Annotated in this window: 39 protein-coding genes (1 of these 39 running past the window's edge); 18 read left to right on the top strand and 21 right to left on the bottom strand. The window is 47.4% G+C overall.

All coding sequences use genetic code 11. The features are described from left to right. On the top strand, positions 1-105 hold the end of the coding sequence (locus tag BMZ72_RS25095; protein WP_089812451.1) for an aldehyde dehydrogenase (NADP(+)). Its footprint begins 1344 nt before the window's first position; the window shows 105 of its 1449 coding nt (coding positions 1345-1449); its start codon lies off the left edge, out of view; it ends in the stop codon at positions 103-105. A gap of 12 nt (positions 106-117) precedes the next feature. Beyond that, positions 118-1536 (top strand): APC family permease, encoded by a 1419-nt coding sequence (locus tag BMZ72_RS25090; RefSeq protein WP_089812450.1) that lies wholly within the window; start codon positions 118-120, stop codon positions 1534-1536. Here the strand turns inward: BMZ72_RS25090 and BMZ72_RS25085 are convergent, their stop codons facing one another. From BMZ72_RS25085 to BMZ72_RS25070, 4 genes are all read right to left on the bottom strand, one after another. Further along, entirely contained in the window at positions 1537-2463 is a 927-nt protein-coding gene (locus BMZ72_RS25085; RefSeq protein WP_089812449.1) for a transglutaminase family protein, read from the bottom strand. A gap of 8 nt (positions 2464-2471) precedes the next feature. Beyond that, on the bottom strand, positions 2472-3413 hold the full coding sequence (locus BMZ72_RS25080; protein WP_089812448.1) for an alpha-E domain-containing protein: 942 nt from the start codon (positions 3411-3413) through the stop codon (positions 2472-2474). 22 nt (positions 3414-3435) lie between these two features. Then, positions 3436-4881, bottom strand: a complete 1446-nt coding sequence (locus BMZ72_RS25075) for a circularly permuted type 2 ATP-grasp protein (protein ID WP_089812447.1) — start codon at positions 4879-4881, stop codon at positions 3436-3438. 170 nt (positions 4882-5051) lie between these two features. Continuing rightward, complete coding sequence (locus BMZ72_RS25070) at positions 5052-5738, bottom strand: response regulator transcription factor (RefSeq protein WP_089812446.1); 687 nt, start codon at positions 5736-5738, stop codon at positions 5052-5054. Between the two features lie 271 nt (positions 5739-6009). On the opposite strand from BMZ72_RS25070, the gene BMZ72_RS25065 reads away from it, so the two are divergent. Then, complete coding sequence (locus tag BMZ72_RS25065; RefSeq protein ID WP_255373289.1) at positions 6010-8391, top strand: TonB-dependent receptor; 2382 nt, start codon at positions 6010-6012, stop codon at positions 8389-8391. A 214-nt stretch (positions 8392-8605) separates the two neighbouring features. Further along, on the top strand, positions 8606-10765 hold the full coding sequence (locus tag BMZ72_RS25060; protein WP_089812444.1) for a DUF6055 domain-containing protein: 2160 nt from the start codon (positions 8606-8608) through the stop codon (positions 10763-10765). A gap of 60 nt (positions 10766-10825) precedes the next feature. On the opposite strand, the gene BMZ72_RS25055 is transcribed toward BMZ72_RS25060, so the two are convergent. From BMZ72_RS25055 to BMZ72_RS25040, 4 genes are all read right to left on the bottom strand, one after another. Next, positions 10826-12181: a TolC family protein gene (locus BMZ72_RS25055; protein ID WP_089812443.1), complete on the bottom strand. Its 1356-nt coding sequence runs from the start codon at positions 12179-12181 to the stop codon at positions 10826-10828. A gap of 20 nt (positions 12182-12201) precedes the next feature. Next, positions 12202-15315, bottom strand: a complete 3114-nt coding sequence (locus tag BMZ72_RS25050; RefSeq protein WP_089812442.1) for an efflux RND transporter permease subunit — start codon at positions 15313-15315, stop codon at positions 12202-12204. An 8-nt stretch (positions 15316-15323) separates the two neighbouring features. After that, positions 15324-16385: an efflux RND transporter periplasmic adaptor subunit gene (locus BMZ72_RS25045; RefSeq protein WP_089812441.1), complete on the bottom strand. Its 1062-nt coding sequence runs from the start codon at positions 16383-16385 to the stop codon at positions 15324-15326. 101 nt (positions 16386-16486) lie between these two features. Further along, on the bottom strand, positions 16487-17386 hold the full coding sequence (locus BMZ72_RS25040; protein WP_177222929.1) for a helix-turn-helix domain-containing protein: 900 nt from the start codon (positions 17384-17386) through the stop codon (positions 16487-16489). A 251-nt stretch (positions 17387-17637) separates the two neighbouring features. Between BMZ72_RS25040 and BMZ72_RS25035 the strand changes: the two genes are divergently transcribed. Next, entirely contained in the window at positions 17638-18093 is a 456-nt protein-coding gene (locus BMZ72_RS25035; protein ID WP_089812439.1) for a hypothetical protein, read from the top strand. A gap of 181 nt (positions 18094-18274) precedes the next feature. Here the strand turns inward: BMZ72_RS25035 and BMZ72_RS25030 are convergent, their stop codons facing one another. Continuing rightward, complete coding sequence (locus BMZ72_RS25030) at positions 18275-21886, bottom strand: PAS domain S-box protein (protein ID WP_089812438.1); 3612 nt, start codon at positions 21884-21886, stop codon at positions 18275-18277. A gap of 226 nt (positions 21887-22112) precedes the next feature. Here BMZ72_RS25030 and BMZ72_RS25025 point away from each other — a divergent pair, with 226 nt between their 5' ends. Genes BMZ72_RS25025 through BMZ72_RS25015 form a run of 3 tightly spaced genes read left to right on the top strand, consistent with a single transcriptional unit; the run spans position 22113 to position 26076 of the window. Next, on the top strand, positions 22113-23114 hold the full coding sequence (locus BMZ72_RS25025; protein ID WP_089812437.1) for a 4-hydroxyproline epimerase: 1002 nt from the start codon (positions 22113-22115) through the stop codon (positions 23112-23114). 8 nt (positions 23115-23122) lie between these two features. Beyond that, positions 23123-24370: an NAD(P)/FAD-dependent oxidoreductase gene (locus tag BMZ72_RS25020; protein ID WP_089812436.1), complete on the top strand. Its 1248-nt coding sequence runs from the start codon at positions 23123-23125 to the stop codon at positions 24368-24370. Positions 24371-24378: 8 nt separating this feature from the next. Beyond that, positions 24379-26076, top strand: a complete 1698-nt coding sequence (locus BMZ72_RS25015; protein ID WP_255373288.1) for a DUF885 family protein — start codon at positions 24379-24381, stop codon at positions 26074-26076. A gap of 82 nt (positions 26077-26158) precedes the next feature. On the opposite strand, the gene BMZ72_RS25010 is transcribed toward BMZ72_RS25015, so the two are convergent. Next, complete coding sequence (locus tag BMZ72_RS25010; RefSeq protein WP_089812434.1) at positions 26159-26764, bottom strand: porin family protein; 606 nt, start codon at positions 26762-26764, stop codon at positions 26159-26161. Positions 26765-27061: 297 nt separating this feature from the next. Here BMZ72_RS25010 and rmuC point away from each other — a divergent pair, with 297 nt between their 5' ends. The 8 genes from rmuC (at position 27062) to BMZ72_RS24970 (ending at position 39948) form a co-directional block, all read left to right on the top strand. After that, a complete protein-coding gene (gene rmuC / locus BMZ72_RS25005; RefSeq protein WP_089812433.1) occupies positions 27062-28483 on the top strand; it encodes a DNA recombination protein RmuC in 1422 nt (473 codons plus the stop codon). A 61-nt stretch (positions 28484-28544) separates the two neighbouring features. Then, positions 28545-29237 carry a basic secretory protein-like protein gene (locus tag BMZ72_RS25000; RefSeq protein ID WP_089812432.1) on the top strand — a complete coding sequence of 231 codons (693 nt, stop codon included), beginning with the start codon at positions 28545-28547 and terminating at the stop codon, positions 29235-29237. 84 nt (positions 29238-29321) lie between these two features. Then, positions 29322-32933, top strand: a complete 3612-nt coding sequence (locus BMZ72_RS24995) for a response regulator (RefSeq protein WP_089812431.1) — start codon at positions 29322-29324, stop codon at positions 32931-32933. A gap of 28 nt (positions 32934-32961) precedes the next feature. After that, on the top strand, positions 32962-33342 hold the full coding sequence (locus tag BMZ72_RS24990; RefSeq protein WP_089812430.1) for a response regulator: 381 nt from the start codon (positions 32962-32964) through the stop codon (positions 33340-33342). Between the two features lie 139 nt (positions 33343-33481). Further along, on the top strand, positions 33482-33994 hold the full coding sequence (locus tag BMZ72_RS24985; RefSeq protein ID WP_089812429.1) for a sigma-70 family RNA polymerase sigma factor: 513 nt from the start codon (positions 33482-33484) through the stop codon (positions 33992-33994). Between the two features lie 53 nt (positions 33995-34047). Next, on the top strand, positions 34048-35283 hold the full coding sequence (locus BMZ72_RS24980; protein WP_089812428.1) for a FecR family protein: 1236 nt from the start codon (positions 34048-34050) through the stop codon (positions 35281-35283). 52 nt (positions 35284-35335) lie between these two features. Further along, entirely contained in the window at positions 35336-38578 is a 3243-nt protein-coding gene (locus BMZ72_RS24975; protein ID WP_089812427.1) for a SusC/RagA family TonB-linked outer membrane protein, read from the top strand. Between the two features lie 11 nt (positions 38579-38589). Next, on the top strand, positions 38590-39948 hold the full coding sequence (locus BMZ72_RS24970) for a RagB/SusD family nutrient uptake outer membrane protein (protein ID WP_089812426.1): 1359 nt from the start codon (positions 38590-38592) through the stop codon (positions 39946-39948). Here BMZ72_RS24970 and BMZ72_RS24965 read toward each other — a convergent pair. The 7 genes from BMZ72_RS24965 to BMZ72_RS24935 all read right to left on the bottom strand — a co-directional run bounded on the left by BMZ72_RS24965 (position 39939) and on the right by BMZ72_RS24935 (position 45675). After that, positions 39939-41003, bottom strand: a complete 1065-nt coding sequence (locus BMZ72_RS24965; RefSeq protein ID WP_089812425.1) for a hypothetical protein — start codon at positions 41001-41003, stop codon at positions 39939-39941. The two genes, BMZ72_RS24970 and BMZ72_RS24965, sit on opposite strands and share 10 nt — an antisense overlap. Positions 41004-41061: 58 nt before the next feature. Then, a complete protein-coding gene (locus BMZ72_RS24960; protein WP_089812424.1) occupies positions 41062-41280 on the bottom strand; it encodes a hypothetical protein in 219 nt (72 codons plus the stop codon). Positions 41281-41373: 93 nt separating this feature from the next. Next, entirely contained in the window at positions 41374-41802 is a 429-nt protein-coding gene (locus BMZ72_RS37215) for a MauE/DoxX family redox-associated membrane protein (protein WP_089812423.1), read from the bottom strand. Positions 41803-41898: 96 nt separating this feature from the next. After that, positions 41899-42282 (bottom strand): hypothetical protein, encoded by a 384-nt coding sequence (locus BMZ72_RS24950; RefSeq protein WP_089812422.1) that lies wholly within the window; start codon positions 42280-42282, stop codon positions 41899-41901. A gap of 88 nt (positions 42283-42370) precedes the next feature. Beyond that, positions 42371-43429, bottom strand: coding sequence for a response regulator (locus BMZ72_RS24945; protein ID WP_012793150.1), 1059 nt, complete (start codon positions 43427-43429; stop codon positions 42371-42373). A 21-nt stretch (positions 43430-43450) separates the two neighbouring features. After that, entirely contained in the window at positions 43451-44701 is a 1251-nt protein-coding gene (locus tag BMZ72_RS24940) for a PAS domain-containing sensor histidine kinase (RefSeq protein ID WP_089812421.1), read from the bottom strand. 113 nt (positions 44702-44814) lie between these two features. Then, positions 44815-45675: an alpha/beta hydrolase gene (locus tag BMZ72_RS24935; protein ID WP_089812420.1), complete on the bottom strand. Its 861-nt coding sequence runs from the start codon at positions 45673-45675 to the stop codon at positions 44815-44817. Positions 45676-46029: 354 nt separating this feature from the next. On the opposite strand from BMZ72_RS24935, the gene BMZ72_RS24930 reads away from it, so the two are divergent. Both BMZ72_RS24930 and BMZ72_RS24925 read left to right on the top strand, forming a co-directional pair. Continuing rightward, entirely contained in the window at positions 46030-48033 is a 2004-nt protein-coding gene (locus BMZ72_RS24930; RefSeq protein WP_143087784.1) for a glycoside hydrolase family 19 protein, read from the top strand. Positions 48034-48133: 100 nt separating this feature from the next. Continuing rightward, positions 48134-48526 carry a hypothetical protein gene (locus tag BMZ72_RS24925; RefSeq protein WP_089812418.1) on the top strand — a complete coding sequence of 131 codons (393 nt, stop codon included), beginning with the start codon at positions 48134-48136 and terminating at the stop codon, positions 48524-48526. A gap of 94 nt (positions 48527-48620) precedes the next feature. Here BMZ72_RS24925 and BMZ72_RS24920 read toward each other — a convergent pair whose 3' ends face one another. The 4 genes from BMZ72_RS24920 to BMZ72_RS24905 form a co-directional block, all read right to left on the bottom strand. Beyond that, on the bottom strand, positions 48621-49385 hold the full coding sequence (locus tag BMZ72_RS24920; protein WP_143087783.1) for a hypothetical protein: 765 nt from the start codon (positions 49383-49385) through the stop codon (positions 48621-48623). A gap of 29 nt (positions 49386-49414) precedes the next feature. Then, positions 49415-50977 (bottom strand): RagB/SusD family nutrient uptake outer membrane protein, encoded by a 1563-nt coding sequence (locus tag BMZ72_RS24915; RefSeq protein ID WP_089812416.1) that lies wholly within the window; start codon positions 50975-50977, stop codon positions 49415-49417. An 18-nt stretch (positions 50978-50995) separates the two neighbouring features. After that, the gene (locus BMZ72_RS24910; protein WP_089812415.1) at positions 50996-54106 is read right to left on the bottom strand and encodes a SusC/RagA family TonB-linked outer membrane protein; all 3111 of its coding nucleotides are present in this window, start codon (positions 54104-54106) and stop codon (positions 50996-50998) included. 110 nt (positions 54107-54216) lie between these two features. Continuing rightward, on the bottom strand, positions 54217-57072 hold the full coding sequence (locus tag BMZ72_RS24905) for a TIM-barrel domain-containing protein (protein WP_089812414.1): 2856 nt from the start codon (positions 57070-57072) through the stop codon (positions 54217-54219). Between the last annotated feature and the right edge of the window lie 599 nt (positions 57073-57671).

Below are 57671 nucleotides of genomic sequence, written 5' to 3'. Positions count from 1 at the left end.
CCTGTATGTTTTCAGAACTTCACAGATGATATGCTGCCGGATGCATTGAAGGCAGCCAATCCCCTGGGCATATGGCGCCAGGTGGACAATCAGTTTGTGCGATAAACCCAGTACCCTATGTCAGATCAACCAACATCTTTCCGGCGGTCCTTCGGACTGCTGGACGCTACGATGATTGTAGCCGGCTCCATGATCGGTTCAGGTATTTTCCTGGTAAGCGCCGATATTACCCGCAATGTAGGCTCCGCCGGCTGGCTGGTGCTGATATGGATCATTACCGGTCTGCTGACGCTGACAGCCGCGCTGAGTTACGGCGAGTTAAGCGCTATGTTCCCACATGCAGGCGGACAGTATGTATACCTGAAAGAGGCGTTTAACCGGTTGACGGGTTTCCTGTTTGGCTGGAGTTTCTTTACGGTGATACAGGCTGGTTCTATTGCAGCGGTAGGCGTGGCCTTTGCAAAGTTTTCGGCTTATATCTTTCCTGTATTGAGTGAGAAGCATATTGTGGCAGATCTGGGCTTTATTACCATCTCTGCCGCACAACTCACTTCTATTCTGCTGATCGTACTGCTGACCTTCATCAATACCCTCGGGGTCAAAGAAGGGAAGCTGATACAGACCGGTTTTACACTGGCGAAGATCGCCGCGCTGCTGGCCCTGATCTTATTCGGTTGTTTTGCAGCCAACAAGACGATCTGGGATGCTAACTGGGAGACGGGCTTTGTATTACAGCAGATGACCACACAGGATGGAGCGGTTCAGCTGAGTGCATATGCCGGCGCCGGATTTGCTGCTTTGGGCGCCATTGCCGGTAGTATGGTCGGCAGTCTGTTCAGCAGTGATTCCTGGAATAACGTCACCTTTATCGCGGGGGAGATCAAACGGCCGGAGCGTAACATCGGCAGAAGTCTTTTCCTGGGTACATTGATCGTCACGGTTATTTACGTAGCGACCAATCTGGTTTACCTGGGTGTGTTATCCCTGCGGGAGATCGCATTCGCAGAAAATGAAAGAGTCGGCGTAGCCGCTGCTGTGAAGATCTTTGGCGCCAGGGGAACTTATATCATTGCGGCACTGCTGATGGTATCCACTTTTGGGTGTAACAACGGACTGATACTATCCGGCGCAAGGGTATGTTATACAATGGCAAAGGATGGCGTTTTCTTTAAACAGCTGGCTACGCTGAATAAGAACGCGGTGCCGGGCAAGGCCCTGTGGATACAGTGTATCTGGGCTTCCCTGTTATGCCTCAGCGGCAAATACGGGCAGTTGCTGGATTATGTCATTTTCGTTGTGCTGATCTTCTATATCCTCACTATTGCCGGTATCTTCCGGCTGCGCCGTACCAGACCTGATCTTCCAAGGCCATATAAAGCCTTTGGTTACCCTGTACTGCCATTGCTGTACATAGTGTCAGCCAGCATCATTTGCGTGGCGCTATTGGTCTATAAACCGCTTTATACATGGCCCGGGCTATGTATAGTGTTGCTGGGTATACCGGTATATTATGCGGTATGGAAAAAGAAGGAGTAGTTACTGTTGACCGGAAAACGGCTCTATCGACATTTCCGTTGCGCCGTGCAGGTGTACGTCATTGGTTTCTTCGAATACTTTTCCGTCTTCATAGGCGACCGCTACAAATACGGAGAGTTTTTGTCTGGCGGGACCTTTGAAGGTGCCTTTCACCGGACTGCAGTCATTGAAATGCCTTCCGACAGATAATTTCACATGTTTATTGGTTACCCAGATATTGTTGGTCGGGTCGATACCTGCCCAGCCGTATCCGGGTATCCATGCTTCCACCCATGCGTGTGTAGCGCCTTCTCCGCGCATACCATCCTTATTAGGACAGATATACCCGCTGATATAACGGCAGGGGATGCCGCAGGAGCGGAGTATGTGCAGCATGAGGTGCGCAAAGTCCTGGCATACGCCTGCCCGGTGTTCCAGGATCTCGTCGACAGTTGTTTCGATATTGGTGATACCCTTCAGGTATTTGAAGTTTTTAAAGATGTATTCGCTGCAATGTTCGGTAACAGCGGCCACGCTTTTCTCCGGCTGACGGATCACGGTGATGATATTGTCAATAGCGGACTGATTACTGATCATATCAGGCCGGGCCAGTTCCAGCAACAGGAGGCTGTCGGCCGTTTCCTGCTGTAACTGTGCGAAGCCTGAGTGGAAATTGATCTGTAACTGGGAAGAAGCGGTCGTGCGTACCAGCAGTTTACTTTCGATACTCAGCACTTTATGTGGCGGCAGCAGGTTGAAGTTGCCCACCTTATTACCAAAATAATCTGTGAAACTATGGATTTCCGGCTGACCGGTAATCAGCAGTTCATGCTGCAATATTTCCTGCTCCGGACACTGATAGGGGAAGATCCTGATCTCATTGACGCTTTCTTTGACCGGTCTGTCGTACTCGTATCTGGTAATATGATGTATTCTGAAAATGGCCATATGCTGGTTTATGCGTAGGAGAAAAATTTTTGCGTCAGAAGGTGGGCGAAATGCAGGAGATCGCCCCGTAAGGTCTCCAGGAATGGCTGGAGACTTTTATTCGTCAGATCATCGATTTCCATGTGTTTCACTTTGCTGTGCAGGCGTCCGAAATTACGGATCAGGGCTGCATTCTCTTCAGAGATATGACCTTTGGTCACATCCTGTAAATGACGGTCAATTCTGCCCAGCGAATATATAACGGAATGCGCAAAATCTTCATTAAATAATACCTGGTGTAATACATCATGAGTATACTGATAGGAGCGGTAGGTCTTTAGGTGCAGTTCGTACCCGGATAGCGACATCAGGAGGTGCCGCCACTGCATGATATCTTTTGTATCATCTACCCGATAGTGGTTCAGGGCGTACTGTTTGTCGGTCAGCACGATCGTCTCCGTACAGCGTTCTATATATTTACCCAGGTTCATATAGCCCCAGCCCGTTCCCCTGGCCATGGTTATATCCGTGATTCCGGTATAGAGCACAGAATGACGTGTGAAGAGGTCGAGTACATCGGCCGCTTCGTAATTGGAGAGACGGCTGTCCAGTGATGGCTGATTGATCAGGTGGTAAAATGAATTGACTTCCTCCCATACTTCCTTGGTGATATAATCCTGGATACCACGTGCATTTTCCCTGGCTTTGCCGATAAGGGCTTTCAGGGAATTACTGTTGGCCGGGTCGGTCAGGAGTTTCTTCAGGGCAGCGCCGCTATTGTGAGAGATCTGGTTGATCTCTTCCGCATTGGTGCTGGTAAATGTCTCTAATACAGGCCTCCAGGTGAGAGGGCCATTGACATCTTTATCCAGCGAAAGAAGGTTATGAGTAGCTGTAACGCGTAGTAAGCTTTCGGCCCGCTCCATATAACGGGCGAGCCAGAACAATGAATCAGCGATCCTGCTTAGCATGTATATGAGTTCGTTTTAAAGGTCAATCTATAATCCAGGTATCCTTACTGCCTCCACCCTGGGAGGAGTTGACAATGAGGGAGTCTTTCCGCAGGGCGACACGTGTGAGTCCGCCGGGAACGATCTGTACCCCCTGCGGACCGCAAAGCGCATAAGGACGCAGGTCCACATGCCGGGCCTGGAAGGTGCCATCTATAAAACAGGGTACGGTAGAGAGCCGGATGATGGGCTGCGCGATAAAGCTACGCGGATCTGCTTCGATAGCCGCTTTGGCTTTCAGCCATTCCTCCGGGGATACTTTATTTCCCATGACCATGCCATATCCACCGGATTGATTCGTGCGTTTGATCACCATGTTGGTATAGTTTTCAAATACGTAGTGTCTGGCGTCCGGGCTACTCATTTCGTAGGTAGGTACATTGGGCAGGATAGGTTCCTCATTGAGGTAGTACCGGATCATGGCGGGTACGTAGGCATATACCGCCTTATCATCAGCGACCCCGTTACCGATGGCATTGACAATAGCGACGTTCCCCATCCGGTAGGCGCTCATTAAACCTGGGATGCCCAGGGCACTATCCGGCCGGAACATAAGCGGGTCCAGAAATTCATCGTCTATTCTGCGGTAGATGACGTGGACTTGTTCCAGACCATCGGTGGTCTTCATATACACTTTATGATTGTTGACCAGCAGGTCCCGGCCTTCTACCAGGGTAATACCCATTTGTCTGGCCAGAAAGGTATGCTCGTAATAGGCGGAGTTATAAATACCCGGTGTCAGCAGGACGACCCGCGGATTGGATAATTGTCCGGGGCCCATTTGCTGCAGTATTTCATGCAGCATAAGCGGGTAATTACTCACCCTTCTGACATGGCTGGCGGCCAGGAGTGCGGGAAAGATCCTTTTGGTGACTTCCCGGTTCTCCAGCATATAACTGACCCCGGAAGGCGTCCGCAGGTTATCTTCCAGTACGTAAAAATGGCCATCCTCGCCCCGTATCAGGTCAATACCGGAGATATGGACATAAATATCATGTGGCACCCTGATGCCGAATACTTCCCGGGTATAATGAGGGCAGGAGGCGATCAGGGAAGCAGGTACGATCTTGTCTTTCAGGATCTGCTGTTCATTGTAGATATCCTTGAGGAAGAGATTAAGGGCTTTGAGCCGTTGTTTGATACCGGCTTCGATGTGTTCCCATTCTTTGCCGGTGATGATGCGGGGAATGATGTCAAAAGGGAAAATACGCTCGATACCGGCGTCTTCGCTGTACACGGTAAAGGTGATCCCCTGATTCATGAAAAGCTCGCCGGCCAGTCTGTCTTTCCGTTGCAGATCGCTGATGCTGAACTGCCGGAGGGTGGCAATGACCTTGTTGTATTGCTCCCGTATCTGCTGGCGGTCGCACATTTCATCCCAGGTGCCGGTGCCCTGGTCATAGTGTTCTAACAAAGTTGGCAGACTCATTCCAGTGGATTTAATGGGTTAGAAAGTATAAGGGTGACAGCTACAATTTAATATTTTAGGAGGATAAATGCCAGGGTTTGCTACAAAAAAGTGCAGAAATAGAGAGTCTGATTCCATAAAATGTCTATTTTATGGGTGATAATATTCGTATTAATTTTATTGTAATATATCTACTCTGGTGTACAGAAATCCCATTTGTACCCGGTAGCGTAGATCGTTTTCAGGTAGTTTCCAGCTCCACCTTCCTGTAGTTTTTTCTTTAGGTTTTTGATATGGGCATAGATGACATTATGGTCATCCCGCAAACCGGCAATATCGCCGGATAGTTGTTCTGCCAGTTCCTGTTTGGAGAGGACCTTGTTTTTATTGCCGATAAAATAGATCAGGAGGTCAAATTCCTTGCGCGTAAGCAGCACAGGCATGTCATTGATATAAACGGTTTTTGCCAGCAGATCGACCGTTAAAGCCCCCTGTCTGATAATATTGGAGTTATTGTATTTTCTTCTTCTGATCACTGAGAATATCCTGGCGCCGAGTTCCGGTAAATAAAACGGTTTAGTAAGGTAATCGTCAGCTCCGTTCTGTAAGGCGTGGATCTTATCTTCATACGATTGTCTCGCGGAGATAATAATAACACCTTCCTGTTTGTCTCTCTTCTTGATTTCCTCCAGCAGCTTGCTTCCATCACCATCGGGCAGGTCCAGGTCCAGTAAAATGCAATCATAGTCATATACCGCGATCTTCGACTGTGCTCTCTTGTAAGTATTGGCATACTCACATATATAGTTTTCGGCTGATAAATAGGAGATCATCACCTGCGATAAAGACAACTCGCCATCAATGATCAGTATTTTCATACCACAATATTATTTCTGAAATCTAAATCAATTTTGAATTTGGAGGCCCTTTATGGACAAATAATGCGTGTATTACGCTTGTATAGCTTTAAGATAAAATTCTATGTGATGGTGTATCGCTTTGTGATAAAGGGTTTGGTGGATTCTGTTTTAATTCTGAATGCGTTTTTCTTTATACCGGACTATTCAAAATTATAGTGCTGTTTTTTTCCGGATGCGTCTCGGTGGGGCGGTGTATACATTTTTTCTTTGCAGAAAATTCTACAACCTGGTGAAACATATATACCTGATTCTGATCTTAGCTTTATGTAATCTCGCCGCGTTTGCACAAAACGGCAACATTAAAGGAAAAATCACCTCCGCTGATGGCCATCCGGCCGCATTCGTTACCGTCGGACTGAAAGACACCAAAAAAGGTGCTGTTACCAGTGAAGAAGGAGAGTTTGCGCTGAAGAACATCCGACAGGGTCAACATGTACTGGTCATCTCCTGCACAGGGATGAAAACGGTACATAAACCCATCAGTGTTACCGCTGACCAGACCACCGATATTACCCTGACACTGGAAGCAACTGCTGCACAGCTGAATGAAATTGTAGTGGAAGGCAGCAGAACACGTACAATCAACAAACGTCCTGTAAGTGTAAGCAAGTTACCCGTAGCTGCAATTGACCTGCCACAGGGTGTGGCTGTTATCGGTCATGAGGTACTAGAAGATCAGCAGGTACAGCGTATGAGTGATGTGGTGAAGAGTGTGAACGGTGTTTATATGGCTTCCAGCAGGGCAGGTACCCAGGAGTCTTTCAATGCAAGAGGTTATGGCTTCTCCAGCACCAATATGTTTAAGAATGGCGCCCGTGTGAATTCCGGTGTAATGCCTGAAATGAGCTCCCTGGAAAGAGTAGAGATCCTGAAAGGCAGTGCCGCTATCCTCTATGGTAACGTTGCACCAGGTGCTGTGATGAACATGGTGACCAAACAGCCTAAGTTTAACTTTGGCGGTGAACTGAACGTGCGTGCCGGTAGCTATGGCCTGTTCAAACCTGCTTTTGATGTATACGGTCCGCTGTCTTCCAGAATAGCTTACCGTGTCGATGGTACTTTTGAAACGACTGACAGCTATCGCGATAAAGTACATTCAAAACGTTACTATGTGAATCCGTCTTTACTCTTCAAATTAAGCGACCGTACAGAACTGGTCGTACAGGGTGATTACCTGAAACATGATTTCACACCTGATTTCGGTATCGGTTCCCTGGATAATACAAAGATCGCAGATGTACCACGCAATAGCTTCTATGGTACGCCATGGCAATATGCGCATACACAGCAATCTTCTGCAGGCGCTTCCATCAAACATCAGCTGAATGACAACTGGACCCTGAATGGTATGTTCACTTACCAGCGTTATAGCAGGGACTATTATGCCATTGAAAGAATCCAGGCTGATGCAAATGGTAAATGGGGCCGTCCGCTGAACAGAGCCTATAACTCCGAAGATTATTATATCGCACAGGTAGACCTGACCGGTAAGTTCAAAACCGGTAGTCTGCAGCATAATGTACTCGCAGGTATCGATGGCGACCGCTATTATACAAAAGCATTTTCTTATAATCAGCCTACCACTTACGATACGATCAATATCCTGAATCCTGATCTGTACACACCACGTACAGATATCCCGGATGCTTCCAGGATTAAAAGCGTAACGACCCCGATCAATCGTCTGGGTGTGTATGTACAGGACCTGATCAGGATCAGCAGTAAACTGAACTTCCTGGCTGGCGTACGTTTCTCTTATCTGCAGAATGAGGCGCCTACCACACTTGATCTCAAAAACAATGTATCTACACAGACCAAAGCAAAATATGACCATGCTTTCTCACCTCGTTTCGGACTGGTCTACAAACCGATCGAAAGTACAGCGGTGTTTGTCAGCTACTCCAACTCCTTTACGCCTAACAGCGGTTTGGATGTAGACAGCAATGCGCTGAAGCCATCTGTGATCGATCAGTATGAGGTAGGTATCAAAAACGACTTCCTGAAAGGTAAACTGTCCGTAAACGTGACTGCCTACCAGATCAGAAATAATAACTATGCGCAAACATCTCCTTTCCAGAAAGATGGTGTGACCCCAAACAATAACGCGAATCTGAAAGCGCTGATCGGTGAAACCCTCAGCCGTGGCGTAGAAGTGGATATCGCAGGTCATCCTATGGCTGGTCTGGATGTGATCGCAGGTTATAGCTACAACAACATCACTATTGAAAGCACCAGTGGCGTAGTCGGTGGTGCGGTAGAAGGAGAGCGCCTGGTAGGTAATCCGAATCATACTGCGAATGCCAGTGTGTTCTATACCTTGCAGCAGTCAGCACTGAAAGGCGTTAAATTTGGTGTAGGTTACTACTATATCGGACAACGTTTCGCGGGTTGGAACAATACGATCAATCAGTCACAGAAATACAACCGTCTGATCTCTGTACCAGGATTCTCTACACTGGATCTGAGTGCCGGTTATTCTTTCAAACGTTTCGGTGTAATGGCGAAAGTATCCAACATCACAAATACTTATAACTATTACGTACACGAGAATTACAGCATTAATCCGATACCTCCGACCCAGTTTGTCGGTACCGTATCTTATAAGTTCTAATTGTTGCTCTTCCCATAGCATAGATGACAGCCGGTGCTACCATGCGCCGGCTGTTTCTGTTAAAATCCTGTCCATATACGTTAATATCTGTCATGACCCCGGCAGCCTTTTCCGTTAATTTTATTCCCGTCATAATCACCTGTAGAAAAGCCCTAAGTCGTCTGTAGCCCGATCCCACTTTAATCGTTAACCACTGTTACTAAAAACACAATTCATGAAAACACATGTACTGTTATTGCTATGCCTGTTATTGACAGGCCGTATTGCTGCACAGAAAACTGTCTTTATTCCGTCTGAATTTTCCTCAGCCCCACTCAACACCTGGTCTTATAGTAAGTCTTATCAGTCGGCCAATTTTGTGGTGTTCTGGGGGAATGTAGTGGGTACCAGTCCTGCGACCTATTCAGACCCTAATCTGCGTTTTAATCCGCAGTCTGTTTGCGATACCCTGGAAAAGATCTATACAAAGTTTGTCACAGAACTGGCCTTCTGTTCTGATGTGGCGACAAAGAACCTGGGTAAATACAAGATCATCATTGTGATGAATGATACCTGGGGTTCCGGTGGTCCATCCGGCTGGGCCTTTGGCGGTACTTATGGTAACACGATCGGCGCCATGTGGGTACATCCCAATGCCACCCGTGATGGTGCTGTGATCAGTCATGAACTGACGCATGCCCTGCAGGGAATGATCTCTATACAGGAAAATACCGTAGGTGGTGGTTATGTTGGCTGGGAACCGGCGGGTTTCTTCTGGGAAGCTCACGCTAACTACATGCGTACGCAGATGTATCCCCGTTTTGCAGGAGATGACCTGCCCCGCTGGATGGGGACCCAGAGCTTTCACCTGAGTTCTACCCGTCACCATTATGGTACCTTCAAATGGCTGTACACGATACAGGATGCAGAAGGAATCAATATGGTCAACAGACTATGGAAAGAGTCGCTTGCCAATGAGCATCCCCTGATCACCTACCGCCGCCTGAAAGGCTGGAATCAATCCCAGCTGAATGACTTTCTGTACAACTATGCAAAGAAAGAAGTGACCTATGACTATACCAGCAATAACTTCGGCAGTATTATGCGTGCTGCCAGGGAAGCGCTGAAAACGTCTGAACCGCACTACGTATGGCGGCTGTATACGCTATTGACGCAGATCAGTGCATCAACAGGCCGTTATGTAGTACCTGATGCATTTGCGCCGCAGGACTATGGCTATAATATCATTCCGTTGTATCCTACCTGTAGCTCCCGAACCGTAACGGTGAAATTCAAAGGACACACAGAGGTTAACAGTACAGCCGGATGGCGCTATGGTTTTGTGGCGACAAATGCCAACGGTACCGTTTCCCGCTATGGAGCCCTGAGCAGTGCCAATGAAAGCCAGATCAGTTTTCAGATGAACAGTAATGAAACCGGCCTGTATCTCGTAGTAATGGGTGCGCCAACTACGCATACTTCCTATGTATGGGAGCCTGGATGGCCGAAGATCAAAAGATATCCTTACGAATTGCGTATTGCGAATGCGCTTCCTGAAGGTTATCAGCCTGATTATCGTGCTGCTTACAAAACCAATGGACATACACACAGCAACGGCGGTGGCTGGGTATCCAATACTGCTACTGTAGCTGCAACTGCCTATGTAGGTCCGAAGGCGATTGTAAGGGGTTCTTCGAATGTATCCGGCAATGCACGGATAGAAGGGACTGCCTGGGTGGAAAATGCAACTGTACAGAATAATGTAGTGATCACCGGTAATGCCAATGTATGGGGCGGCACTTATTCCGGTTCCGCGAATATCAGTGAGAACGCGATCCTGAATAATTGTACCGTATCCGGTACTGCTATCATAAAAGGGAATGCCATGGAATGGGGTGTCAGCTTTGGTGCCGGTGTTACGGTAGGAGGGGATGCTGAAATTGGTAGTTGCAGTACGGCAGGTGTGTATTTACAGGTGCCACATACCAATAATGGCCGCACAGAATGTGACGGACAATCTGCCACACATACTTCCAATGCAGATGTGAATGCTGGCTATACACAGTTTACGGATACACAGATGGCTTTCTCCGGCAGTGTTGCCTGTACGGCTTTAGCTGCTGCACACGCGTCTGTTACAGCATTGAAAGATGTGGTAGTATATCCCAACCCTGTCCGCGGACAACTCAACATCAGCATGCGCAATTTTAGTCCTGATGAAGATGTATTGATATCACTATACAATAGCGCAGGTATTATAGTACTGAACAGAAAAATAAAAGCCACCCCTAATTTAACGCTGGACGCAGTGGCAGAGAAACTGCAACCGGGTGTGTATATATTAAAGGTGAGTGGGAGGAAAGAGTTTGTGAAGAAGATTGTTGTCAGTAAATAGCAGACAATCAGGAATCAGGAATTGAGCCGTTGATACAGCACAATTCCTGGTTCCTGATTCCTAGTTGACATTCCCCAGTAGTCTTTCCATCTCTATCTTCGCTGCTTCAAAATCATATACCGCTTCCAGGTACGCGGATCTCGCGGTTGTCAGTGATAACTCTGCGTCTACCAGTTCAAGCCTTGTAGCCGCTCCTCTTTCATAACGGTATTTTGTCAGGCGATAACTGCTTTCAGCGGTATTGGTCACTGTTGTCTGTGTTTGTATACGTTGATAAGTTTCATGCAGATTGGCAACGATCTGTTTTACCTGACCATGTAGTTTATCTGTGGCATCCGTATATTGAATACCTGCCTGTTGTTGTTCTATCTGTGCTTTTCTGACACGTTCATTATGTCTGCCACCTGCATAGATCGGCAGCGTGATTTTCGCGCCTACAAAAGAGGTAGAAGGGTAGTAGGCGTCATAGTATTTGAAACTGCTGGCCTGTGTTTGCAACAGATATTGCCCCACACCAGTTATAACAGGTAGTTTGGCATTCTTTGCGGTGGTGACCTCCTTTTGACGGATATCCCGTTGCAAAGACAATAACTGCAGTTCAGGCCTTTCCTGTAAGGAGCGGGCAAACAGAGAAGCCTCATCCGGCAAGATATCATTTTCAGGTGCCTGTAAGGTGTCTGCAACACGGATGTGTGCGGCGGGATCATCTCCCATCAGGATATTCAGTTGTTCTTTACTCACATCGATGGCATAACTGATCCGCAGCAGATCAGGCTCCAGATTCTTCCAGGAGGTATAGGCCCTGAGTGTGTCTACCAGTAAAGCTTTTCCCTGTATAAAGAGTGATCGGGCGTCTGCCAGTGCCCGTTTGTTTCGTTCGATACTTTCCTGTTGTAATTGTTTCCTTCTTTCCAGTACAAGGATGCGCAGATAGACCTGCCTGACTGCAGCGGTGATATCCGCTTCTTTCATGCGGTATTGCAGACGGCTCTGTGTTTCTTCCAGTTTGTTCTTTTCGATGGTGGATCTGTTCACCGGACTATAAATAGGTACGCTGATATCCACTGAGGCATTTGCCTGGTCTTTACCGCCAAAGCGGCCATAACCGATCTTGTCGGAAGGTATTGTACCTGCGTCTCCGAAGCCAAAGAAGAGCGGTTCCTGGAAATAGTGATTGACTGCGGAAGAGAAACTTACTTCCGGTCTGAGATAACTTCTGGAAATATTTGTCTGTGATTGTGCGCGGTCAATATTGAGCGCATCGGCTTTCAGGCTGTTATTGTTCCTGCGTGCTCTACTGATGACGCTATCCAGAGAGATATCCTGCGCCATCAGTTGGCCGGCGCCTGCATTCAGCAGCGCGAGTACAAGCGTGGCGGTGAATATATACCCTTTAAAATAATGATACTGTTTCATGATCTGTTTGTTTTAAATCCTCAAACCGCTGCGATGCTTTCATTCTTTTTCGTTGTATGTGCAGCTGGTTTTTTATGGGCGGAGAAGTAGGAATAGACAGCAGGGATGACATAGAGCGTCAATATACCTGCGAATACCAATCCGCCTACAACTACGATACCCAGTGACTTACGGCTGCCGGAAGAAGCGCCCAGCGAAAGCGCAATTGGCAGTGTACCTAATATCATAGCGAGGGTGGTCATGAGGATAGGTCTGAATCGTGATACTGCACTGGCCCTGGCGGCCTCCAGTGGCGAAGCACCTTCCTGTTTGGCATGGTTGGCAAACTCTACGATCAGGATACCATTTTTGGTGATCAGACCAATCAGCATAATGATACCGATCTGACTGAAGATATTGACCGTCTGTGCGGTGAACCAGAGACTCATTAATGCACCTGCGAGTGCCATAGGGACCGTCAGCAGGATGATAAAAGGATCACGCAGACTCTCAAACTGTGCAGCCAGTACGAGATAGATGAGCACAATGGCAAAGAGGAATGCGTACATCAGACTGGAACTACCTTCTGCATAGTCGCGGCTTTGTCCGGCGAGACTGGTGCGGAAATCTTTGGGTAATACCTTTTTCGTGATCTCATTCATTTCTTTGATCGCTTCCGCCAGACTGACACCCGGTGCCGGTGTTGCAGAGATGGTAGCACTGTATGCCTGATCATAGCGATAGATAGCAGATGGACTGATCGCGTCTTTCAGTTGTACGAGATTGTCCAGTGATACCATTTCACCTGTCGGTGTTTTGATATTCAGGGAACGCAGATCAGTAGGTGCGGAGCGATCCTTGCGGTCCAGTTGCCCGATCACTTCATACTGTCTGTCGTTGTAAATGAAATACCCGTATCTTCTTCCGCTTAGTGCCAGTTGCAGCGTACGCCCTATTTCTTCTGTAGAGATACCTAATTGCGCTGCTCTGTCACGGTCGATGCTGATACCTACTTCCGGGCGGTTGATCTTAAAGTCGGGGTCTGAGAAGACGAGTTTTTTATTTTTGTAGACTTCCTCCATGAGCTTCGGCATGAGGGCGGTCAGTTCTTTCAGTCCGGGCGCCTGTACGACGTACTGTACGGGTTGTGTATTATCGCCTGTACTGATGGTTGGAAACTGAATAGGGATGAACAACACATTACGGAACCTGCCGGATGCTGCTACCAGTTTATCATAGATCTGTGCCTGTGTCAGTTTACTTTTCCGGTGTTCCGGTTTCTCCAGGAAGATCCAGTGAAAGCCGCTGTTAACCGGTTGTTCCAGGTCGCCAACTGCACCTGCGGTGACTGCATAGGTGATATCATCCTTATGGTCGGGAATAGAGTCTTTGATATACTGACCTATTTCTTTCATGGTCGCTTCCATACTTTCAAAAGACGTTCCTTCCGGTGCGATCACCGCGATGCCGATACTGGAACGGTCTTCCAGTGGCGCCAGTTCAGAAGGCAGTTTGGGTAGCAGCCAGCAAGTTATTCCGAAGGAAGCAGCTAATAGTATAAACGCTACCCAGCGTACCCGCAGGAAGGCTTTTAATGACCTTTCATAGGCATTATTGAAGGCGATGAAGTAAGGTTCTGTCTTACGGTATAACCAGTTATGGCCGGTATGTGCTTTCAGCAGATAGGCGCTCATCATCGGAGATAATGTCAATGCGACGAATGCAGAGACCATCACTGATCCGGATACGACTACTGCGAATTCACGGAATAGTTGTCCGGTTACACCACCGAGGAAAAGAATGGGCAGGAATACAGTCGCCAGTGTGATAGTAGTAGATATCACGGCAAAAAAGATCTCATCAGATCCTTTGATCGCTGCTTCTTTTGGCGTCATGCCTTCTTCTACTTTACTATAGATGTTTTCCAGTACTACGATCGCATCATCCACTACCAGACCGATCGCCAGCACGAGACCCAGTAAGGTGAGTACGTTGATGGAGTAGTTAGCTACATACATGATGAAGAATGCGGAGATAATAGACACCGGGATAGCCACTAAAGGGATGATGGTACTACGCCAGTCACGCAGGAATATGAAGATGATCAGCGATACGAGCATAAAGGCCAGGAAAAGCGATTCTTCTACTTCTTCCAGTGAATTACGTACAGGTTCGGTAAAGTCCTTACCCAATGTGATCTCGTAGTCTTTGGGAGCTGTCTTTTTGATCTCTTCGAAACGTTTGTTAAACTCATCCACGATAGCGAGTGAGTTAGCGCCACGCTGCGGACTCACATTCGTACCCACGCTGAAATTAGCCGTAGGTCCTCTGAAGGTGATCATGGAGGTACGCTCGTTCTTAGACGACATGACGGCTATACCGATATCTTTGAAACGGATCATGGCGCCGTTTTTCTGGCTGATGATCATGTTGTTGAAATCATCTTCTGTGACCAGTCTTCCTTTTGTGCGGAGAGAGACTTCTGCATTTTGTCCTTCGATCCTGCCACTGGGCAGTTCTACGTTTTCACGCTGTAAGGCCTGTTGTATATCAGCTGGTGTCAGTCCGTAAGCACTCATCTTAACAGGGTCCATGCGCAGGCGCATAGATCTTTTACGACCTACATACACATTGACAAGACGTACACCAGGAATAGACTGCAGTCTTTCTTTGATATTGGTATTGACGAAGTCGGTGATATCTTCCAGACTTTTTGTTTTACTCTGTACGATCAGGAATACCAGTGCTTCTGAAGGACCTGACTTTTCTACCACAGGCGGTTCAATGTCTGTCGGTAGCTGCATCCTTGATTTGGATACCTTGTCGCGTACATCACTGGCCGCGGCTTCCAGGTCGGTATTCAGGTTGAATTCGACAGAAATAACACTGACCTGTTCACGGGAAACGGATTTGATGGTACGGATACCATTAGCTTCTGCAATCGCTTCTTCCAGTGGTTTGGTAACCTGTGATGCGATCACATCGGCGCTTGCGCCGGGATATACTGTTGTGATCGTGACTACCGGAGAATCGACTACCGGATATTCCCTGGTACCCAGGAAGAAATATCCGACGATACCCAGCAGCAGGATCAGTACTGACATGACAGCCGCCAGTACGGGGCGGGTGATACTTATTTTAGATAAAGATGCCATGATGGATGTTATTTGATGGAAGTAAATTGTACAGCTGCACCAGGTGAGAGGCGAAGCATGTTACTGGTGACTACTGTATCGCCGGTTGTCAGTCCTTCGGTGATGTGGATGGTATTGGCATTACGCTCGCCGGTCTTTACTGTTTTGATATCGGCCTTACCATTTTTTATCACAAATACGCTGTAGCCAGCTGCGGAGGGCATCAATGCCTGATTAGGCACCATCACAGCGTCCTTTACATTGTGTAAACTGACAGATACCCTGGCGCTCTGACCAGGCAGCAGTTCGCCGTCTGTATTGCCGGTAATGGCCCTTAGCAGCAGTGTACGGGTGTCATTGTTCAGCTTTGCTTCCTGCGCGATGATGGTACCATCGTAATCTTTATTGTTGGATTCCACTTTGAAGTGAATAGGATCGCCGGTTTTGAAATTGGCGGCATATTTTTCAGGAATGTAGAAGTCTACTTTTATCCTGCTTTTGTCTTCCAGGGTGGTGAGCGTTTGTCCGGGCGTAACCAGGGCGCCGGGATGTATATTCACCAGGCCTATTTTACCCGCAAAAGGAGCGGTTATACGCGTCTTTTCGATATTCACCCTGATCTGTCTGATCTGTGCCTGTAATACGCGTAAACTGGTTAATGCCTGGTCATAGTCCTGTTGTATGGCAGCCTGATTGGCGATCAGATCAGCCAGGCGGCGTTCATTGATGACAGCGAGTTTTTCCTGTTGCAGATATTGGTCGAGTTGCGCCTGTAGATCCGCATCATCTAATTTAAACAACAGGGTACCAGCGCCCACCTGTTTACCTTCTGCCGCATATACGCTGCTTACCTTTCTGCTTAATTCACTCATGATATTCACTTCCTGTACCGCGGCGAGTGTACCGGAGATCTCCATGTTTTCGGAAAGGTTTTCCGGTTTGAGTATCATCGCATCCACGGGAATACCGGGAGTCGCTACCTTTGTATGATCCTGTTTTTTGTCGGATGCGGATGTTGCGCAGGCGGATAGCGTTATCACAATACCTGCGAATAATAGTAGTGTTTGTTGTTTGATAAGATCGTTACTCATCGTATTGTATTTTATGTTTTATGGTGATGTACGGGCATGGCAATGTCATGCCGGCATATGGATGCCGGTTATTCTCCTGGTTGCGCATTTATGATGTATGCTTAGCTACGGTAAGACTTAGGTGTTACCTGTACATTCTTTTTAAAGAAGTTGATAAAGTGTGGTAGTTCTTCGAAACCCAGACACCAGGAGATCTCAGAGATGTTCCAGTCTGTATATTTCAGTAAGGAACGGGCTTCCTGTAATATACGCTGTGAGATCAGTTGTGAAGTGGTTTTACCAGTAGTCTCCTTCAGTGCCCTGTTCAGTGAATTGACATGCACGGATAGTTGTCCGGCGAAATCAGTTGGTGAACGGAATTTCACCCGTTGCATGGGAGAGGAGATAGGGAACTGTCTTTCGAGTAGTTCCAGAAAGAGAGATGCGATACGAGCGAAGGCATTACTATTGGTAAATAATGTGGTGGCCGGTTCCATTTTCATGGCTTCGTGTACGAGTTCGAATACAAGGTTTCTGATCACATCGTATTTGTAGGTATACTCCGAACTGATCTCATCAAACATACGGTTGAAGACGTTGGAGATACGTTGTTTTTGTGTGTCAGAAAGAAAATAGATCGGATGCCCACCAGGTTTGAATACCGGGTATTCGTTGAGTTTTGCAGCGCCAAACTGATGAAAGAATGACTCTGTGAATATGCAGACATATCCGGAAAGTGTGTCTCCCATTGGTTCCCAGTGATAGGGGACATTGGGATTGCCAAAGATCAGTGCATTGTCTTCTATCTGAATGGTTTTATCTGCATATTCATATTTATGGCGACCATTGATCAGGCTTACTTTAAAGTATTCCTTACGTACATACGACTCACATTTAGTACTGTTATGTACAAAATCACTCAGTCTGAATACATTGAAATGACCCAGTTCGTTCTTCAGATTCTCTGGCATCCAATTGAGCTTGGCGCGGTAGAAATCCTCAACAGTATATATTTGGTCCATGGTGTATAGATTAAATAACGATGCAAAATTATATCCTTTCACAGGGGGGACTGCTACCATATTCAATCTATTTGCTGCAAAAATCAAACATAGGGGAAGCTGGCTTAATATGAAGGAAATGGGGAGTAGTTACAATACTAAAAGAGTAATATGTGAAAAATTGCAATATTATCATTAGTACATAACTTTGCTCACTGGAAAGTTAGCGCTGAGTTTACCTGAAATATCTCCTATACTAAATTATATCTCTAATGAATAGATGTTGGTTTTTACTTTTTTGTATTGTTATCTGGGCGTGTAATGAAACGTCCAAAGCGGTTGTCGTAAATGACAGCACAATCGTGGCTTCTCAAAAAGATACTGCTGTAGGAAGCCGTGCTATTGAAGAGGAGCAATCAGGAAATAGGAGTGGTATAGATTGTGATGAAGCACTTAATCGGATGTTTCAGACAAGCAATTATACGCCACTTGAAAATTTGCAACTATCGGGTTATCGCATCCACATCAGCGATGAGCCAGGTGATGATGGCTCATTGGGGATAAATGTTTATCATATAAGTAACGGGGATAGTGCATTATTGGGAATATTAAATCTTGATCTGGAAACCGGGACGCTAATTGATCTGTCTCCCAGCAGGGATAGTGTGTTAACACTTACATACGATTCAAGCTGGCTTAAAATTATACGAAAACAATGTGGTCAATAGTAAAGGAGTTATAACGTATTTCTTGCTGTATTTTCCGCATTACACCGCTATTACACCGGTATTATGCCGCTATCTCTTCGCTCATGAGCGGACAAATAGCGGCATAATACCGGCGTAGTAAGGGTTTAATCGAAGGAATAGGGCGAAAAAGCGGCGCAGACAAGTATTTCCGCCGAAAAGATCACCTCCCCACAGAACGCCGGGTCAACCATTTCTCAAACACTGCTACCAGGTTGCTCTCGACAAAAGGTTTAGTGACAAAATCATCCATACCTGCGGCCAGACACTTATCACGTTCTCCTTTTACATTACCGGCTGTCAGTGCGATAATAGGGATGTGTACATGCGGACTCAATTCTCTGATCCTGCCGGTGGCTTCATAGCCATTCACAATAGGCATCTGGATATCCATGAAGATCATATCGGGCAGGTGTTGTTCACAACTCTCCACGGCTTCCCGGCCGTTTTTCACTTCTACGATCTGGGAGGCCGGTGCGATCTTCCGGATAATCGTGCTGGCCAGCAGCATATTGATAGGGTTATCTTCAGCAATGAGTATTCTGATATTACCTTTTATTTTTCGGGATTCTTTATTGACCTGTAGTGTATTCTCCATATCTTCTTTCGTGTACAGATGAGACAGGGCATGAAACATCTCCTGTATCTTGATAGGTTTAAGCAGCCGCTGACTGACATGCAGTTCTTCGCAGGCCCTGATCAGCTTTTCATCGTCGGCTGAACTATGTAACAGGATGATGGCGGGATGTTTATCCAGTTCGCTGAAATTCTCCCTGATCTTACGGATAGTTTCGATACCATCCATGACCGGCATATGGTAATCCATCAGGATGACGTCATAGTGCTGTTTGGTCATCAGGAATTGTAAAGCCTCAATACCATTGGCAGCTTCGTCAAAACGGATGTTTTTCAGCTGCAGCATGGTTTTAAGGATCGTCCGGTTGTTGATATTATCATCCACGATGAGTACATCCCTGACGAGGTCCATGTTACCCCATTCTATTGGTTCGCCGTCTTCAGTTCTGACGGTCAGATCAAAGAAGAAGGTACTGCCTTTGCCGGTTGCACTTTCCAGTTGCAGTCTGCTACCCATCAGGGCCAGGAGTTTATTGGAAATGCTTAATCCGAGTCCGGTACCGCCATATCTTTTAGTCGTGGAAATATCCTCCTGGAGGAAGGCTTCGAATATCTTCTCCTGTTTGTTTTTACGGATGCCGATACCGGTATCCCGCACTTCAAAACGGATGGTTGTCATACCCAGGGAAGGGTAGGCGATCGGTTTTATCTCCAGTTCAATTTCTCCTTTTTCGGTGAATTTAACTGCGTTGCTTAACAGGTTGAGTAAGATCTGTTTGAGTCTGACGATATCCGCCCACATAAAACGGGGGAGTTCAGGAGATACGTTCAGCAACATTTCCAGGCCTTTCTGCTGTGCCTGAAAACTTAATATATCACTCGCCTGACTACTAAATTCATAGATATCACATTTACTGATATCCAGTTCTATTTTACCAGCTTCTATCTTGGAGAAATCAAGAATATCATTAATGATGCTCAGCAGGGAATTAGCGGATTGATTGACAATCGACACGTATTGCTGCTGTGTTTCGGTTAAGGCTGTTTTGAGTACGAGGTCAGTGAAGCCGATCACGCCATTGAGCGGTGTACGGATTTCATGGCTCATATTGGCCAGGAATTCCGACTTGGCTTTACTGGCATATTCCGCCTGGATCTTGGCCTCTTTTAAGTCGCGTTCTGCCTTTTTTCTTTCGGTGATATCTACCGCAATGCCGAGATAACCGGTAATAACCGCATTGTCCTTTATCGGGGTTACCACCATTGATATGATGATCTGTGAGCCGTCTTTACGGATATAGGTCCATTCCCGGCGCTCAGAGCCTTCCAGTTCGGGTACATAGGTGAATACCCCGAAACCTTCGATATGCTGTCCGGATAAGGCAGATAATTCGATTCCACGGTTAATGATCTCTTCTTCCGCATGCAGGATGGTCCAGGATGCCTTTCCGGTGACCTCTCTGGCTTCATATCCCAGCAGTCTTTCTGCACCTGTGTTAAAGAGGGTGATGATGCCTTCGTGGTCAGTTGCGATGATGCTGACCTCAGAAGCAGATTCCAGTACATCTTCCAGTAGTTGCCTGGACTGCTGAATGGCGAGGTCCGCCTTTTTCTTTTCGTCAATATCCTGGAAGGTGCCGTATAATCTTTTACACACGCCGTCTTCAAACTCGGCATGCCCTATTGATCTGATCCATAGTTTTCTGCCGCGCCAGGTGGTGATCTGTAATTCTATCTGCCAGGGAGAACCGTCGAGGACAGCCTGTTGTACAACGGCGTCCAGTTGTGCGCGGTTCCCATTGGTATAAAATGACCAGGCATTTTCGGGTGTGAGCCTGAAGTCTTCGGGAACTTCATGTATTTCACAGGTAACGGTCGACCAGTATAATTTCTGATTGCTGAGATCAAACTCCCATCCACCGATACGGGCGACCTGGTTGGTACGCTCCAGGAGCTCCTTGGTGCGTTTGAGGTCTGTTTCCAGTTCATGGCGCTCGGTGATATCGGCGGCATTGCCAATGACATAGGCGCCGCCTTTCCCGTCGTTGACCAGCACATTGTTAAACAGCCAGATACGGATATGCCCTTTCTTATGCTGTGTATGCATCAGGCCCGTCAATTTACCTTTAGTTCTGACATTGATGAGATATTGGTCAAGGTCAGCATGGTATTGTTGCGGGATCAGCTGGTAGAGATTCATCTGTAAGAGTTCCTCTATACTGTATCCGACGCTGTCAGCACTTGCTTTATTGACGTAGGTAATATTACCGGCGAGGTCATGCCGGCACATCATTCCCAGCGAGTTTTCAAAGAAAGTACGGGCATTGGTCTCACTTTCGATCAGGGCCTGCTCTTTGAGTGTTTCACTGGTAATATCCCGGCCCATGGCAAAGATGTTTCCGGTGTGCGGTTCGGGCGTGGCCACCCATTGTATCAGGCGGTAATCGCCGTCGGCAGTCCTTACGCGGTGAGCAAAAGAAATGGTGGATTCACCTTTCCCTATTTTCGCGAGTTCCTTTCCGGTGCTGGCCGTATCATCAGGATGCACCAGGTCGAGCGCGGACATCGTCTGCAGGTCCGCTTCCGGCCAGCCAAGCACTGTGGTGAATGCTTTATTAAATTGCCACAATCTGCCGGAGAAATCAGTGATACATACCAGTCCTTCGGAAAGGTCAAACAGCCTGGTGAAATAATGCATTTCTTCCCTCCGCCGGTTCATTTGTATGGTACTGGAGATCTTTTCTGCAATGATGGACAAGGCCGTCTGCTCGTTGCTGGTCAGACTGGCCGGTTCGGTATGCATGACAATGAACGCACCCAGCATAAAGCCCTGCTTATCGCGCAACGGGAAACCCGCAAATGCACGTATATGAGGCGCTGCCACAACCGCTTTGTTATCGCGGGTGAGGGGATCATTGAGGGTGTCTGTTACTTCTGTGAAGAGGCCTTTGCGCACGATCTGCTGCATAAAGCCCCATTCAGGCGATGTTTCCTGTACACCAGGTACAGCGGTAGCAGAAATGATCAGTTGTTGGTCATTTCCGGCAATACAGATTGCGGAAAAGGGAAAATGACAGATAAGGGGCGCCAGTATGCTAAACTGATCGAGGGACGGCTGGGGTATGAGTTGCAACAACCCGTACTCCTGGAGCGCTCTTAACCTTTCCATCTCACTTTTGGGGGCAGCATTCTCATTCATATGGACATGGAACTATAGCTGCAATATAGTCAGATAATCAATACATACTGAGTTTCAATAAAAAAGGGGGAAACAGGCCCTGAAACTTATCAGGTGAGATGTCACTTATTTATGTTAATTTCTGCACACCATTGGTGAAAACCTGCAATATCCTATTCAACCTCAACTGGTATTTTTGAAAAAAGGGTGATCAACCAAATCTTGTCAAACAGAACCAAAAGGACTCGTGAAGAAAACATTTTTTTGCATCGATGCGCATACCTGCGGGAATCCCGTCAGGTTAGTAGCCGGGGGAGGACCTGCACTCCACGGAAATAATATGAGTGAAAAGCGGAATCATTTTCTGAAAGAATATGACTGGATCAGAACAGGACTGATGTTCGAACCCCGTGGTCATGACATGATGAGCGGCAGTATCCTGTATGCGCCGCATGATCCGGCCAATGACGTGGGGGTACTGTTTATCGAAACCAGTGGTTGTCTGCCGATGTGCGGACATGGTACCATCGGTACGATCACGATTGCGATAGAGGAAGGACTTATTCAGCCAAAGACGCCCGGACTGGTACGTATGGAGGCGCCGGCAGGACTGGTACTCATCGAATACAAACAGGAGGGAAAAAAGGTGAAAAGCGTCAAACTGACCAATGTGGCTTCCTATCTGGCGGCGACAGACCTGGAGGTAGAATGCCCGGATCTGGGACTGCTGAAAGTGGACGTGTCCTACGGCGGCAACTATTACGCGATCGTGGATGTACAGGAGAACTTTCCCGGACTGGAACACTATACGGCTTCTCAGCTGATCGGCTGGGCCAGGGAATTGCGGAAGCGCATCAATGAAAAATACACCTTCGTACACCCGGACAATCCTCATATAAACGGCTGTTCACACGTATTATGGACCGGCGCGGTCATGGACCCTGCATCTACTGCCCGCAATGCAGTTTTTTACGGTGATAAGGCTATTGACCGTTCTCCCTGCGGTACCGGTACTTCGGCCCGTATGGCGCAATGGTATGCCAAAGGCAAACTGAAAAAAGGCGACAACTTCATTCACGAGAGTATCATCGGTTCCCGTTTTATCGGGACGATAGAAGAAGAGACCACGGTAGCCGGCGTACCGGCCATCAGACCAGGTATCGAAGGCTGGGCCAGAATTTACGGATATAATACCATTACAATAGACCCGGAAGATGATCCGTATGCATACGGATTACAGGTGATTTAAACTACAATATGGAAGTACTCATTATCGGTGGAGGAATTATAGGTCTGAGCAGCGCTTTTTATCTGCAACAGGCAGGATATGCAGTTACTGTGATCGACAGAACGGATATGCAGCAGGGTTGTTCCTATGGCAACGCAGGATACATTTGTCCCAGTCATTTTGTGCCACTGGCAACGCCAGGTATTGTCAGACAGGGACTAAAATGGATGCTGAACGCTAAAAGTCCCTTTTATATCAGGCCCAGTCTGAGTCCGGATATGATCAGCTGGGGATGGCAGTTTATGAAAAGCGCCACCCGGGAACACGTGGAGCGCTCTGCAGTCCCCCTGAGGGATATTGCCCTGTTGAGCAAACGCCTGTATGAGGAATGGACACAGGTACCCGGACTGGACTTTTCCTATGATCCGCAGGGGATGCTGGAGTTATTCAATACGGAAGAGAACCTGCATCATGCGGAAGAGACTATAAAAGAGGCTAAATCGCTGGGCTTGGATGCCCGGCTGATAGATAAGGCCACCCTACAGCAAATGGAGCCGGATACGGCTATAAATGCGTTAGGAGCGGTTTATTTTCCGGGGGATGCGCAGCTGTATCCCAATCAGCTGATGCAAAATCTGAAAGACTGGCTGCGCACACACGCTGTACAGTTCAGGGGCAATGAGGAAGTGACGGGATTTATTACGGAGGGCAATAGGGTAAAAGGCGTCAAAACTACATCCGCCGTATACGCAGCAGATCATGTGGTAGTTGCGGCAGGTGTATGGAGCCGGGAGTTGGCCAGGGAACTGCAACTGAAGATCCCGATGGTTGGTGGCCGTGGTTACTCCGTTACCTTTGAAAATGCGCCCTATAAAGTAAGACATTCGGTTATTCTCAGCGAAGCGAGGGTCGCTATTTCTCCTATGAATGGCAATAAGATCCGCTTTGGCGGTACAATGGAAATTACCGGACTCAATGCACCTCCGCGTATGCAGCGGGTACAGGGCATCCTGGAGTCTGTAAAAAGATATTTTCCGGCTTATGATATCCCTTTACCGGCACCGGAGGATGTATGGTACGGGTACCGTCCATGTAGTGCCGACGGATTACCGCATATCGGAACGCTGGAACGTTATCCGAATGTGACAGTGGCCACCGGGCATTCCATGCTGGGGATCAGTCTGGGAGCGGGTACTGGTAAACTGGTCGGCGAACTGGTAACCAAAGCGCCATTATCCATGGATATCTCGCCTTTTAAAGTGGAAAGATTCAGTTAAACCAACTTATGATGAAATTTATTTACTGCTTGTTAACAGCTGGCTGTCTGATAGCCGGCCGGGGCTTTGCGCAGGAAAAAGACATGCCGTCTCTTCAGCAGCATTATAACGCTGACAGGGGAAGCCTGCTGCGTTTCTACCGGATAGAAAATGCGCCGGAAAGAAGGGACCGGTTTAAGGTCTTTTATAACGATTATCTGCAACAGCTCAACGGATTGGATTTTGAGAAACTGTCCGTTGGAGAACGGGTGGATTATGTGCTCTTCAAACTGAAATTACAGGACGAAATACGGCAGCTGGAGATAGAAGAAACGGAGTATAAACAGGTGGCGGACTGGTTTCCGCAGGCAGATAAGATCTATGCATCAGAGAAGCTGAGAAGGAGAGGCACGAAACAGGATGCAGCTGCACTGGCGCTGACACTACGGGAAATGTCCATCGGATTGCAGGAAAAAGCGAAACAACTGGGTGCTGCAAAGGGATTGAATATCGTTTTGCTTCGCAGAGGGGCGGCTGTTACCAGAGGATTACAGACGGCGCTGCATAGTATTCATGATTTTTATGATGGTTACGATCCGCAGTTCACGTGGTGGATACCGGCGCCCTATAAACAACTGGATAGCGTGTTAAAAGCTTATGGAGAGCTCTGGCAGCAACAGATCAAAACCATGCCGGGAGGTAAGGACGACGGCAGTGGCATTGCCGGTTATCCGATCGGGAGAGATGAACTGGTACGGCAGCTGCAAAATGAGCTGATCCCATATTCCCCGGAAGAATTAATTGAAATTGCCAATAAGGAATTTGCTTTCTGTGATGCAGAAATGCTGAAGGCCAGCGAGGAAATGGGATTCGGAAAGGACTGGCATAAGGCGATGGAGAAGGTGAAGAATACGTATGTGCCTGCCGGAGAACAGCCGGATGCGATCATGAAAATATATGATGAGTCGATGGCTTTTCTGAAAGAGAAAAACCTGATCACGATTCCGCCATTAGCGGCCGAGACCTGGCGGATGATCATGATGACGCCGGACAGGCAACTGGTGAATCCCTTCTTTACAGGAGGAGAGGTGCTGAGTATTTCCTATCCCACCAATGATATGGAAGAGGCGGATAAGCTGATGAGTATGAGGGGGAATAACCCGCATTTCTCCCGTGCTACCGTGCACCACGAACTGTTTGCCGGTCATGCACTGGAAGAATTCATGAACAACCGTTATAAGACCTACCGCAATTTCGATACGCCTTTCTGGATCGAGGGTTGGTCATTGTACTGGGAGATGTTGCTGTGGGATATGAAATTCCCCCGTTCACCAGAAGACCGTATCGGGATGTTGTTCTGGCGGATGCACCGTTGTGCACGTATCCTTTTTTCGCTGAATTATCACCTGGGCAAATGGACGCCACAGCAATGTATCGACTTCCTGGTGGACAGGGTAGGCCATGAAAGAGCAAATGCAGCAGGAGAAGTACGCCGTTCATTTAAAGGCGATTACAGTCCCTTGTACCAGGTGGCATATATGATTGGTGGATTACAGTTTATGGCGCTGAAGAAAGAGCTGGTAGACAGTGGTAAGATGACGTATCAGCAGTACCACGATGCGGTGATGAAGGAGAATTCGCTGCCGGTGGAAATGTTGCGTGTGATACTGACGAATCAGCGGATAGGAAAGGATTTCAAAACAAACTGGCGTTTTTATAAGCTCTAAGTTACGTTCCTGCGATAAAAAAAAGGCCTGACACATCGTGCAGGCCTTTTTTTTATCGCAGAATATGATGGTGGAGAAGCGCTTATTTGAAAGCAACTCCTATACCCAGTGTAATCTGATGTGTTTTCCAGTCGTACTGAGGCGCCGGAATATTGTTGACATTGGTCAGGCCCAGTACGTAGCGGCCGATGAAACGAACGTTACCAACATTGATCTGCGCACCGGCAACAGCGCCGATATCGCTTTTCTTGAAGGCGTCTCTGTTAGCTTTCAGCAGGTTTTCATCGATGAAGTACATGTAAGTGTACTGCGCACCGAGGTTAAAGGTCAGCGCCTGGATCGGTGAGTAGCGTACCAGTAATGGAATGCTCGCTGCACTTACCTTGATCTTGTCTCTGCCTTCCGTATTGTGATAGGTCACATATTTCTGGGCAAAGTCATTTCCTTTTTTAGCTGAAGTCTGTGTAAAAAGCAATTCCGGCTGGATACCCCATTTTTTGTCCTTTGACAGGTCGAATTCGAAGAAAGCTCCTCCCTGAAATCCTGGTTTATAGCTTGGGTTAATGCCCTCTCCTTTAAAATTAGAGAACATTAACGTGGCCTTCAACCCGTAATTTACACGTTGTGCAGTAGCTGCCGTTCCTGTAATTACTGCAAGGATCCCTGCCAGTAATAATCCTTTTTTCATAGATACTAATTGACGATTACAGATGATCAAAAATGAATTACGTCGCTTGTCCGCAATTCAGGCTAAAAAATTCGCGGGCAAACATACGTAATTCATGCTAGATCATAATTATTATGTCCTAAAAGTTTTGTCAGATGTTAGATATCCTTTAGGGCCAGGGGTTTAAAATGACCTTGCACTACAGGACAGAATCCCTGTAATTATCGACGAACTGCAAAAAAGTATCTTTTATTGCCTGGCGAACGCTTCTCTTCTTTTTTTATTTATTATTGTTTTCCAGTAACATTGTGGTCGAATATGGACCATCTTATCGTAATAATTTTCGCTTTGATCTCCTGTGCCGCACTGGGAGCGGTTATAAAGGTTGTCATCAGGAGTAATCAGTTAAAAACCAGCATTGCCGTTCTGGAAACTCAATTGTCAGCCCTCAATGAGACAGCAGGGGGCCTGCGTACCCAGGTGCAGGATAAACAATCTGAAATAGAGCAGTTGCATACCCGTCTGCAGATCATGCAGGAGGAGACGATCCGCATTGAAAGTAACGGGGAAGCCCGTTATCGCGAAGCGGAGAACCGTCTGCGTGAACAGCAGGAGTTTATCGATCATTCCAATGAGAAGCTGAAAGAAGCTTTTAATTCCATTTCTGCGGAAGCGCTGAAGCACAACAATGCCTCTTTTGTGGCGCTGGCGAAGTCGGTGCTGGAAACGCAGGTAACGGATGCAAAAGGTGATCTGGAGAAGAGACAGCAGGCAATTGATGCGCTGGTAAAACCATTGAACGAGACCCTGCACCGCTTTGACGAAAATATGCGTCAGCTGGAGAGTAACCGTCAGCAGCAGTACGGACAGATCAACCAGTTCATACTGGGGATCCAGCAAAGCACGGAAAAACTGCAGAAGGAAACCCATAACCTGGTGAGCGCGCTGAAGACCTCGCATATCAGGGGCCGTTACGGAGAGATCGCGCTGCGCAGGGTCGTGGAGTTTGCCGGTATGACGGAACACTGTGATTTCAATGAGCAGGTATCTGTGCAATCCGAGGACGGCGTATTACGTCCGGATATGATCATCAAGCTGCCGGAAGGAAAGACGATCATTGTTGACTCTAAAGTGCCGCTGAACGCTTATATGCGTGCTTTTGAAACAGAAGATGAAGAAGAACGCAAAGTATTCCTGAACCAGCATGCTGCAGCCGTACGCGATCACCTGAAGAAACTGAGTGCCAAAGCTTACTGGAGTCAGTGGCAGCATTCGCCAGACTACGTGATCCTGTATATGCAGATCGAGTCTTCCTTTGGCGCTGCCCTGCAGGCTGATCCGACCCTGATAGAGGACGGTATCCGTAATAAGGTGGTATTTGCGACCCCGACCACCCTGATCACCTTGCTGCGCACGGTAGGATTTGTATGGCAGCAGCTGCATGTGGCGGCCAATATCGAGGATATACGCATGGCAGGAATAGAGCTGTACAACCGTACAAACGTATTATTAAGACACTTCACTAACATAGGCGGCAGTCTGAAAACGGTACTCAACCACTACAACGATGCCGTCGCCTCCCTTGAAAGCCGGTTTGTGCCACAGGCACGGAAATTGTACAGTCTGGGACCAGCGCTGAAGCATCCGTTGCCTGACGTAAAGCCAATAGAAGCGGGTGTGAGATACAGTGCACTGCAACAGGAAGAATCCATGCCGGAAGAAGGAGAGGATACCAGGTGAAACAATATTGATTATTTTGTGGCTGATTTTTAATTTGTATTAAACAACAACCACGTAATTAATGGTTCACTCTACTCAAGGTCTGAAAAGAACTGTGGGCTTGCTATGCCTGTCCCTTTGCACACTGCCTACGCTGACACATGCGCAGCAGACAGAAACGATCACCCGTAAAGGCTATACGCTCGAATACACGAACAAGGCGCCTGATTTCGACACCGCTGTCGGAAAACGGCTGATCGAGGCATTCTTTGTGGTTTATCCGAAAGAAGCTGCGCGCTACAACAAGAAAACAGCAAAAAAGGTAACTTTTGTAATCGATCCTGCCTATGACGGCGTTGCTGCTACCAGCGGAGATGTAGTTACTTTCAATCCTGCCTGGTTCCGTAGTCATCCGGGTGATATCGATGTCGTAACGCATGAAGCCATGCACATCGTACAGGCTTATCCTCACCGTGCTGGTCCTGGCTGGATCACAGAAGGAATCGCTGATTATGTCAGGAATGAGATGGGGGTAGACAATGCCGGCGCTAAATGGGCTTTGCCTGAATTTAACGAAAAGCAGCACTACACACAGAGCTACAGAATTACAGCCCGTTTCCTCTTATGGATCGAAAAACATAAGAATAAGAACATAGTGAGGAAACTGGATTCCTCAATGCGTGAAAAAAAATACACAGCTGAGATCTGGAAAGAGCTTACAGGAAGCACACTGGATGAACTGTGGAAAGAATATGCCGCCAACCCGGCCATTTAATTCCAAAAGGTCCTGTCCCGCAAGGGGCGGGGCCCTTTTGATGATATACACTGCTTAAGTATTTACAGGTTTTAACTATAATGGATGAAAGTGAAAGCTACTTTTAAAAGGAATCTGCTGATTGGATTTGGGGTATCACTGCTACTGCTGGTGGTGAGCTCCGTTGCCTCTTTTTTTAGTATTCGCAATCTCCTGGCCAGTGCCTACTGGGTGGATCATACTAATACGGTGATCCTCAAACTGGAAAGTACATTGTCTTTTATGAAGGATGCGGAAACCGGTCAGCGCGGTTTTCTGTTAACAGGAGACGACCGTTTCCTGGACCCCTATAAAGGCGCCTATGACAGCGTACAGGCCACGCTTAATAATCTGAAAGATCTTACACAGGATAATAACGAGCAGCAGGTGGCTGTGGAGCAGTTACGCCTGTTGGTGGTACGCCGCCAGTCATTACTGCGTGAATCGATTCAGGCGCGTAAGAACGGTCAGACGATCAGTTTTGATACCTTACAGAACGGGCGTATTATCATGGATGATGCCCGCCGGTTGGTAAGTTATATGGAAGACCGGGAAAAGAAATTACTGGCTGTCCGTACGGCAAGCCTTAACCGCATTTCCGGTTATACACCTATTCTTATCGTGATAGCCGCATTATTAGCCCTGCTGATCACTTCTGTCTTTTATATACGCGTCAAACGTGATTTTGAAGAACGTTCCCGTTTGCAGGAAGCACTGGAAGAGAAAGATCGTGAGATCACCCGCCGTATTGATATTATACGAAGTATTGCAGAAAAGATCTCTGCGGGCGATTACACCATCCGGGTGAACGATGAAGAAAAAGATGGTTTGGGTAGCCTGTCCATCTCCCTGAATAAAATGGCACTCTCCCTGGAAACTTCCTTCAACGAACTGGCAGACAAGGAATGGCATCAGACGGGTGTTGCTGGACTGAATAACAGGATGGTGGGTGAGAAAGGAGTGGAGATGTTAACCGCACATATTATTGAATTTCTGGCAGAATATACACATAGCCAGGTAGCAGCATTATACCTTACAGGCCCTGCTGATAAATTATACCTGACCGGTAGTTTCGCACTCGCGAATACTGCCAACCGCCGGGAAATACCTGTCGGACAGGGAATGGTCGGACAATGTGCCGCCAGTGGCAAAACATTGTTGTTACAGGATATCACCCCTGAAAATATTACGATCAGTTATGCCAGCGGAGAGATCCGTCCAAGGAATATCGTGGCAGTGCCGATTCACTATGAGGGATATGTCAGAGGTGTGATCGAACTGGCTTCACTGACCGCTTACACACCCAATGACCTGGCTTTCCTGGAATCAGTGACGCATAATATCGGAGTGGCGATCAATACCTCCGAAAACCGCCGCCGTGTGCAGGAACTCCTGGAGGAGACACAGGCACAGTCAGAAGAATTGCAGGTACAACACGGAGAACTGGAAAACATCAATACCGAACTGGAAGCACAGGCGCAAAAGCTGCAGGCTTCCGAAGAGGAATTGCGTGTACAGCAGGAAGAACTGCAACAGGCCAACCAGGAACTGGAGGAACGTTCCCGTTTGCTGGAAGACCGCAACCAGGTGATCGTAGAGCGTAACCTGGAAATACAGAAGAAAGCAGAAGAGCTGGAAATCAGTACGAAATATAAATCGGAGTTCCTGGCGAATATGTCCCATGAACTGCGTACGCCATTAAACTCTATCCTGTTGCTGAGCAGACTGATGGCGGAGAACAATGAAAAGAACCTTTCAGATGACCAGATAGAATCCGCACAGGTGATCCAGAGTTCCGGTAAGGGGCTGTTGAACCTGATCGATGAGATCCTGGATCTGTCCAAGATCGAAGCCGGTAAGATGGACCTGGAGTTTGCAGCAGTACCGGTACATGAGATCTGTAACGATATGGAGGCGCTGTTCGGACCTATTGCCCGCGAAAAGAACCTGGCCCTGAATGTTCAGGTAATGGCAGATGCGCCGGCATTGATAGAAACCGACAAGATGCGTTTAGAGCAGATCCTGAAAAACCTGCTGTCCAATGCGCTGAAGTTTACTGCAAAAGGTGCTGTTACCCTCCAGGTGACGGCAGTTGCGCAGGACCCTTCCGTTGTAAGATTCGCCGTGAGAGATACTGGTATCGGTATACCGGTTGAAAAACAGCAGGTGATATTCGAAGCCTTCAAACAGGCAGATGGTTCTACCCGTCGTAAATATGGTGGTACAGGATTAGGCCTGTCTATCAGCCGTGAACTGGCAAAACTGCTGGGTGGCGAGATCAGGCTGGATAGTGAGCCGGGACATGGCAGTGAGTTTGTTGTTACGATCCCGCTTCATCCGCAGGAGGGCAAAGAACAATCCATACAGGAAGCTACACAGCAACAGGCGGAGGAAGTGTACCATGCAGCAGTAAAGGCGAGGGAAAAGAAAGACGATTATATCGCGACGGAAATACCACAGGAAATACCTGATGACAGGGATAACCTGAAGGCTGAAGACAAGACCATTCTGATTGTGGAGGATGATACAAAATACGCAGGCATCCTGCTGGATTTCACCCGTAAACGTGGTTATAAAGGCATTGTAGCGGTACGCGGGGATCATGGTATTGAGATGGCGCAACGTTACAGACCGGCAGCTATCCTGCTGGATATCGTATTACCGGTACAGAGTGGCTGGCAGGTAATGGAAGCACTGAAATCCAATCCGGTGACCCGTCCGATTCCGGTGCATATTATTTCTTCACTGGAAGCGAAGAAGGAGAGTCTGCAGAAAGGAGCGGTAGATTTCATCAACAAGCCAATGGCGCTGGACAGAATGCCACAGATCTTCCAGCAACTGGAAAATGCATTGATGCAGAATCCGAAGAAAGTGCTGATCGTGGAGGAGAATCCGAAACACGCAGAGGCGCTGGCATACTTCCTGGAAAACTTTAATGTCAGTACGGAGATCACAGGCAATATCACCAGCAGCGTAGCAGCTTTACAGAAAAAGGACGTCAATTGCGTGATCCTGGATATGGGTGTACCTGACCAGCATGCATATGAGACGCTGGAAACAGTGAAGAGCAACCCGGGACTGGAGAATCTGCCGATCATTATCTTCACCGGTAAGAATCTGTCCCGTGCAGAGGAAAACCGCATTCGTCAGTATGCAGATTCTATCGTGATCAAAACGGCTCATTCCTATCAGCGTATGCTGGATGAGGTAGCGCTGTTCCTGCACCTGGTAGAAGAAAAGGCTGGTCATAATAAGCCGGCCCGGAAACAACAGGGGCCACTGAAAGAAGTGTTACAGGGTAAGACAGTGCTGATCGCAGATGATGATGTACGTAATATCTTCTCTCTCACAAAAGCGCTGGAACAGCATAAGATGACGATCATTTCTGCGCTGGATGGAAAAGAGGCGATGCAGCAGCTGGAGAATAATCCTAAGATAGATATTGTACTGATGGATATGATGATGCCGGAAATGGATGGTTATGAGACGATCCGGACCATCAGGGATATCCCTAAATACAGACATCTGCCGATACTGGCGGTGACAGCCAAAACGATGCTGGGCGACCGTGAGAAATGTATCAGGGCGGGCGCCTCTGACTATATCTCCAAACCGGTGGATATAGACCAGCTGGTGTCACTGTTACGGGTGTGGTTGTATGATAATGCAAGAGGTTGATCATTAAAAGACTAAGAATACAAACAGCATGGGATCCTCTTCAAAGAAAGTGCTGATCATCGATGATGATACCAGGAATATCTACGCACTGCGGATGGTATTGAAAGCCAAAGGATATGACTGTATCACAGCGATGGATGCACAGGCAGGGTTACAATTACTGGCAGATCAGCAGGACATTGGTATTGTACTGATGGACATGATGATGCCTGAAATGGATGGTTATGAAGCACTTGGCAGAATAAGGGGAGATGCCCGTACGGCCGCTATACCTGTAATAGCCGTTACTGCACAGGCGATGGTGGGGGACCGTGAAAAATGCCTGGCAGCAGGGGCCTCCGAATATGTTTCCAAACCTATCGACCAGGATATACTACTCGACATCCTGAAAAATAAATTCAATATGTAATAAAGCCCAAATATTATTTATCTTTCACCTGTGAAACAATGCATAATATATGCGTGTTAACATGTAATTAACTCTTTTGCGCTGCCGGAAAACGGATATTTACGTTAACAACTGTTAACATATCCCCAAAACAACTCTTATGCAGCAAATGGATGATTCGGCAATGCTTATTGCGCTTAAAGAGGGCGAAATAAAAGCTTATCAGTATTTCTTTATGAAATATTATAAGCCGCTCTGTTTAAAGGCACGTATGATGCTGAACAATATGGAAGATGCGGAGGGGCTGGTAAGAAGTGTATTTGTGAAGGTATGGGAAGAGAAGTTATATTTGGAAATAGAACATTCAGTTGGCGGCTATTTTTACAGACTGGTACATAACAATTGTGTACTAATACTGAAAAAAGGATCCAATAACAGATTAACAAACGATCCGGGGTTCTTACTGATGCAGCCGGTCCTTGTACCTTTACAGGGGTTCCTGATGCTGCGGAGGAGACAGGTGTCGGTGGATTGTAGTGAAGGAATCAGTTTGTCTTTATTATCAGACGATAGATTTCGACCGGATTTTTCAACTATATTACATGGTATTCAGGTGTTGATAAGCCAAAGTGCAGCAGCCCTAAAATCCCTGATACTCCGGATAAGACTATGAGTGCCAACGAAAAACCTATTGCCCAGAATGAGTAAGAACTTTGTTTTTCCCACATGAGTTACAATCAGGAACATATCTTCCAGCTGATACTGGAGAAATTAAGCGGCGATATCAGTGATGAAGACAACCGTTACCTGGAGCAGATGGCCCAGGTGGATCCCAACGTAAAACGTTGTCTTGAAGAACTGGAAGGCGCCCGCGACGTAGCCGGTCCCGAGTTTATGAATGATCTTCATAATGAGCGGGCCTGGAGCAGCGTACTCTCCTTATTGCATGCAGATAAAGAGAAAAAAGACCCCGAAAAGAAGAATACGATCATTATACCTGCTACCGTGGACGAAACACGGGTGGTTTCCTTACAGGAAGATGGTAAACCCCGTTCCCGCAACAGATGGTGGCTGGCAGCAGCTATTACCCTACTGATCGCTACCGGTGGATACTATCTGCTTGGCGGCCGCTCAGCAGCTGTAAAAGATGACAGGGGTACATCGATCGCCGCTATCCCTGCCTGGGGCGATGTACGTCTTCTGCTTGAAGAAGGTGATACCGTACGTCTTGCCGCCAATACCGCCGCCGATATCAATACACAGAACGCGTTGCTGCACCAGCGGGATGGCATGTTGTCATTCCAGCCTGGAGATGGTGCGGGTGGCTGGAATACCCTTTTCGTCCCTACCGGTAAAGATTATAAAGTGCAGTTGTCCGACGGTTCTGTCGTACACCTGAACGCCTTTTCACGCCTCCGCTTCCCTTTCTCCTTTGATGGTAATAACAGGGAAGTGTACCTGGAAGGTGAGGCCTACTTCGATATCGCCAAAAAAGCAGATCAACCATTTATTGTACATACCGCCGGAACTTCTGTGAAAGTGCTGGGTACATCCTTTAACGTGAATGCTTATAACGATTCCCTGATCGTTACCTCACTGGTATCAGGAAGCGTGGTGAGCGATGCGGAGGATAATGACAGCATGTATCTGAAACCGGGAATGGCCTCCGTATACCGTAAAGGCTACCGCCAGCAGCAGCAAAGCTTTGATGAAGCCATTACGCTGAGCTGGAGAAAAGGAGAATATGCCTATTATAATCAACCATTAGGTACCTTAGACGCCGTGATCTCCCACTGGTACGGCAAGCAATTGTTATTTGACGACCCGGCCCTGGCTAACAAAATGCTGACTGGTGTGATCGAACGAGATCAGCCACTTACAGACTTTTTGGAAAGCCTTGACAAAACATCCGGTATAACGTTTAGAATTACGGATGATAAAATATATCTTAGGACAAAATAAGCCACATCTGAGTCGAAAGCCAGCTATGATATCCGTACCATAAATTGAAAAAATGGTAAAGCATGTTTGTAAGGCGATCAAAATCCTATTGATACTGTGCTGTCTGTTGTTTCCAGCTACCCGCATGATAGCACAGGACACGACGGATGGGGCAAGGGTCACTATTACCGGTAAACACATTCTACTCACCAACGTTTTTAAAAGTATTACCCGGCAAACCGGGTATTTTTTCGTTTTTGACAATGCCATTATCGATGGCAATGAGAAGATCTCACTCAATTATAAAAATGCCTCCTGGGAAGAGGTGCTCACTTTTGTTTTACAGCACAGGAATATCAGCTGGCTGAAACAGGGAAAACGCATCTATCTGCAGGTAGCGGAAACGGATAAAAAGACGGAGCTGACCAATACGGTAGAAACGATGGTCACGATCCGCGGGCATATTACGGATATTGGTAACCAGCCGGTTCCCGGCGCTACTATTCTTGTAAAAGGTACTTCCCGTGGTGTCACTACCGGCGCCAACGGCGAGTTTGTACTGGCTGGCGTATCACCAGGCGTGATGCTGCGTATTTCTTCACTGGGTTATCGTCCGGTAGATACTGTGTTACGCAGCGAACCTCTGCACGAAATAAAGCTTGGAGATGCGGTCAATACGCTCGATGCAACCGTGGTGATCGGATATGGTTCCAGCAGCCGCAGGAGATTGACAGGAGCTGTTGGCAGAGTGACAGCAGAGCAGTTAGCCAATCAGCCCGTATCGAACGTATTATTTGCTTTACAGGGACAGATCCCTGGTTTACAGGTGACCAGGACCAACGGTTTGCCCGGAGCGCAGGTAAAACTGTTTATCCGTGGCCGGAACTCCATTGCCGCAGGTAATGATCCGTTGTTTATCATCGATGGGGTACCGTTTGATATTACACCGCTCAATAATACGGAAGACCTGTTCGGCGCTGCCGGTCGTATCAGTCCTTTTACCAACATCAACCCTGCGGATATAGAAAGCATCGATGTATTGAAAGATGCAGACGCTACTGCTATTTATGGCTCCAGGGGAGCGAATGGGGTTGTGCTGATCACCACAAAGAAAGGGGAAGCCGGCCCGCTGAAAACGGATCTGAATGTAAAAACCGGTATTGGTGTAACGGCCGGGCATATGGATATGCTGAAGATCAGCGATTATCTCAGTATCAGAAGAGAAGCCTTTGCCAACGATGGTATACGGCCAACTGCTGCCAATGCGCCCGATCTGCTGATCTGGGATACAACACAACATACAAACTGGTTTAAAAAGTTAATGGGTGGTACTGCGCCTGTGACCAACGGGCAACTGAGCTTCTCCGGTGGCAGCAATTACAACACCTTTCTGCTGAGTGGTAATTATTACAGAGAAGGGACTGTATTGCCTGCTGATCTGGGTTATCAACGGGGTGGTTTCCACCTGAGTTACGAGCACCATCATCCGGAGCATCGCCTGGAAACAGGTTTCACCGCGAGTTTTATGACAGATAATAACAAGAGTATCGCCAATGATATTTTTGCGTTTTATAACCTGCCACCAAATTATCCGCTATTTGACAGTAGCGGTCATTACTACTGGGGTTCGTCTTTTGATAACCCACTGGCCTATATGGAACAACAATCCAATAGTAAAACCAATAATCTGCTGAGTCACCTGGTGTTGCGATACAGGTTGTTCCCGGGGTTAATCCTGAAAACCAGTATGGGTTTGTCGAACATCCGGATGAAACAATTCTTCTCTTTCCCCCAGTCAGCCCAGCATCCAAATAATGCGCCCACCAGTTCTATCCGTGTTGCGGAAAATAACCGGGAGTCTTTTATTGTGGAACCACAGGCGGATTATAATCTGCGTGTAGGGAAAGGTAATCTGCATGCATTAATAGGCGGTACCTGGCAACAAACGACGCGTAATGGTACGCTGTCTATTGGTCAGGGATACCCGGACGAGGCTGCGATGCATTCACTGGAGGGTGCGGATACGGTTATACACCGGCCGAATACTTATGCGCTGTACCGGTATATTTCCTTCTTTAGCCGCTTTACCTATGACTGGAAGCGGAAATACCTGCTGAATGTAAGTTACCGGCGTGATGGCTCTTCCCGCTTCGGACCCGGGAGGCAGTTTGGCGACTTTGGTTCCGTCGGATTAGGATGGGTATTTACAGAAGAACCGTTTGCAAAAAGACTATCCTGGCTGAGCTTTGGTAAGCTGAGAGCCAGCGGCGGTTTTACAGGTAACGATCAGATCACGGACTATCAGTATATGCGTAATTATGGCAGCAATGGCAACTATATCGGCGATAATACGCTGGCGCCGCTGCGTATTGCGGATGATAAATACAGCTGGGAGGCTAACAAGAAGATGGAGGCTGCTATCGAACTGGGTTTTCTGAACGATAAGCTCTTCTTTTCGGCCGCCAAATATTGTAACCGCAGCAGTAATCAGCTGGTCGGTTATCAGTTGCCCGGTGTGACCGGTTTTACCAGTTACCAGGCCAATTTGCCGGCAGTAGTAGAGAATACAGGCTGGGAACTGGAATTACGCACGAATAATTTCAATGCAAAAGATTTCAGCTGGACCACTGCTGCGAATGTCTCTTTCTTCAGTAATACACTGAAACGGTTTCATAGCCTGGCAGTGTCTTCCTATGCCAATGCATTTGTAATTGGGCAGTCGCTGAATATTATGAGAGGGTATCATTTTACCGGAATAGATCCGCAGACAGGCAACCCCAGTTATGAAGACGTGAACCATGACGGAAAACTATCCACCCTCAATGATTTTGTTACTATCGCTAATCTGGACCCGCATTTTTATGGCGGCGTACAGAATGATCTGAGATATAAAAATATCAGCCTGGCGTTTTTCTGGCAGTTTGTTAAACAGGAGGGCATATTGCCGGCGATACGTCCCGGTGATTTTGCCAATCAGCTGACGGAGAGTCTGGACAGATGGCGTAAGCCGGGAGATCATACCAACATTCCCCGTGCTACTGCGACGGTAGGAAGTGAAGCGTATGACCTGGGAAGTAAACTGGCTACATCCAATGCGATCTACCAGGATGCCTCCTACCTGCGATTAAAGAATGTGGCTATTTCCTATAGTATGCCGGAACCGGTATTAAAAAAACTGCGATTGCAGTTGTGCAGGGTGTATCTGCAGGGGCAGAACCTGCTGACCATCACAGGATATAAAGGAGCCGATCCTGAGACACAGATACTGGTGCCGCTGTTGCGAGTGATCACCAGTGGTGTTCAGTTAACATTATAAGCTGAGAAGAGATGTCGTACCGTGTATTGCTTTTTATCATTTGCTGCTTTTCACTCACCGTTTCCTGTAAGAAACTGATAGAGGTGGATTCGCCTTCAGACGAGATTCCGGCTGAAGACGTATACAACAATGACCGTCTGGCAGATGCTGCGGTAGCGGATCTTTATTTTCAGTTATCAGATTATTTTCCCAGTAATATCCTGCCCCTGATCAATGGTATGACAGCGGATGAACTGACGACGCTGAATACCAATCTGCTGAAATATCCGACGAATGCGATCCCATCTTCAGATATACAATTGTTGTCCTGCTGGAGAAGAATGTACCAGGTGATATATGGCGCGAATGCGATGCTGGAAGGGATTGCCGCCAATACGGGACTGTCAGGCAGTAAGGCCAGACAACTCAATGGAGAGGCGTGTTTCCTACGCGCTTTCTGTTATTACTACCTGGTGAATTGCTGGGGGGAGGTGCCCCTGATCACGACGACCAATGTGAAAGAAACTTCACTGGCGGGCAGGGCGCCTGTAAACCAGGTTTATCAGCTGATCATGTCAGATCTTTTAAATGCAGCGATGCAATTACCTGCCTATTATGTGACCAGTGAAAAGGTAAGGGCGAACCGCTGGGCGGTGATGGCTTTACTCGCAAGAGTCTATCTGCAGCAGGAACGATGGGAGGATGCTTTGGCGGTATCTTCAGAAGTGATCAATTCCGGTGAGTATACACCATTGATCACGGCGGATAGTGTTTTTCTGCGGAATAGCCGTCCGGCGATATTGCAGTTATGGCGGAGTGAAGGATATACTTATGCAGGGCAGACCTTGTTACCAACAACGGTGGTGGGCGGCTTTTCCTTTTATCCTTTTACGGCCGATTTCATGCGTACGTTCGAACCTGATGACAAAAGAAGGACCAGCTGGACCAGTCCGTTTTTTTATGGAGGGTCACTGTATTACAACGCCTGTAAGTACCGTAACCGTACTGCTGCATTACCCGGCAGGGAAGAGTATGTGATGTTGCTGCGTATAGAAGAGCAATACCTTATCCGTGCGGAAGCAGCAGCAAGACTGAACCGCATATCCGATGCTGTTGCAGACCTCAATGTATTGAGAGCCAGAGCAGGATTACCACCCTTATATGCCGGTACGATGCGAGATTCCTGTCTGATCTATGTTGAACGGGAGCGACGTATGGAGCTGTTTACAGAATGGGGCGACCGCTGGTTCAGTCTGAAACGCACAGGGCAGATCGATTCCCTGATGCGGATATTAAAACCTACCTGGAAATCAACCGCCGCGCTTTATCCGATCCCGCAGGAAGAGCGGAACAGGAACCCTAATCTTTCGCAAAATGATGGTTATGAATGAGCCAGTTGGATCGCATAGATTTTATCAGCACAGTGCACCACCAGTTTATCACCCTGTACGAATAACTGATTGACTTTTGTACGGGCGGGAATATCCAGGTAATAGCTGCCCAGATATTTGCCTGAACTGATCTTATACAGATCGATCACACAATGTGCGGCAAACATATCAGCTAAGTCATTGTCTGCTTTCAGTTTACCCTGCACATACAGGATGCCTTTATCTGCACAGCTGAAGCCATTGATCATCTGATCAGGGCCGGCGTTTGTGTATACCTGGTTCCCTTCATCACTACTACTTGCGGTAGCGAACCGGGATACGGCGAAGGTATCGATGGTGTGATGATTGCTGATGCGTTGAAGCGTACTGTCAAAAGTAAAGAAGCGGTTGCTGTAGAAGTGGAGATAGGTAAAGAGACCAGTACTTCTGTCGTAGGTCAGTGTACCATCTGTACTCATACCACCGTCTCTGTGTAATTCGGAAAGACCGTTTTCTGTCAGCAAGGTATTACTTTCAAAATCTGTCCGTACAAATAACTGGTCTTTTTCCTGTACCTGCAATTTACGCAGTACAAAATGCTTTTCATCCCGCAGCAGATATCCCTGTGAGAAACCGCCGGGGGGCAGTGTCATAAATGTATGTCTACTGCTGTCGGTGCGTGTTGTTTTGCAGATAGCGGGCATATTATAGCCGAATACAAAGTAGTTATCATTGCTCACCTGTGTAAAGAAATATTCACTGACAGCGTCACGGAATGAAGCGCGAAGCGGAATATGGAAAGTATCTGCAGGAGCGCCGGGGTTGAGAGATGAAGTGATGATCGTTGCCGGCTGACGTAATACGGAGAAATAAAACAGGCTGTCGTCAGCGCCGGCGATATCGAGGATGTTATCCGCAGGTATAGTAGTGATCGTTGTTAAAGGCGATGATTGCAGATAGTGGCGGCTGAACCCATTGGGTTGTTTGTTCGGAGAGGGAGCCGTCCAGACTAATACGACAATAATCAGAAATGCCGCTATCAGCAGCGACAACAAGGTGTAAATACGCTTTCTCATAATGGTTTGGTAGCAAGGCAGGAAGGCTGTATAAGCACTTCCTGCCAGAACATGTGAATCAGCTCTTTCTGATGATGGTGGTTGGTCCAGTCAGGCTTACCGCACATTGAACGGCATTAGCGCCTCCGCAATAAATAACTTTAATCTGCTGTGAAGTACCGGTTACAACGGTATCATCATTCAGTAACCACTGTGTGTCTTCCTGTAATTTGCCAGCAAATGCAGTTCCTGCTGCGCACAGGGCAGCGAAAAACGCTAATGAAAGTGTCTTTTTCATGGTGTGTTTTATTAAATAAAATAAATGCCTACTCTGTTCTGAAGGTTTTCGGCTCCCCCTGTAATAAATGCCGTTTGGTCCAGAAATCAGAAATCAGTTGGCTGGTTGTGCACTTTGTTGTTTTGCGTGCAGCAGTACCCCGATAGTTGATAGTATGACAAAGACGATATTAAAAACAATGTGTGCGTTCCATGACAGATGTTGCAAAACGCCCCCGCAGGAACAAGGAATAAAATAACTCAGGCGTAGCATTGCTACGAGATAAAATGTGAAAAGGCTTAACAGAAAAAAAGAAAGATAAAACCCCATCAAACGTGTGCGGGTGTAGAGTAGTAGTCCCGCGATAATTATTTCCCCCAATGGTAGTGCCCAAACAATAAAGGGCGCATACAAAGTGATAAAAGGCGATTGTCCCAATTGCCGTCGGAATGTATGATAATCGAGCAATTTGCTTATACCGGTATATATAAAAAGGAATACCAGTAAAGCAGATAGAATATCTGATAACAATTTTCTTGACATAGGATATAACGCTTGTCTAATATAGGATATTTTTCTAAATCATATAAGTATTTTATCCCGGGGAGATAAAGTATTGAAGAAAATCAATGTGGGTTATCAGCAATTGTTTTTGGGTATAGCGGGGAAATGTTCCTGCAGATAATCCAGGAAGATGGTCATGAGTTGTTGCATATCAGTTTCCATGCTTTTCAGTCTGGAGCGTATATGCACCTGGTGGGTGCGGATGTTTTCATAGTTGATGGCGTTCATATCGGGTTCGCTCACCCACACCTGTTGCAGGGCCAGTTCTCCGCGCAGGGCTTCGAACCGCGTATCCTGCTGGAGGAAAGCGGTATGGAAATATTCCAGCCTGTCCAGCAGGGAGCGGTCGAAATGATATTGCAGTATGTGAGCGAGTTGCGTCTTGAGTGCGATGTTGCGATTTTCAAGCGCCGCCAGTTCTTTTTTAAATGCAGTTAATTCACGCAGGAGATCTTCCATTACTAAAACTATCTTATCTGACGTAAAGATAGTCAGCTGCCTGCGGGCAGCACAGGATGCGCATCAGCGTAAAAACTGATTTTTATCATTAATTCACCAGGTTGGCGAGTTTCTGTTCGTTCAGAATGGTGATAACGCCCTGTTTTATTTCCAGCAGTTTCTCGTCTCTGAAGTCGCCCAGCGTACGGATCATGGATTCTGTAGCGGTACCTGCGATCGTAGCGAGGTTTTCGCGGGAGATATCTATGGAGAACGGCTGGTCCGTTACGTGGTGGTATTTCTTTTTCAGGAAGAGCAGGGCTTCGGCTACTTTTTTGCGCAGTGAACTGTAGGCAAGGTGGAGCAGTTGCTGTTCTTTTTCGGTGATATTTTTAGCGAGCAGGCGGATGAATTGTTGTGCTACTTCGCGGTTATTATTGATCAGCGTTTCAAAATCCTCTCTGGGAATGGCGGTCAGTTCGCATGCTTCCAGTGCTTCGGCATTTTCATGATAGTTGCTGCCTTCGAGCAGGGCGACATATCCGAGGAATTCACCGGCGCTGTACAGATTGACGGCGAGTTCTTTTCCGTCGTTGTTCACCTTATAGGTTTTCACGCGGCCTTTCTGAATAAAGTAAAGGCTGGTGGGACGATTACCTTCCTGGTAGATCAGTTGTTTCTTTTTGTACCTGTCTGTGTTACCCTCTTCCATCAATGTTTTCAGAGGATTGGCGCCTGTAGCTGTCAACAGCAGTTGTTGTACTCCTTCCATATCTGCAGGTAAAACCTGTTTTTTAAGTTCTGACTTTTTTAGTCTGCTTTCTACTGCATTTAAAAGGTCTGTACCGCTGAAAGGTTTGGTGATATAGTCGTCTGCGCCCATTTCCATTCCTTTGCGGAAGTCTCCGCGTTCGCTTTTGGCGGTCAGGAATATGAAAGGGGTATCTTCGACTTCCGGGTGTTTTTGCAGCAGGTGCAGTACGCCATAACCATCCAGCACAGGCATCATAATATCACATACGATCAGGTCGGGCAGTTCTTCCAGAGCCATTTCCACGCCGGTTTTCCCATTTTCAGCCGTCAGGACCCTGTAATTGGCAAGTTCCAGTATTTCGGCAGTATTCTCGCGAATATCGTCATTATCTTCTATCAGCAGGATCGTTTTCATTTATAGTACTATTCCTTTTAGTTATAATTGCCTGAAAGTGACGATGAAAGTGGTGCCTTCATTCAGTTCGCTTTCGCAGGTGATGTATCCGTTCATCAGTTCAGCGTATCTGCTAACGATATGTAAACCAAGACCTGTACCCTGGATATTGCTTACGTTGGCGCCCCTGAAAAAACGTTCGAACAGGTGTTGCTGGTCCTCCTGAGATATGCCGATACCGCTGTCTTTCACCCTCAATATTACATCATTTCCGGTATGTTCGGTATGCACCTGTATAACACTATGTTTTCCAGAGAATTTGATGGCATTTCCCAGCAGGTTTAACAGAATATGTTTCAGCAGGGAAGGGTCGAGCTGCACCGCAGTTGCCCCTGCATGTTCATACTGAATACGTTGTCCTTCCTGTACGATATCCTGCATTTCCTGTATGATAGCCGTCACGTGTTGCTGCAGATCAAAGGTGCTGGTGCGTACCTGTACGCCGCCTTCTTCGATCTTACCCACAGAAAGAAAATCGTTCAGCACTTCCGTCAGCAGGGTCACGGAAGAGATGATACGTTGTATATGTTTACTACGTTTCGGTTGTTCTGCTTCGGTGGTATACTGATTGACCAGGAATGCGGATGACAGGATCGTACTAAGTGGCGTACGGAACTCGTGAGAGGCCATTGAGACGAAACGGGATTTCAGTTCGCTGAGCTCTTTTTCTTTATCAAGCGCTGTCATCACTTCCTGTTTGGAATGCTCCAGTTGTTCCAGTGCGGTGGTCAGCTGTTGCGTACGTTCACTGATCTTGTGTTCCAGTTCATTGTTCAGTTTCTCGATCTTTTCTTCCGCCTTTTTTCTCTCTGTGATATTGTTGATATAGGCAATCACAAAGGCGCCTTCTTCATGTTCGTACTGACTGAGACTGATCTCCACGGGAAACTCCGTACCGTCTTTTTTAACGGCAAAGAGATCCAGCCCTATACCCATCGGGCGGCTTTGCGGATGATGATTGTAATGATCCCGGTGATCAACGTGCCGGTGACGGAAGCGTTGTGGCATGAGCCGTTCGATACGATCTCCCATGAGTTCTCCCCGTTCGTACCCGAACTGCCGGAGGGCGAAGTCGTTGATCAGCACGATCTGTCCCTGCTGGTTCGTTACGAGTATACCGATACTGGCGTAGTTGAACAGGGCTTCAAAGCGCTGCAGCTCCTTGTTATATTCTTTTTTGTAAACGCTATTGCCGGAGAACATTGTTGTCAGCTTGGTGATCCACTTCTTCATACTTGATACTTACCGTTAAAAGAATATGCGGTAAATATACTTTATAGGCTGTAAAATTCCACCTAAGCAGTATGTCCTCATATGACGGCGGTCAGCAGAATGACTGATAATGCTCATTTTTCCCTGACATTCCTTTCGAGCCAGTGAGAGGCCAGGGTTGTCCAGGCAAGTCCGGCTTTATTATCAGGACGGAGGCCATAGCCGTGCCCGCCTTTGGCGTAGAGGTGCAGTTCGACGTGTACTTTGGCTTCCCGTAATGCGCCGGCCATGACCAGTGCGCTGTTGGCATATGGATCATCGGCAGTGGCGAACAGGAAAGTAGGAGGGGTGCGATTATCTATCTGTAATTCAGGTGTAATGCTGTGATTGGCGCCGAGGTCAAGATAAGCGGGGTAGATCAGCAGGGCAAAGTCCGGACGGGCGGAAGCGCTGTCGGCTTTATCGATGGGTGCGTAGCTTTGCTTGTTATACAGGGTACTGGCCCTGGCACTCAGACTGCCACCGGCAGAGAAACCCAGTACACCGATCTTTTGCTGTTTTAACTGCCATTCTGAAGCCCTGGAGCGTACGAGGCGTAAAGCACGCTGTACGTCCTGTAAGGCGCCTTCCTGCTTCTGTGGTACCCGGTATTGCAGTACAAAGGCGGTATAACCCAGTCCGTTCAGCCATTGGGCAATTTCATAGCCTTCCAGGTTGATGGCCAGGATCTGATAGCCGCCTCCCGGACACACAATTACGGCTGCGCCATTGGCTTTGCTTTTCTCCGGCAGGAATACCTGCATGATTGGATCGGTTACATCGGTCAGTCTGATCACGCCTTTGCTGCTGTCACTGGTCGGAACAGCCGGTTTTTTAGCAGCTGTTTCTCCTGGTACGGCGCCTGGCCACAGGTGAATGATGTCTTTTTCCTTTGTTTGCGCAAATGCCTGCATAGCGAACAATGAGAGTAAGAGTGTATACAATGTTGTTTTCATACCGGGACGGGTTTGGGTGACAAATTAACTAAAACGCAGGGCAAAAAAAAGAGAGAAAAAAGTGGGGTTAATTTTGGGGTTATTTTGGGGCTAAAGAATAAGTTAATGGGGCTAAAGAACAACAGTGTAGTGTAGTGGTGCCTGGTGTTAACGGGTACAAAATTATCATCAGAAGGGATGTTGCGCAAGCGTAGTTCTACGGAATCTGGCGCTTGCGGAAATAACGTATGGGTATAAACGTAGCATGATTGTGCATCTACAGCTATTGGCTGCAGTATAATAGGAGGATTTTTTATTATATTTGCCCCGACTCAAAATAATCATCGTACCGCCGGGTACACAACCCACTATGCTATGAAAACTGTACGTTTCATTGTCTTCCTGTTGCTATGCTGTATGCCCACAGCTTTTTCCCAATCCATTACTGATGTTATCACCAGTGCTGAATGGGATGTTTTATTTCCACATCGTTTTAATCCTGATGATCGTACCGGTAGTGGTACTTTACCCACTACGGCTGCGAAGGACTTCTATTCTTACGCCAATTTCAGAGAGGCGGTAAGACTGATGTCCAACATTAAGATCATTTCTGAAAGACGTTGTGCGACCAATGCCTACAAACTGACCCGCGTGGATAAAACCACCGGTGCATCAGTAGTGATCCGTCAGGACGCTGATTTCAGCATTTCTCCCAACGCCATTATTCGCGAGGAGATCGACTATGCCACTTTTGCGGGCGAAGGCGACCTGACTGTCCGTAAAAGGGAGCTGATGGCATTCCTGGCCAATATCTCCCAGGAAACTACCGGTGGCTGGCCTACAGCTCCGGGCGGTCAGTATGCCTGGGGATTGTATTTCCGCGAAGAAGTGGGTTACGAAGGCACCAGTAACATCGGTTACCGCGAGGCCAGCACACAATATCCGCCTGCTGCGGGTAAGTCTTACCATGGCCGTGGTCCGATCCAGTTAAGCTGGAACTATAACTATGGTCAGGCCAGCGAATTTATCTTCGGTGACAAGAACGTATTACTCGCCAATCCGGAGAAAGTGATCCAGGATGGCGTGATCGCTTTCCAGACAGGGATCTGGTTCTGGATGGCCCAGCAGTATCCTAAGCAGTCCTGTCATGATGTAATGATCCCTGGTAAATGGGAACCTACCGCTGCACAGATTGCGGGTGGCCTGAAGCCTGGTTTTGGCGCTACGGTGAATATCATTAACGGCGGACTGGAATGTAACAAGGGTACTGAGAATACGAAAGTACTCAGCCGTATTGCGCATTATCAGCGTTATACAGGTATCAAACAGGTGAGCATGGAGCTGAATGGCGGCAACAATGCTGTTAACTGTGGTTGTGCGAATATGGCTCCTTTTGCTATCGACAATACCGAGTGTTCACAGATCACCGCACTGACCTTTACTTCTCCTGCGAATGGCATCCTCAGTGTGACTTCGCTGTCACCGGTAACCCTGACAGTAGCGAAAAGCGATCCGAAGAATGAGATCACACAGGTATTTATCAAAATCGGTGGTCTGAGACTGGCAGGCACCAGTGTACAATGGACGCCGACTGCCTATGGTCAGCAAACAGCAACTGCGGTTGGGCTGAGAAATGGTAAGGACTCCATCGTGACGACCATCAATTTCACGGTATGGAATAGCCAGACTTTCGCCGGTTGTGCTTCCCTGCCAGCCTGGGAATCAACAAAGATCTATGAGGCTGCGGGCAATATCGTTCGTTATAACAGCGTGATCTACCGCAATCTGTGGTGGGCTGGTAGTGGCGATGTACCAGGTACCAACAGCACCTGGGCAGTTGTAGGCGCCTGTAACGGTAATGGCGGCGATGGTGGTGGCACTGGTCAGCCTTGCGGCGGTGTACAGGGATGGACGCCAGGTGGTATCTATACCCAGGGTGTTAAAGTGGCTTATGGTAACAAGATCTATCAGGCAAAATGGTGGACACAGGGCGATCAGCCGGATACTAATACCGGAGATGCAAAACCATGGACTTTTGTAAGTAACTGTCCGGTAGCGGTGGCAGGTTCCGTAACTACAGCGGCTGTGCTTAATGAGACACCGGCAACTGAAGGCGCGCTGAAGGTGTATCCGAACCCGGTAAATGGTAACACCCTGACCGTCACCGTAAATGGTAAAGGCAAAGAAAGACTCCTGGTATCATTGCTGAGTGCGGAAAGCGGTCAGCCGGTATTACAGCAGATCGTTCAGCCAAATGGCAGTGCGGCGCAGCAGGTACAGCTCGATATCAGCCGTGTACCTTCCGGTACCCTGATCCTGAAAGTTGACAGCGGCAGATATGGTGTAATAGGCACTAAGAAGATCATCCGTATAAAATAAAATATTAAATTTTTAAGGGAACTGTAACCAATGGCATATCTTATGCGTTAAGGTTACAGTTCCCTTTCCGTTTCCAGGAGAGGGGTATAAATCAATTTTCATGAGAATACCATTAACCTTTATTTTCCTGGCGACGATTGCCATGACAGGATGCAGTAAAAAAACAACTTCCGGCGCTACAGATGACTGTATCAAATACGGTAAAGCGCCTGTTAGCCAGATCGATAAAGCATCTGCAAGTGGCAACAATACAACGACTGTTTATTTCCCCGTGAACAGTGGCTGCGGACAGTTCAGTAAGTTTATTGAAAAGAAGAGCGGTAATACCATTACCATCGATGTGGAAGCTGTTTACAAGGGTTGTATGTGTACAATGGATATTCCTACACGTAAGGCCTCTTATCAGTTAAAAGAAAAGGCTGCGGGCACTTATTACCTGCAATTTGTATCCGGAGAGAATACATTCATTACAGATACTGTGATCGTGAAATAATATAGTCGTTGCGACAATATACAGACTATAAAAAAGAAGAAGGGATAAGGTGCAAAACCTCATCCCTTTTTTCTTCCATCTTAAATCCCGAAAACTAATAGTTAAATCCCTTTCTTTTGTACATCCAGATGTTTCTCCAGCCATCGCCCTGTTGTGCAAGGGTCAGTTCATCGGTGGTCAGTTTTACGATCACGTAAGTCACTTTATTGCCGAGGGGAATATCTCCACCTGTTATCTTTAAAGTTCTGTTCAGTGTATCCAGCTCAAACAATGCCTTCTTTGCAGCGCCGGCATGTGTGAGCGAGTAGTTTTTAGCGCCATTGAGATCGAAGGTCATCTCATCGGCCGCAACCCCCTCCGATGTCAGGTAAGCGATACCGTTCTGCCACCATTCCGGTGCTGTAGCACCACCGGAGCCGTTACCATAACAGATCCCACCAGGGATATCTGTTGCCCACACCCAGGTTTTACCTGCCTGTTCATTGGTCAGCATTTTCCATAGCGGACTCGCGAAATATTCCGGGTCATTTTCAGACACGGTAATATCGCTGGAGTCTGCGATTGGTCCGCCGGGTGTATAGATCGTATAGCGGATCGTATACTTCCCTGCGAAGGGCAGGTTGATCGTATCCTTCTTATTCTTTGAAAAGCCGCCGGTATATTCCCAGAATGGGATATAGCTACCTGCTGTGAGGCTGTTCAGCATAACTATATTGTCGTGTCCCTGTTCCTGTGTAATGGAAAATTTCAGGTTATCTTTTGAAATGCTTGCTCCCTCCAGACTTTCTTCATCTTCCTTTGTACAGGAAACCAGCAGTGCAGATAACGCGAGCAGGGATAAGGTGATAAACTTTTTCATGATGCAGTTTTTTGTGGAATGATTCAACATTAGTTAGCCCATCCTGGATTTTGTCTGTAAACGCCGCTGGAGAGATTGATCTCCTGCTCCGGGATCTTGAACAGTCCCTGTGTTTCCGTACGGAAGGAGACATTGAACTGTGCGTCTGAACTGCTGTTGTCGATAGCAGCTTTTGCCACACTCATACCCTGACGCAGCAGGTCCCAGTAACGTAAACCTTCCAGTGCAAATTCCAGTCTGCGTTCTTCCATGATCAGGCTTTTTCCATTGGTAGCCGTCAGCGTTTTTCTGCTGGTGGTATTCAGGAATGCCCTGTCGCGTACCTGGTCATAGTAGCCCTGTGCTTTACCCAGATCAGTGCCCAGGTTCAGTTCAGCCGCCATCAGCAGTACATCTGCATAGCGGATGATGACATCATCAAAATAGTTGTCGATCTGGAAATTACCGCCTTTGCTGTCTGCATTGCCATCATTGAGGGGCATGTATTTTTTCCAGAAGTAGCCGGTATACTGTGACTGATCGCCGATCGCATATGCTGTCAGGTTTTCATCTTCGATAGAAATGATAGAAGCATTTCTCCTGGTGTCAGCACCATCATAGGCGTTCCACAGTTTACTGTTCACCGTACCGGCGCCCCAGCCTTTGTAGTAAGGATTCAATACCTGACTACGGATACCGATATCTACCTGCATCCGGTTACCATTGTGCTGGTCCCAGTTGCCCAGTCCTTTATGCGTAAACTTGATCGACCAGATCGTCTCTTTATTGTCTTCACCCACAAAGGAGGCAGCAGATGCCTGCCATAAACGTGGGAAGCTGTCTACCAGTCCATAACCACCTGCATTGATGATATTTTCCAGGTAACCGGCAGCCTGTGCTTTGGTCACTACGCCTGCCAGATCATTCTGGTTATAATAACCGGTGTAATAGAGGAATACACGACCGATCAGTGCCTGTGCTGCCCATTTGGTGACGCGACCGTAATTGGAGGTAGGAATACCCTGATAGGCTACCGTTGGTAATTTCTCGGCAGCATATTTCAGGTCTTCTGCGATCTGTTTGTATACGTCTGCCGGCGTTGCCTGTGGCATGTTGTATTCAGATACAGTCAGTGGTTTGGTGGTTAATGGCACATTGCCAAAGAAGCGGGCCAGGTCGAAATAGAAGTAGGCTCTGAGGAAGCGTGCTTCTGCGATGTAGGTATTTTTCAGTGTGCTGTCAGTACCCCAGTTAACACCATCTATTTTAGACAACAATACGTTCGCTCTGTAGATACCTGTATAGTATTTCTGCCAGAGGCCCAGGTTCATATTGGAAGCCTCCTGGAAGCGATCCCATTGTTTCCATACGAGGTCAGAGGTACCACCACCACCGAAACAGTTGTCACTGGCCAGTTCTGATACGAGGTGGATATTATCGTAGTCGCCAATGTTGAGTTGATTGTACACCGCTACCAGTGCCTGTAAGGCCTGATCGGGTGTCTGATAAAAGGAGGTTTCTGTCTGTTCGTCAACAGGAGAGCGCTCCAGAAAATCCTTGCTACACGCAGCAAAGAGTGAGATAGCTATAATGGAAGCGAAGATCTTTTTCATGTGGAATGATTTACCGGATTAGAATTTAACGTTCAGACCAACCAGTACGGATTTTGGCTGCGGATAGGTACCCAGGTCAATGCCGGAAGCCCATCCTGTAGGACCATAACCTACTTCAGGATCTACCCCTTTATAAGGCGTAAAGGTGAACAGGTTGGTAGCAGAAACGTATAATCTCAGCTGTCCCAGCGGCAGTGTATGTAAGAGCTGTTTGAAATCATATCCGAGGTTGAGGCTCTTTACACGCAGGAAGGAAGCATTGTGTACATACAGGTCGGAAGAACGGATCCAGTTCTGGTTCAGTTCAGCGCCATCAGTGACACGTGGCAGGCGGTTAGAGCTACCTTCACCAGTCCAGCGGCCGAGGATTTCTGTTGTGTAATTGCTCAGCGGACGGGAGAAGTCATGCGTACCATCCCAGATCTGGTTGCCATAGTTGCCATACAGCGAAGCGGAGAAATCAAATCCTTTGTAACCCAGGTTGATATTAAGACCGTAGGTGAATTTTGGATAAGGATTACCGATCTGTGTCTGATCTTTACTATCGATCACGCCGTCGCCATTCAGGTCCTGGAAACGTACATCGCCCGGTTGTGCATTCGGCTGTATTTTCTTACCGTCTTTAGATACGTAAGCCGCAACTTCCTGATCATTCTGGAAGATACCGGCAGTCTTATATCCGTAGAAATAACCCATCGGGAAACCTACCTGTGCACGGTAGAATTCAGGCATACTAGGGTAGGTAATAGCGGTAGCGCCGTTGATGATCTTTTCTTTATTAGGAATGTCGGTGATCTCGTTGCGGTTAATGCCCATATTACCATTTACACCTACACTCAGGTCATGGAAAGTATGATGATAACCAAGAGAGATCTCTACACCCTGGTTGCGTACATCACCACCGTTGATCAGTACTGTAGCAGCACCGGATACGGCAGGTACATTGACAGGTACTAGCCAGTCTTTGGTGGTTTTGCGGTAGATATCAACGGTCAGGTTGAAGTCTTTCAGGAAGTTCGCATCAAAACCGATGTTTGCCTGTTCGGAGGTTTCCCATTTCAGGTCCGGATTGGATATTTTGATCGGAGCAGCACCGATCGCCGGAGCGTCTCCGCTACCAAAGTAGTAACCCAGGTATTGTGTGGAAATGGTAGACAGATATTGATAATAACCGGTAGGCAGGTTACCGTTCTGACCCCATCCTGCACGGATTTTCAGGAACTCCAGCCAGGTAGGTTTGAAGAAGTCTTCATTGGTCGGTACCCAACCCACGGAGAAGGACGGGAAGTAAGCCCTGCGGTTGTTCGGACCGAAGCGGGAAGATGCATCTGATCTTACTACAGCGGTGAACATATATTTGTCCGCGTATGAGTAGCTGATACGTCCGAAGTAAGAATAGATCGTAGCAGAGCTGTCTGCTCCGTAGATACGTTGTGTACTATCAGTGGTACCATTATCTATCACCGCATTATCCAGACCTGTTTTGGTCAGGTCCTGTTTATATCCGTAGAGATAATTCGCTTTTGTTTCATTGGCATTCATACCTACGAGTACACCGATATTGTGTTTTCCGAAGTCGCGCTGATAGTTGATGGTATTATCCCAGTTCCAGGAATTGGTACGATAGATACCTTGTGTTGCACGGGAGTGTTCGTTGATCACATTGGTGGACAGGTTGTAGAGCGGTGTATAGCTTCTTGAATCAGTATTGCTGACATCGATACCGAAGTCAGTACGGATGGACAATCCTTTGATGGGAGATATCTGTAAATAGGTATTCCCCATGATACGGCTTGTTTTATCCTTGTTCTGGTTCTGGTAATCCATCAGTGCTACCGGATTGGCTTCTTCTACGTTAAAGGAAGATTTAGCGTAGTTACCATTTTCGTCGTATACCGGGAACAGCGGACTGGTACTGAATACGGAGCGGATAGCGTTATTGTAGATATTGCCTACACCGATCCCTCTTTTGCGTGACTGTGTATAGGTCAGGTTCTCTCCGAAGATGATGATATCCTTGTACATTTTATGCTCGCTGTTCATGCGGAAAGAGAGCCTGTCATATTTGGACTGATCATTTACACCGATAATACCTGCCTGCTCCGTATATGCGATAGAGGAGGAGAATACGGAAGCGTCATTCCCACCAGCGAAGCTTAAGGAATGATTCTGCATCGGTGCGTTCTTATTATAGATCGCTTCCTGCCAGTCGGTGCCTTTGCCGAGTTTAGACAACTGATCTATGGTGAAGTACGGCTGACCACCTGAGTTGATAGCCATTTCATTCATGATCACGCCATAGTCGTGTGCATTGAGTACCGATACTTTATGAGAAGGATTCTGTGTGCCATAATAGGCATCATATGCAATCTTCATGGAGCCTGCACGGCCTTTACGCGTAGTGATCAATACCACACCATTCGCCGCTCTTGCACCATAGATAGCGGAGGAAGCCGCATCTTTCAGTACATCCATGCTGGCAATATCGGAGGCGTTCAGGTAGCTGATATCGTAAGTGGGTACACCATCTACAATGTACAGCGGATCTGCATTACCTACGGTACTTGTACCACGGATACGCACTTTCATGCTTTCGCCTGGCTGGGCGGATGTAGCGGTGATCTGTACACCCGGAGTTTGTCCCTGTAATGCCTGGTCTACGCGGAGGGCATGGTTTTGTTCCAGCTGTTGTGTGTTCACGTGATCGATAGCGCCGGTAACGAGTTTTTTCTTTTCGGTACCATAACCTACTACCACGATTTCATCGAGGCCGGTGGAGCCTTCACTAAGATTAACCGTCAGAGAAGATTTTCCTCTTGCGGAGATGACTTGTCGGGTGAAACCTACGAGTGTGACTTCGAGAGAGTCGGAGTCGCCTACCTGTAGATTGAAGCTGCCTGTACCATCTGTAATGGCGCCGTTGTTGGTGCCTTTGATGCGTACACTGGCGCCGGGCAGCGGGCTATTATCTTTTCCTGTGGTCACTTTACCGGAAAGTGCCCGTTTCGGAGTCTGCGCCATTGCCACGTTGCCGGATAACATGGTTAATAGCAGCGCGCTGCTCAATCCGCATGATACGGGGATCATGCAGGCAGTCACAAAATCTCTGATTTTGTAAGCAGTTTTCATAATGTTAGAATGTTAGTTACGGGATGTGTTTGTCTGATGGTCGAAACGTGAATTACAATTCACAACGTGTTAGTGTTATACTTAGCTATTGCTTTGTTTCATGTAGGTGGTTAGTTTTTAAGTGAGATCTTTTTTTCTGTACCGTCATACTTCATCACGATTGCATTCGGATTGTCCAGTTCGAGTTTTACCGGTTTTTCCTTTCCTGCGCTGACGATGCGGAACGTACGCTGTTGCAGCATACCGGAGAATTTGCCTTCCCGTTTGCCGATGGTCAGTGTTTTGCTGGCTTCGTCATATATGAAAGGAATGGTACTGTATTGTCCTTTTTCGTAGTTATAGTTTACCCCTTCGTCTTCGTAGAGGGTGAATTTACCGTTGCTGCCGGCGTACACATATAATGTGATGGTGTCAGCAGAACGTTGTGCGGTGTACTGCATAGCGGGACCGAACGGAATAATACTGCCTGCTTTTGCGTACAGCGGAATCCTGTCCAGTGGTGCGTCTACCGTAATATGTTGTCCACCTGCTGTATAGGTGCCGTCATACAGATTATACCAGCCGGTGTTGGCAGGGAGGTATAATTGACGCTGACGTGCTTTGTAAGTATATACAGGATTGACGAGCAGTGAGGGACCAAACATAAACTGGTCACCGATGCTTTGTACGGCGGTGTCTTTACCAAAGTCCATTGCCAGTCCGCGCATGATCGTATAACCATTGTGGTAAGTCTGGCCAGCCAGCGAATAGATATATGGCATCAGCCGGTAGCGGAGTTTGTCGTAGTAGACCATGGAATTAAATTCGACGCTGTTATCCGGTGCGATATTAAAGGGTTCGCGGTAAGGATACTGACCATGAGAGCGGAACAGCGGACAGAAAGCACCGTACTGGAACCAGCGGGTGTTCAGTTCTCTCCATTCTTCGAGGTCAGCACCTTTCGGATCAGGCTGATCATATTTGTCTTCTACATAGAAACCACCGATGTCTGTTGTCCAGTAAGGCATACCGGACATACCAAAGTTGAGACCTGCAGGAATTTGTCTGGCCAGTTCATCGAAACGGGCAGCGATATCACCACTCCATGTAGCAGCTGCATAACGCTGCATACCGGCATAAGCAGAACGCGTCAGAATGAATACGCGCTGATCAGGTTTTTCCTGGCGCTGACCTTCATAGATACCTTTTGCGTTCAGCAGTGCATAGGTGTTAAAATATTGGGTAGATGGCCCTAATGCGGTAGGGTTCATCAGTTGTTTACGGTAGTCAATGGTTGCGTTGGACAGTACATCCGGTTCGGTCGCATCCAGCCACCATGCGTCTACGCCTTTGCTGAAGAGGTGCTTACTGAGCAACTGCCAGAAAAGTTGACGTGCGCCGGGATTGAAAGCATCGTAGAAAGTGGATACATAACCCTGACCGATCCAGTCTCTGATACCATCATTGATGCTTTGTTTGTACAGCCAGCCTTTATCATTAAAGAGATTATAGTTATGAATGTCTTTATAGAATTTAGGCCATGCAGAGATCATGAAGTGGGTATGATAGATGTTGTGCAGGGAGTCTATCATGCCTTTTGCATCCGGGAAGCGGGCAGGGTCAAATTCCTGACTGCCCCAGGCATTTTCCTGCCAGTAGGACCAGTCCATTACGATGTTGTCCAGGGGGATCTGTCTTTTACGGAATTCCTGTACGGTGCTGATCACCTCACGCTGGGTTTTATAGCGTTCACGGCTTTGCCAGTACCCTAAAGCCCATTTCGGAACGATGGCGGCTTTACCGGTGATGCTGCGATAACCGTTGATCACATCATCCATCTGCTGACCATATACAAAGTAGTAGTCGATCTTCTCGCCGGCTTCTGAGGAGAAGGCGGCCTTATTCTGCAAAGTGGCAGGAGTGGGAGAAAGATGTTTAACAGAGACAAACGCCTGATCGGATTCCGGAATCCATTCTACTTTGATCTTGTGTTGTTTACCTTTTTCCAGCTGATGACGGAATACGGAGGGACCAGGATTCCAGCCTTCTCTCCATTTGTCGAGTTTCAGTTCGCCGTCGATCCATACTTTCACATATCCGGAGGCGGTCATATAAAACTTCTCCTGACCACCTGTTCTGGACGCTATATTACCTTCCCAGGTAACGACCCCTTTCCCCATTGGGTAAGCTGCGGGCATCCTTTTCAGGTCTGGCAGGAAGGTAAAGTCGATGGCAGATTCCTGTTGCTGGAGGAAGATACTGTCTGGTTTATTGCGCAGGGCATAAGTGGCGGTCAGGCCACCAGTTTTACCGTTTTTATCTGTCAGTTCGAGACTGGTCAGTTCCTCGTAAGGGCGGTCATCACCGAAGCGGGTGATGGAGTAGTTGTCCCAGAGGATACCATAATGATTGCTGGATACCAGGTAAGGGATGACAGCGATAGAGTTGTATTGTGTCAGGTCTACATCCTGGTCTTTGTAGTTCATCAGACCGGTCTGGTGTTGTCCCAGGCCATAGAAAGCCTCTCCGGCAGGAGATTCAAATACCTGTTGCAGTTTATAGAGGGGTTTACCATCTATGATAGCTGGTGTGAAGGTTTTACCGCCTCCTTTTTTCTCCTGTAATATTACCTGGCCGTTCAGGTCTTTGAATACCACCTCACCAGTGCTCAGATCGATGCTGGCGGTTAAGGCATTGGTTTTCAATATAACCTGATTGTTTTTCTCTTCACTGGTCCATTTTACCTCCCGGGTACCGGTGACGATGGCCATGAGGCTGGGAGTGGCAGAAATGGAGTCCGCAGGACTGGCAGTTACCCGAATAATATTATCGGTGATCACCTGCAGTTTTACCTGTTTTACTCCTCCGGCGGTCGTTTTTTCTAACCTTACCAGTAATCCGTCTTTGAGTCTTTCTATTTTTCCTGCATAAGCGAGGTGTATGCAGCATGTAAGGGCAAGGACTGAAAAAAGTCTTTTTTTCTTCATATCGATGGAATTGATCTGATGGTTGTTTGTTGGCTACGAATGGTATATTTTCTTGCTAACGTGTGCTGACAAATTTAACAGTCCGGTATAAGACCGAGGGGAGGGGATTGTTTTAGAATAGGGTAGCAAATGTTAACTGAGGGGTGTTTTTGGAGGGGATGGATGTTAAATGAGGGGTATGATTTGTTAAATAGCCCCTTTTTAGCGCCGTTTGAGTATTTGAGATGATTCCTACATAATCCATATATAAGCCGTATATAAGCCCTAGATGATCCATTCTTATAGATATGGCTTATGTACGGCTTATATATGGCTTATCTACGGGAACACAATGATTTATAGTGAATTACGAGACCTGATCAGATAAAGACTGGGAGGGGTTGTCCTGAATGCCCCCTAAAAGGGTAAAAAATGGCTTAGACACGACGCATATACGGCGTATATACGACGCATCTACGGGGGAGCTATACTTGAGCAAGGGTTAAAAGGAGGTAGTTGAGGGTGTGTCTTAGTACAGAAAAACCTTACAGTGGATGTATTGAATGCAGAATTGACTTTACAGATTGGAGATTGTTTCAGTGAGCGCTTTACAGTTCCAA

Origin of the sequence: Chitinophaga sp. YR627, assembly GCF_900114995.1 — a bacterium.
Lineage (GTDB): Bacteria > Bacteroidota > Bacteroidia > Chitinophagales > Chitinophagaceae > Chitinophaga.
Note: the sequence above shows the minus strand (reverse complement) of the source record. Positions and strands in the feature narration are given on the sequence as shown.

What these genes read in the sequence shown, in the direction of transcription:
- BMZ72_RS25070 (WP_089812446.1), bottom strand. Translation starts at nt 5,738, where the DNA reads ATGAAAATACTGATCATTGATGGCGAGTTGTCTTTATCGCAGGTGATG.
- BMZ72_RS25020 (WP_089812436.1), top strand. Translation starts at nt 23,123, where the DNA reads ATGGAAGTACTCATTATCGGTGGAGGAATTATAGGTCTGAGCAGCGCT.
- BMZ72_RS25050 (WP_089812442.1), bottom strand. Translation starts at nt 15,315, where the DNA reads ATGGCATCTTTATCTAAAATAAGTATCACCCGCCCCGTACTGGCGGCT.
- BMZ72_RS24970 (WP_089812426.1), top strand. Translation starts at nt 38,590, where the DNA reads ATGTCGTACCGTGTATTGCTTTTTATCATTTGCTGCTTTTCACTCACC.
- BMZ72_RS24920 (WP_143087783.1), bottom strand. Translation starts at nt 49,385, where the DNA reads ATGAAAAAGTTTATCACCTTATCCCTGCTCGCGTTATCTGCACTGCTG.
- BMZ72_RS25075 (WP_089812447.1), bottom strand. Translation starts at nt 4,881, where the DNA reads ATGAGTCTGCCAACTTTGTTAGAACACTATGACCAGGGCACCGGCACC.
- BMZ72_RS24980 (WP_089812428.1), top strand. Translation starts at nt 34,048, where the DNA reads ATGAGTTACAATCAGGAACATATCTTCCAGCTGATACTGGAGAAATTA.
- BMZ72_RS25045 (WP_089812441.1), bottom strand. Translation starts at nt 16,385, where the DNA reads ATGAGTAACGATCTTATCAAACAACAAACACTACTATTATTCGCAGGT.
- BMZ72_RS25010 (WP_089812434.1), bottom strand. Translation starts at nt 26,764, where the DNA reads ATGAAAAAAGGATTATTACTGGCAGGGATCCTTGCAGTAATTACAGGA.
- BMZ72_RS24995 (WP_089812431.1), top strand. Translation starts at nt 29,322, where the DNA reads ATGAAAGTGAAAGCTACTTTTAAAAGGAATCTGCTGATTGGATTTGGG.
- BMZ72_RS24930 (WP_143087784.1), top strand. Translation starts at nt 46,030, where the DNA reads ATGAAAACTGTACGTTTCATTGTCTTCCTGTTGCTATGCTGTATGCCC.
- BMZ72_RS24985 (WP_089812429.1), top strand. Translation starts at nt 33,482, where the DNA reads ATGCAGCAAATGGATGATTCGGCAATGCTTATTGCGCTTAAAGAGGGC.
- BMZ72_RS37215 (WP_089812423.1), bottom strand. Translation starts at nt 41,802, where the DNA reads ATGTCAAGAAAATTGTTATCAGATATTCTATCTGCTTTACTGGTATTC.
- BMZ72_RS24950 (WP_089812422.1), bottom strand. Translation starts at nt 42,282, where the DNA reads ATGGAAGATCTCCTGCGTGAATTAACTGCATTTAAAAAAGAACTGGCG.
- BMZ72_RS25085 (WP_089812449.1), bottom strand. Translation starts at nt 2,463, where the DNA reads ATGGCCATTTTCAGAATACATCATATTACCAGATACGAGTACGACAGA.
- BMZ72_RS24975 (WP_089812427.1), top strand. Translation starts at nt 35,336, where the DNA reads ATGGTAAAGCATGTTTGTAAGGCGATCAAAATCCTATTGATACTGTGC.
- BMZ72_RS25015 (WP_255373288.1), top strand. Translation starts at nt 24,379, where the DNA reads ATGATGAAATTTATTTACTGCTTGTTAACAGCTGGCTGTCTGATAGCC.
- rmuC (WP_089812433.1), top strand. Translation starts at nt 27,062, where the DNA reads ATGGACCATCTTATCGTAATAATTTTCGCTTTGATCTCCTGTGCCGCA.
- BMZ72_RS24940 (WP_089812421.1), bottom strand. Translation starts at nt 44,701, where the DNA reads ATGAAGAAGTGGATCACCAAGCTGACAACAATGTTCTCCGGCAATAGC.
- BMZ72_RS24960 (WP_089812424.1), bottom strand. Translation starts at nt 41,280, where the DNA reads ATGAAAAAGACACTTTCATTAGCGTTTTTCGCTGCCCTGTGCGCAGCA.
- BMZ72_RS25040 (WP_177222929.1), bottom strand. Translation starts at nt 17,386, where the DNA reads ATGGACCAAATATATACTGTTGAGGATTTCTACCGCGCCAAGCTCAAT.
- BMZ72_RS25000 (WP_089812432.1), top strand. Translation starts at nt 28,545, where the DNA reads ATGGTTCACTCTACTCAAGGTCTGAAAAGAACTGTGGGCTTGCTATGC.
- BMZ72_RS24945 (WP_012793150.1), bottom strand. Translation starts at nt 43,429, where the DNA reads ATGAAAACGATCCTGCTGATAGAAGATAATGACGATATTCGCGAGAAT.
- BMZ72_RS25035 (WP_089812439.1), top strand. Translation starts at nt 17,638, where the DNA reads ATGAATAGATGTTGGTTTTTACTTTTTTGTATTGTTATCTGGGCGTGT.
- BMZ72_RS25030 (WP_089812438.1), bottom strand. Translation starts at nt 21,886, where the DNA reads ATGAATGAGAATGCTGCCCCCAAAAGTGAGATGGAAAGGTTAAGAGCG.
- BMZ72_RS24990 (WP_089812430.1), top strand. Translation starts at nt 32,962, where the DNA reads ATGGGATCCTCTTCAAAGAAAGTGCTGATCATCGATGATGATACCAGG.
- BMZ72_RS24915 (WP_089812416.1), bottom strand. Translation starts at nt 50,977, where the DNA reads ATGAAAAAGATCTTCGCTTCCATTATAGCTATCTCACTCTTTGCTGCG.
- BMZ72_RS25080 (WP_089812448.1), bottom strand. Translation starts at nt 3,413, where the DNA reads ATGCTAAGCAGGATCGCTGATTCATTGTTCTGGCTCGCCCGTTATATG.
- BMZ72_RS25060 (WP_089812444.1), top strand. Translation starts at nt 8,606, where the DNA reads ATGAAAACACATGTACTGTTATTGCTATGCCTGTTATTGACAGGCCGT.
- BMZ72_RS24965 (WP_089812425.1), bottom strand. Translation starts at nt 41,003, where the DNA reads ATGAGAAAGCGTATTTACACCTTGTTGTCGCTGCTGATAGCGGCATTT.
- BMZ72_RS25090 (WP_089812450.1), top strand. Translation starts at nt 118, where the DNA reads ATGTCAGATCAACCAACATCTTTCCGGCGGTCCTTCGGACTGCTGGAC.
- BMZ72_RS24935 (WP_089812420.1), bottom strand. Translation starts at nt 45,675, where the DNA reads ATGAAAACAACATTGTATACACTCTTACTCTCATTGTTCGCTATGCAG.
- BMZ72_RS25055 (WP_089812443.1), bottom strand. Translation starts at nt 12,181, where the DNA reads ATGAAACAGTATCATTATTTTAAAGGGTATATATTCACCGCCACGCTT.
- BMZ72_RS24910 (WP_089812415.1), bottom strand. Translation starts at nt 54,106, where the DNA reads ATGAAAACTGCTTACAAAATCAGAGATTTTGTGACTGCCTGCATGATC.
- BMZ72_RS24925 (WP_089812418.1), top strand. Translation starts at nt 48,134, where the DNA reads ATGAGAATACCATTAACCTTTATTTTCCTGGCGACGATTGCCATGACA.
- BMZ72_RS24905 (WP_089812414.1), bottom strand. Translation starts at nt 57,072, where the DNA reads ATGAAGAAAAAAAGACTTTTTTCAGTCCTTGCCCTTACATGCTGCATA.